Source organism: Actinomadura sediminis, assembly GCF_042675525.1.
Classification (GTDB): domain Bacteria; phylum Actinomycetota; class Actinomycetes; order Streptosporangiales; family Streptosporangiaceae; genus Spirillospora; species Spirillospora sediminis.
Genome location: NZ_JBHTJA010000055.1, coordinates 1 through 45,916 on the forward strand (window position 1 = coordinate 1; position 45,916 = coordinate 45,916).

Annotated in this window: 42 protein-coding genes; 29 read left to right on the forward strand and 13 right to left on the reverse strand. The window is 73.0% G+C overall.

Features of this window, described 5'->3' with window-relative positions; all coding sequences use genetic code 11:
* The coding region (locus ACFQ11_RS23700; RefSeq protein WP_378302203.1) for a sirohydrochlorin chelatase at positions 1–228 on the forward strand (228 nt) is incomplete at its 5' end.
* Between the two features lie 51 nt (positions 229–279).
* Here the strand turns inward: ACFQ11_RS23700 and ACFQ11_RS23705 are convergent.
* Complete coding sequence (locus ACFQ11_RS23705) at positions 280–1,224, reverse strand: DUF1177 domain-containing protein (protein ID WP_378302205.1); 945 nt, start codon at positions 1,222–1,224, stop codon at positions 280–282.
* Positions 1,225–1,333: 109 nt separating this feature from the next.
* On the opposite strand from ACFQ11_RS23705, the gene ACFQ11_RS23710 reads away from it, so the two are divergent.
* The 3 genes from ACFQ11_RS23710 (at position 1,334) to ACFQ11_RS23720 (ending at position 3,243) form a co-directional block, all read left to right on the forward strand.
* Complete coding sequence (locus ACFQ11_RS23710; protein WP_378302207.1) at positions 1,334–2,128, forward strand: IclR family transcriptional regulator; 795 nt, start codon at positions 1,334–1,336, stop codon at positions 2,126–2,128.
* A 10-nt stretch (positions 2,129–2,138) separates the two neighbouring features.
* Positions 2,139–2,843: a dipeptidase PepE gene (gene pepE / locus ACFQ11_RS23715; protein WP_378302209.1), complete on the forward strand. Its 705-nt coding sequence runs from the start codon at positions 2,139–2,141 to the stop codon at positions 2,841–2,843.
* Positions 2,844–2,931: 88 nt separating this feature from the next.
* Complete coding sequence (locus tag ACFQ11_RS23720; protein WP_378302211.1) at positions 2,932–3,243, forward strand: hypothetical protein; 312 nt, start codon at positions 2,932–2,934, stop codon at positions 3,241–3,243.
* 271 nt (positions 3,244–3,514) lie between these two features.
* Here the strand turns inward: ACFQ11_RS23720 and ACFQ11_RS23725 are convergent, their stop codons facing one another.
* A complete protein-coding gene (locus ACFQ11_RS23725; protein ID WP_378302213.1) occupies positions 3,515–4,246 on the reverse strand; it encodes an SDR family oxidoreductase in 732 nt (243 codons plus the stop codon).
* Positions 4,247–4,348: 102 nt separating this feature from the next.
* Between ACFQ11_RS23725 and ACFQ11_RS23730 the strand changes: the two genes are divergently transcribed.
* Positions 4,349–5,179 (forward strand): helix-turn-helix transcriptional regulator, encoded by an 831-nt coding sequence (locus ACFQ11_RS23730; RefSeq protein WP_378302215.1) that lies wholly within the window; start codon positions 4,349–4,351, stop codon positions 5,177–5,179.
* A 4-nt stretch (positions 5,180–5,183) separates the two neighbouring features.
* Here ACFQ11_RS23730 and ACFQ11_RS23735 read toward each other — a convergent pair whose 3' ends face one another.
* Positions 5,184–5,870, reverse strand: a complete 687-nt coding sequence (locus ACFQ11_RS23735; RefSeq protein ID WP_378302217.1) for a DUF1707 SHOCT-like domain-containing protein — start codon at positions 5,868–5,870, stop codon at positions 5,184–5,186.
* Positions 5,871–6,041: 171 nt separating this feature from the next.
* Between ACFQ11_RS23735 and ACFQ11_RS23740 the strand changes: the two genes are divergently transcribed.
* The 6 genes from ACFQ11_RS23740 (at position 6,042) to ACFQ11_RS23765 (ending at position 16,650) form a co-directional block, all read left to right on the forward strand.
* Complete coding sequence (locus ACFQ11_RS23740; RefSeq protein WP_378302219.1) at positions 6,042–7,667, forward strand: acyl-CoA dehydrogenase family protein; 1,626 nt, start codon at positions 6,042–6,044, stop codon at positions 7,665–7,667.
* A 656-nt stretch (positions 7,668–8,323) separates the two neighbouring features.
* Positions 8,324–11,041: a class IV lanthionine synthetase LanL gene (gene lanL, locus ACFQ11_RS23745; RefSeq protein WP_378302221.1), complete on the forward strand. Its 2,718-nt coding sequence runs from the start codon at positions 8,324–8,326 to the stop codon at positions 11,039–11,041.
* Positions 11,038–12,894 (forward strand): S9 family peptidase, encoded by a 1,857-nt coding sequence (locus ACFQ11_RS23750; protein WP_378302223.1) that lies wholly within the window; start codon positions 11,038–11,040, stop codon positions 12,892–12,894. Before lanL ends, ACFQ11_RS23750 begins: the two co-directional genes overlap by 4 nt.
* A complete protein-coding gene (locus ACFQ11_RS23755; protein WP_378302225.1) occupies positions 12,875–13,030 on the forward strand; it encodes a VenA family class IV lanthipeptide in 156 nt (51 codons plus the stop codon). The genes ACFQ11_RS23750 and ACFQ11_RS23755 overlap by 20 nt, the downstream gene beginning before the upstream one ends.
* Before the next feature lie 150 nt (positions 13,031–13,180).
* Complete coding sequence (locus tag ACFQ11_RS23760) at positions 13,181–14,956, forward strand: ABC transporter ATP-binding protein (RefSeq protein WP_378302227.1); 1,776 nt, start codon at positions 13,181–13,183, stop codon at positions 14,954–14,956.
* Positions 14,953–16,650, forward strand: a complete 1,698-nt coding sequence (locus ACFQ11_RS23765) for an ATP-binding cassette domain-containing protein (protein WP_378302229.1) — start codon at positions 14,953–14,955, stop codon at positions 16,648–16,650. The genes ACFQ11_RS23760 and ACFQ11_RS23765 overlap by 4 nt, the downstream gene beginning before the upstream one ends.
* A gap of 365 nt (positions 16,651–17,015) precedes the next feature.
* Here the strand turns inward: ACFQ11_RS23765 and ACFQ11_RS23770 are convergent, their stop codons facing one another.
* Complete coding sequence (locus tag ACFQ11_RS23770) at positions 17,016–18,224, reverse strand: glycoside hydrolase domain-containing protein (protein WP_378302232.1); 1,209 nt, start codon at positions 18,222–18,224, stop codon at positions 17,016–17,018.
* 1,152 nt (positions 18,225–19,376) lie between these two features.
* Between ACFQ11_RS23770 and ACFQ11_RS23775 the strand changes: the two genes are divergently transcribed.
* On the forward strand, positions 19,377–19,745 hold the full coding sequence (locus ACFQ11_RS23775; RefSeq protein WP_378302289.1) for a DUF2690 domain-containing protein: 369 nt from the start codon (positions 19,377–19,379) through the stop codon (positions 19,743–19,745).
* Between the two features lie 235 nt (positions 19,746–19,980).
* On the opposite strand, the gene ACFQ11_RS23780 is transcribed toward ACFQ11_RS23775, so the two are convergent.
* Positions 19,981–20,322 (reverse strand): alpha/beta fold hydrolase, encoded by a 342-nt coding sequence (locus ACFQ11_RS23780; protein WP_378302234.1) that lies wholly within the window; start codon positions 20,320–20,322, stop codon positions 19,981–19,983.
* 143 nt (positions 20,323–20,465) lie between these two features.
* Entirely contained in the window at positions 20,466–21,362 is an 897-nt protein-coding gene (locus ACFQ11_RS23785) for a LysR family transcriptional regulator (protein WP_378302236.1), read from the reverse strand.
* A gap of 95 nt (positions 21,363–21,457) precedes the next feature.
* Between ACFQ11_RS23785 and ACFQ11_RS23790 the strand changes: the two genes are divergently transcribed.
* The 8 genes from ACFQ11_RS23790 (at position 21,458) to ACFQ11_RS23825 (ending at position 28,666) form a co-directional block, all read left to right on the forward strand.
* On the forward strand, positions 21,458–22,315 hold the full coding sequence (locus tag ACFQ11_RS23790) for an alpha/beta fold hydrolase (protein ID WP_378302239.1): 858 nt from the start codon (positions 21,458–21,460) through the stop codon (positions 22,313–22,315).
* Positions 22,312–23,127, forward strand: a complete 816-nt coding sequence (locus tag ACFQ11_RS23795; RefSeq protein ID WP_378302241.1) for an LLM class flavin-dependent oxidoreductase — start codon at positions 22,312–22,314, stop codon at positions 23,125–23,127. Before ACFQ11_RS23790 ends, ACFQ11_RS23795 begins: the two co-directional genes overlap by 4 nt.
* 149 nt (positions 23,128–23,276) lie before the next feature.
* Positions 23,277–24,164 carry an ethyl tert-butyl ether degradation protein EthD gene (locus ACFQ11_RS23800; protein ID WP_378302243.1) on the forward strand — a complete coding sequence of 296 codons (888 nt, stop codon included), beginning with the start codon at positions 23,277–23,279 and terminating at the stop codon, positions 24,162–24,164.
* A 49-nt stretch (positions 24,165–24,213) separates the two neighbouring features.
* Positions 24,214–25,059 (forward strand): class I SAM-dependent methyltransferase, encoded by an 846-nt coding sequence (locus ACFQ11_RS23805; protein WP_378302245.1) that lies wholly within the window; start codon positions 24,214–24,216, stop codon positions 25,057–25,059.
* Positions 25,060–25,277: 218 nt separating this feature from the next.
* Positions 25,278–26,309, forward strand: coding sequence for a D-lactate dehydrogenase VanH (vanH, locus tag ACFQ11_RS23810; protein WP_378302247.1), 1,032 nt, complete (start codon positions 25,278–25,280; stop codon positions 26,307–26,309).
* Positions 26,306–27,346 (forward strand): D-alanine--(R)-lactate ligase, encoded by a 1,041-nt coding sequence (gene vanA / locus ACFQ11_RS23815; RefSeq protein WP_378302249.1) that lies wholly within the window; start codon positions 26,306–26,308, stop codon positions 27,344–27,346. The genes vanH and vanA overlap by 4 nt, the downstream gene beginning before the upstream one ends.
* A complete protein-coding gene (vanX, locus tag ACFQ11_RS23820; protein WP_378302252.1) occupies positions 27,343–27,951 on the forward strand; it encodes a D-Ala-D-Ala dipeptidase VanX in 609 nt (202 codons plus the stop codon). The genes vanA and vanX overlap by 4 nt, the downstream gene beginning before the upstream one ends.
* Positions 27,952–28,009: 58 nt before the next feature.
* Complete coding sequence (locus ACFQ11_RS23825; protein ID WP_378302254.1) at positions 28,010–28,666, forward strand: peptidase; 657 nt, start codon at positions 28,010–28,012, stop codon at positions 28,664–28,666.
* 110 nt (positions 28,667–28,776) lie between these two features.
* Here ACFQ11_RS23825 and ACFQ11_RS23830 read toward each other — a convergent pair whose 3' ends face one another.
* The 5 genes from ACFQ11_RS23830 to ACFQ11_RS23850 all read right to left on the reverse strand — a co-directional run bounded on the left by ACFQ11_RS23830 (position 28,777) and on the right by ACFQ11_RS23850 (position 33,855).
* Positions 28,777–29,850 (reverse strand): sensor histidine kinase, encoded by a 1,074-nt coding sequence (locus tag ACFQ11_RS23830; RefSeq protein WP_378302256.1) that lies wholly within the window; start codon positions 29,848–29,850, stop codon positions 28,777–28,779.
* Positions 29,851–29,860: 10 nt separating this feature from the next.
* Complete coding sequence (locus tag ACFQ11_RS23835; RefSeq protein ID WP_378302258.1) at positions 29,861–30,556, reverse strand: response regulator transcription factor; 696 nt, start codon at positions 30,554–30,556, stop codon at positions 29,861–29,863.
* Between the two features lie 94 nt (positions 30,557–30,650).
* Positions 30,651–31,841 (reverse strand): hypothetical protein, encoded by a 1,191-nt coding sequence (locus ACFQ11_RS23840; protein ID WP_378302260.1) that lies wholly within the window; start codon positions 31,839–31,841, stop codon positions 30,651–30,653.
* Positions 31,838–32,686 (reverse strand): phosphate/phosphite/phosphonate ABC transporter substrate-binding protein, encoded by an 849-nt coding sequence (locus ACFQ11_RS23845; protein WP_378302262.1) that lies wholly within the window; start codon positions 32,684–32,686, stop codon positions 31,838–31,840. The genes ACFQ11_RS23840 and ACFQ11_RS23845 overlap by 4 nt, the downstream gene beginning before the upstream one ends.
* A complete protein-coding gene (locus tag ACFQ11_RS23850) occupies positions 32,677–33,855 on the reverse strand; it encodes an acyl-CoA dehydrogenase family protein (RefSeq protein ID WP_378302264.1) in 1,179 nt (392 codons plus the stop codon). Before ACFQ11_RS23850 ends, ACFQ11_RS23845 begins: the two co-directional genes overlap by 10 nt.
* Before the next feature lie 132 nt (positions 33,856–33,987).
* Between ACFQ11_RS23850 and ACFQ11_RS23855 the strand changes: the two genes are divergently transcribed.
* The 5 genes from ACFQ11_RS23855 to glgX all read left to right on the forward strand — a co-directional run bounded on the left by ACFQ11_RS23855 (position 33,988) and on the right by glgX (position 40,558).
* Complete coding sequence (locus ACFQ11_RS23855; RefSeq protein ID WP_378302266.1) at positions 33,988–34,548, forward strand: DUF4262 domain-containing protein; 561 nt, start codon at positions 33,988–33,990, stop codon at positions 34,546–34,548.
* A 14-nt stretch (positions 34,549–34,562) separates the two neighbouring features.
* The gene (locus tag ACFQ11_RS23860) at positions 34,563–35,141 is read left to right on the forward strand and encodes a GNAT family N-acetyltransferase (RefSeq protein WP_378302269.1); all 579 of its coding nucleotides are present in this window, start codon (positions 34,563–34,565) and stop codon (positions 35,139–35,141) included.
* A gap of 210 nt (positions 35,142–35,351) precedes the next feature.
* Positions 35,352–36,020: a hypothetical protein gene (locus tag ACFQ11_RS23865; RefSeq protein WP_378302271.1), complete on the forward strand. Its 669-nt coding sequence runs from the start codon at positions 35,352–35,354 to the stop codon at positions 36,018–36,020.
* Positions 36,021–36,031: 11 nt separating this feature from the next.
* Positions 36,032–38,341: an N-6 DNA methylase gene (locus tag ACFQ11_RS23870; RefSeq protein WP_378302273.1), complete on the forward strand. Its 2,310-nt coding sequence runs from the start codon at positions 36,032–36,034 to the stop codon at positions 38,339–38,341.
* 126 nt (positions 38,342–38,467) lie between these two features.
* Positions 38,468–40,558, forward strand: coding sequence for a glycogen debranching protein GlgX (gene glgX / locus ACFQ11_RS23875; RefSeq protein ID WP_378302275.1), 2,091 nt, complete (start codon positions 38,468–38,470; stop codon positions 40,556–40,558).
* Positions 40,559–40,587: 29 nt separating this feature from the next.
* Here the strand turns inward: glgX and ACFQ11_RS23880 are convergent, their stop codons facing one another.
* Positions 40,588–40,989: a hypothetical protein gene (locus ACFQ11_RS23880; protein WP_378302277.1), complete on the reverse strand. Its 402-nt coding sequence runs from the start codon at positions 40,987–40,989 to the stop codon at positions 40,588–40,590.
* Between the two features lie 116 nt (positions 40,990–41,105).
* On the opposite strand from ACFQ11_RS23880, the gene ACFQ11_RS23885 reads away from it, so the two are divergent.
* A complete protein-coding gene (locus tag ACFQ11_RS23885; protein ID WP_378302279.1) occupies positions 41,106–41,840 on the forward strand; it encodes a pyrimidine reductase family protein in 735 nt (244 codons plus the stop codon).
* On the opposite strand, the gene ACFQ11_RS23890 is transcribed toward ACFQ11_RS23885, so the two are convergent.
* Positions 41,819–42,514 (reverse strand): dihydrofolate reductase family protein, encoded by a 696-nt coding sequence (locus ACFQ11_RS23890; protein ID WP_378302281.1) that lies wholly within the window; start codon positions 42,512–42,514, stop codon positions 41,819–41,821. The two genes, ACFQ11_RS23885 and ACFQ11_RS23890, sit on opposite strands and share 22 nt — an antisense overlap.
* Positions 42,515–42,576: 62 nt before the next feature.
* On the opposite strand from ACFQ11_RS23890, the gene ACFQ11_RS23895 reads away from it, so the two are divergent.
* The 3 genes from ACFQ11_RS23895 to ACFQ11_RS23905 all read left to right on the forward strand — a co-directional run.
* Complete coding sequence (locus tag ACFQ11_RS23895; RefSeq protein ID WP_378302283.1) at positions 42,577–43,668, forward strand: ATP-dependent DNA ligase; 1,092 nt, start codon at positions 42,577–42,579, stop codon at positions 43,666–43,668.
* Positions 43,669–43,767: 99 nt separating this feature from the next.
* Positions 43,768–44,340 (forward strand): TetR/AcrR family transcriptional regulator, encoded by a 573-nt coding sequence (locus tag ACFQ11_RS23900; protein WP_378302285.1) that lies wholly within the window; start codon positions 43,768–43,770, stop codon positions 44,338–44,340.
* Positions 44,341–44,410: 70 nt separating this feature from the next.
* Positions 44,411–45,916, forward strand: a 1,506-nt coding sequence (locus tag ACFQ11_RS23905) for an alpha/beta fold hydrolase (protein WP_378302287.1), incomplete at its 3' end; no start/stop codon positions are given.

Here is a 45,916-nt window from a genome sequence, read left to right on the forward strand (position 1 = left end):
CCCGCCGAGGCGGTGACGACGCTGCGCGCGTCGGGCGTCCCGCGCGTCGTCGTCGCGTCCTACTTCCTGGCGCCGGGCTACTTCACCGACAAGGTCCGCGACGCGGCCCTGGCCGCCGGCGCCGACGCCGTCTCCCCGCCGCTGGGCGCGGCGCCCGAGGTCGCCGAGCTGGTCGTCCGGCGGTACGACGAGGCGCTGCTGGCCGCGCGCGAGGCCGCCGCCGTCTGACCGGCCCGCCCCACCGGCCCGTCCGACCGGCCCGCCCGACCGGCCCGCCCGTCAGCCGGTGCGGCCGAGGGTCTGCAGGTGCGCCAGCGAGCCGTACCGGGCGACGAGCGCCTCGTACTCGTCCTGGTCGTGGAAGGTCAGCGCGCCCGCGCCGAACGCCTTGGCCGCCTCGACCGCGAAACGCGCCGCCGCGGCGATGTCGGTCTCGTGGCTCGCGCCGGTCGCGCAGCCGGGCACGGCGGACGCGGCGGTGACGGCCAGGCCGACGACGGGCGCGTCCGTCGCGGTCGCGGGCTGCAGGATCGAGTTCAGGTGGTAGACCCCGTTGCCGTACGGGGTGATGTCCTGCGTGGTGATCGGGTACGTGACGGCCGGTTCGCCGGTGACGACCGACAGCAGGTTCGCGAGGCCGTCGCTGACCCGCAGGATGTAGCCCTGCTTGACGGTGGGCGACAGCGCCAGGCCCCGGTGGTTGATGATCGTGTTGCCCTTGGTGGTGTCGATCGACAGCACGGCGTCCATGTCGGGCGTCACCTCGTGCTCGTTCATGACGGCGATGTCGACCGGCGAGTCCATGAACGGGACCGGATCGTGCGGCTGCGTGGGGGCGTCCGGGCAGACGTGCGTGGCGATGACGACGTCGCCGTCCGGGACGTCGCCGCGCAGACGCATCTCGAGCAGCTTCGCCGCCGCCGCGAGCGCGGCCGCCGCGCCGTCCCCGTCGGAGGTGAACCCGAGGACCTCCGGGCGGGCGCCGACCCCGCCGAGCCGCCCGACGATCCCGAGCGTGGGGGCGTCCCCGCCGGCCGAGCGGCCCCGGCGGCCCGGGACGCGGACGCGCACGAAGTCGGTGGTGCCCTTGTCGCCGGCGACGGTGACGACCTCGGCGCCGGAGCCCGCCGGGCCCGCGGCGCGGTCGAGGAACTGGGCGAGGGAGCGGCCGGACGCGGCCGGGTCGTCGAGCAGGTCGATCACGGCGAGGACGTGCTTGAGCATGGGCCTTCCTTGCGGGCGAGGAGCGTGTTTCCCCAGGTTGCAGCGCTGTTATCGTAATAAGCAACTTTGTCCCGCTATTCGCAACACGGTCCCGCCGAGGGGAGCAGGCATGGGTTCGGGCTTCGCCGCCGACCGCGACACCCCGCGCGGCCTCCTGCAGACGGCCGACCGCGCGCTGCTCGTCCTCCTGGGCTTCGACCGGCACCGCACCGACTGGGGCGTCACCGAGGTGGCCGAGGAGTTCGGGTGGGACAAGTCCGTCGCCCAGCGGGTGCTCGCGACGCTCGCGCACCGCGGCTTCCTCGCGGCCGACCCCGACACGCGCCGCTACCGCATCGGCCCCGCCGCCCTGCACCTCGGCCGGACGTGGGAGCGTTCGGGCTCGCTCCGCATGCTGGTCACCCCGATCCTCGCGGACCTGTCCGCCCTGACCGGCGACACCGCGCTGCTGTCGGTCCCGGACGGCTTCCACATCCGGTGTGTCGCGGCGGTCGACGGGGAGGAGGGACCGCTCCGCTACTACCCGCTGGTCGGCGAGCTGTACCCGGCGCACGCGGGCGCGACCGCCCAGGCGTACTTCGCGTTCGTCCCCGAGGACCGGCGGCGCCGGCTGTTCCGCGACCGTCCGATGGCCCGCTTCACCGAGCGCACCCTCACCGACCCGGACGCGCTCGAACGCCGCTTCCACCGCGTCCGCGAACTCGGGTACGCGTTCACGATCGGCGAGTACGACGCCCACGTCGCGACCCTCGCCGTCCCCGTCCACCTGCACGGGGAGCCGTACGGGAGCCTCAGCCTCGGCGGTCACGAGGACCGCTTCGAGGCGCCGGCCGACCGCCTCCCCCGCCTCCGCCGCGCCGCCGAACAGGTGGAGCGGCTGCTGACCGGCGCCCGCCGCCACTGAAAGGAGCACTGTGGAACTTCTGCTGCTGTCGAACTCGACGAACCACGGCCGCGCCTACCTGGAGCACGCGCTCGACACGGTCACCGCGTTCGTCGGCGCGGGCGCCGCGCTCGCGTTCGTCCCGTACGCGCTCGCCGACCACGACGCCTACACCCGCGTCGTCCGCGAGGCCCTCGAACCCCGCGGGATCACCGTCCGCGGGGTGCACGCGTCCGGGCTGGACGGCGCCGACGCGGTGTTCGTCGGCGGCGGCAACTCGTTCCGCCTGCTCCGCGACCTGTACCGGACCGGCCTGCGCGACGAACTGCGCGACGCCGTCCGCGGCGGCCTCCGCTACATGGGGGCGAGCGCGGGGACGAACATGGCCTGCCCGACGCTGCGGACCACGAACGACATGCCGATCGTGCAGCCCCCGAGCTTCGACGCCCTCGGCTTCGTCCCCTTCCAGATCAACCCGCACTACATCGATCCGCGGCCCGGCGACACGCACATGGGCGAGACGCGCGAGCAGCGGCTGGCGGAGTTCCTCGAGTGCAACGACGTGCCCGTCCTCGGCCTGCGCGAGGGCACCTGGCTGCGCGTGTCGGACGACGCCGCGACGCTCGGCGGCCCCCTCGACGCGCGGTTGTTCCGCCGCGCCGAGCCCCCGCGCGAGCTCCCCGCGGGCGCGGACGTCTCGTTCCTGCTGACCGCCCCCGCCGCCTTCGACGCCTGAGGGGCGGCCGCGACACCCGGGCGCGGGAGGCGGCTCGGGCCCGGCGGGCGGCACGGCGGGCGGCACGGCGGGCGGCACGGCGCGTTCGATGGACGGAACGACGGGTATGCGCGTGTTCATGGACGAACGCGAATCTTCCGAAGAGTCGGGACACGAGCCTCGCGAGACGCACGACCGCGCGTTCGCGCCCGTGAACCAGGGGTCGGACGCACGGGGCCGGACGCGCCCGGGCACGCCCGTCCCGCACCGCGTCCCGGACGGCGAGGAGGCCGAGACGAACGGCGGCGGCACCGAGATCAGCGGCACCGGCACGCCCGACGTGCAGCGGGAGCACCCCGACACCCTCCCGGCGGACGAGCGCGGCGTCACCGAAGCCGAGCGCCACGACGACACCCGCTGACCGCCCGCCCCGCTCTTCGGGCGGCCGCCCCGGGGCGGCCACGCCTGCGGCCCGCCACATCCCGAGAGGCCCCGCGAACGCCGCGTCCCCGGGCGGCCGTCCCCGACGGCCGTGCGGGTTCCGGCGGCGCGGGGAGGCGCGGCAGCCGCCGCGGAGACGGCCGCCTCGCGGCCGTCTTCGCCCGGTACCGGCCGGTTCGAGGTAGTCGCGCCCTAGGCGCCGCACCGCCCCGGCCGTCCTACGGGCGGACGCCCGGGCGCGGCGCGGGTGGTCAGCGTTGGGCGGCCGGGCGGACGACGATCTCGTTGACGTCGACGTCCGCCGGTTGCGCGAGGGCGTAGGAGACGGCGCCCGCGATGGCGTCCGGGTCGATCGCGTTCGCGCGGTAGTCGCGCATCGCCGCGGCGGCGCCCGGGTCGGTGATGGAGTCGGCGAGTTCGGACGCGACGACCCCCGGGGACACGGTCGTGACCCGGATGGAGGGGGCGGACTCCTGGCGGAGGCCCTCGGTGATGGCCCGGGCGGCGTACTTGGTGCCGCAGTAGACGGCGGCGGTGGGGGTCACCTCGCGGGCGCCGATGCTCGCGATCGTGACGAAGTGGCCGGAATCCTGCGCGGTGAAGCGGGGCAGCGCCGCGGCGATCGAGTACAGCAGCCCGCGGACGTTCACGTCGATCATCCGGTCCCATTCGTCGACGAGCAGCGCGTCGAGGCGCGACAGCGGCATGATCCCGGCGTTCGCGACCATGGCGTCGACGCGGCCGAAGCGGTCGCAGGCCGTCCGGACGAACGCCTCGACGTCGCCGCGGTCGGTCACGTCGAGGCGGACCGGATGCAGGCTCCCGGGCTCCTTCGCGGTGCGCCCGGCGAGGGCGTCCAGCCGGTCGGTGCGCCGGGCGCCCGCGACGACCCGGTGTCCCTCGCGGACGAGACGGGCGGCGACAGCCGCGCCGATCCCGCTGCTGGCCCCGGTCACGAGAATGATCTTTTTGTCGTTCGGCATGGTCCCGACCCTGCCCGCGCCGGGCGCCCGGCGGCAGTGCGGGCTCTTCCTGGGTACGGCGCACCCAGGAAGACCGGCGGGCGGCGGCCTAGGCTGGAGGGCATGTCACGTACCGAGCTCGGCGCCTACCTCACCGCACGGCGGGCGCGGGTCGCACCGGACGACGTCGGCCTGCCGAGCACGGGGCACCGGCGGGTTCCGGGGCTGCGGCGGGAGGAGGTCGCGATGCTGGCGGGGGTCAGCGCCGACTACTACGTCCGGCTGGAGCAGGGCCGCGAGCGGACGCCGTCCCCGCAGGTCGCCGACGCCCTCGCGGACGCGCTGCGGCTGGACGGGGACGGCCGGCTGCACCTGTTCCGGCTGGCCGGGCTCGCCCCGCACGACCGGGGCGCCGCCGTCCCGGCCCGCGTCGACCCGGGCCTGCTGCAGCTGATGAGCGCGTGGCCGAGCAACCCCGCGATCGTCTACAACCGCGCCTACGACGTGCTCGCCTCGAACGCGATCGCGGACGCGCTCTTCCACGACTGGGCGCATTCGCGCAACCTCATGCACGTCGTGTTCACCGACCCGGCGGCGCGGGAGTTCTACCGGGACTGGCGCGACGTGGCGCGGAACTCGGTGGCCGGTTTCCGGCTCGCGCACGGCCGGGCCCCGGACGACCCGCGGGTGCGGCGCGTGCTGGCCGAGCTGCTCGACGCGAGCCCGGAGTTCGCGGACCTGTGGGCGCGGCACGACGCGCGGGGGAAGTCGCTGGAGCGCAAGCGTTTCGCGCACCGCGACGTCGGCCCGGTGACGCTGACGATGCAGACGTTCGACGTCCGGTCGAGCCCGGGGCAGGAGCTGGTCGTGTACCACGCGGAGCCGGGGTCGGCGAGCGCCGAGGCCCTCGCGCTCCTCGGGTCGCTCGCCGCGACGTCCCGCCGGGACGGCTGAGCCGTCAGGATCTGCGGTCGCGCCACCAGGCCGCGAGGGCGCGCCGGACGGGGGCGTGGTGCTCGTCGTCGACGATCTTGACGTCGCCCATGACGGCGCGGGCGGTGACGCGGACGACCGGGACGCGGGCGCCGCCGCCGGACTCGCGGACCGCCACCCGGCGATCGCCGAGGAACGCGTAGCCGTCCAGCTCGACGGCGATCCCGTCCGGCACGATGATCTTCACGTCGCCCATGACGGCGGTGGCCTGCACGCGGACCTCCCCGGTGGGCACCTGCGCGCCGCGCAGGTCGAGCTCGACGTCGCCCATGACCGACACGGCCTCCAGCGGCTCGTCGATGCGGCCGACGATGCGCTCCCGGCAGTCCCCCATGATCGCGCTGAACCGGCGCTTGACCTGGAGCGGGGCGGGCTCCGCGCCGGGGGCGCCCATGCCCGGCAGGTCGGCGGTGATGCTCTCGAGGTCGTCGCGGGACACGGCCGCGTACGCGGCCTCGGTGCGCTCGGTGAGCTCCTCGAACGTCAGCCGACCCTCGACGGAGGCGACCCGCAACCGCTCGACCACCGTCTCCCGCTCGGCGTCGGACGCGCGGACGCCGGGGGTCGCGGGACGGTCGGGGCGCGGGGCGGGCACCGGATCCTTCGGGCCGCCGGGGGACGGCGATCCCGGCTGCGGGGTGGACTGACTCATGGTTCCGAAGGTATGCCCCCCGGGCTTTCGTACAATCCGCCGCGCGGACGAGATGCCCCACCACTTCAGGAGGATGCCCCCGCACGGCCTCCGCTGACATGATCATCTACTCCGCCGAACACTGTTCGGTAGGGTGGCCTGGAACGTTGCCCGCAGGCAGGGAGCCGTGCCGTGACCCACGAGGTTTTCAACCAGGTGCCGCCGCTCGCGGGGCACGACGTCGCCGACGAGGCCGCGCTGCTGGACGGCCTGGCGCGCGAGGGCGCCGGCTGGGCGGTCGGCGAGGTGCGCGGGCTGGGCCGGCTGGCGGGGACCGCGGAGGCGCAGGAGCAGGGCCGGCTCGCGAACGAGCACCCGCCCGTGCTGCGCACCCACGACCGGTACGGGCACCGCATCGACGAGGTCGAGTACCACCCGGCCTGGCACGAGCTGATGAAGGTGGCCGTCACGCACGGCCTGCACGGGTCCGCCTGGACGGACGAGCGCGCGGGCGCGCACGTCGCGCGGGCCGCGAAGTTCTACGTGTGGCGGGTCGACGCGGGCCACGGGTGCCCGATCTCGATGACGTACGCGGCCGTCCCGGCGCTGCGGCGGGAACCGGAGCTGGCCGCACGGTACGAGCCGCTGCTCGCGAAGCCGGAGTACGACTACGGCCTGCGCGCCCCGCTGACCAAGCGCGCGCTGCTCGCCGGCATGTCGATGACCGAGAAGCAGGGCGGTTCGGACGTCCGCGCCAACACCACCCGCGCGACGCCGCAGGCCGACGGCTCGTACCGTCTCGTCGGGCACAAGTGGTTCACGAGCGCGCCGATGTGCGACGTGTTCCTCACGCTCGCGCAGGCCCCCGGCGGCCTGACGTGCTTCCTGGTGCCGCGCGTCCTGCCGGACGGGACGCGGAACCCGCTGCGGCTGATGCGGCTCAAGGACAAGCTCGGCAACCGGTCCAACGCGTCCGCGGAGATCGAGTACGACGACGCGGCCGCGTGGCGTGTCGGGGACGAGGGGCGCGGGGTCCGCACCATCATCGAGATGGTGAACATGACCCGGCTGGACTGCGTGATCGGCGCGGCGGCCGGGATGCGGCACGGGGTGACGGCGGCCGCGCACCACGCCGCGCACCGCGCCGCGTTCGGCCGCGACCTGATCGACCAGCCGCTGATGCGCAACGTCCTGGCCGACCTCGCGATCGAGTCCGAGGCCGCCACGACCCTGATGCTGCGGCTCGCCGGGGCCACCGACCGGTCGGTGCGCGGCGACGAGGGCGAGGCGGCCGTCAAGCGGCTCGGCCTGGCGGTCGGCAAGTACTGGGTGTGCAAGCGCTGGCCCGCGCACGCCGCCGAGTCCCTGGAGTGCCTCGGCGGCAACGGCTATGTGGAGGAGTCCGGTATGCCCCGGCTGTTCCGCGAGTCCCCGCTGAACGGCATCTGGGAGGGCTCCGGCAACGTCGCGGCGCTCGACCTCCTCCGTGCCGTGCTGCGCGAGCCGCATACCCTGGAGGCGTTCTTCGACGAAGTCGACCTCGCCGCCGGGGCCGACCCGCGCCTCGACGCCGCCGTCAAAGAGGCCAAGGACGGCTTCGCCGACACCGCGACCCTAGAGTTCCGCGCCCGCCACGTCGCCGAGCGCCTGGCGCTCGTCTTCCAGGCGTCCTTGCTGGTCAGACACGGTCACCCGGCCGTGGCCGACGCCTTCTGCGCGTCCCGCCTCGCCGGCGACCGGGGCACCGCCTTCGGCACCCTCCCCCCGGGGTTGGACCTCGCTCCGATCATCGACCGGGCCACGCCCAACGTCGACTAGCCCATACGCTCGAGATCACCGTTCGGCTTCGCCACGATGCCACATCGTCCGTGTGCCGGAGATCGCCTCAAGATCATCCGCTGACGAACCGGTTGGCAGGCGAAGTTCGTCGGTCCGTCCACGCTGGGACGACATCACGACCACCAGGTCGGACAAGAACGCGGCGAACAACGCCGGGCTCGCGCGCAGGTAAGGCCTCCCGTCAAGGAGACCGCGCCGCCTCTCGGCGTCCACGGGGCACGGCCCGGCGCTCGCGCGGGCCGGTGCTCGGCTCCGGGCGGACGGCCGCGCGACCTGCGCTCATCGCCCCCGCGCCCACAGTTCCTTGCATAAATGCGAAAAAGGTACGCATTTTTCTCTGACAGGTGACGACTTTGTTCGGGAGTGATCAAATTGACCACTGTCGGCCAGGCAAATATGGACAAACTGGGCAAGATGCACCATTGCAGCCAAGTGATCATTACTTCTAAGTCAAGATCGAAGTCGAGTCAAGGTGGATACCGGTCCTCATGTGGACAAGGTGGAGCCAAATGACCCCTGGATCCGCGACGAAGCCCGTGGTTGCATTGTGCTGTCTCACGGTAAGCCGGACGGATCGAAACGATCTCGATCCTTCCGGATGATTCACCGGACGATGTGGGCGGCGGAGATCATTCATGGTCGATTTCAAATTCAGTGTCTTCACGGCCGTTGCGGCCGCGGACGCTGGAGAGGCTTCTCTCGTCGACGTCCTCACGCGGGCCCTGCCGGCCGCACCCGGACGGTGGCGGGTCGGACGCTCCGGGATCTGGTGCTCGGTCGTCCCGGAAGGCGCCCCGCGGCGCCAGCAGGGCTGGAAGCTGCACGTCTCGGCCACGCCGGCGTCCGCGGAGGAGGTCCTCGAGCGGGCGTCGCGGGTGCTGCTGGAAGCCGGTTCGGCCTTCAAGTTCGCCGCGAGCGTCGACTTCGTCGCCGCGTTGAACGCGCGCAACACCTCGCGCGGCCATTCGGGGAAGTTCATCACGGTGTACCCCGAGAGCGACGCGGAAGCCGTTCGGCTCGCGCGCGAACTGCACGAAGCGACGAAGGGACTGCCGGGACCGCGCGTCCTTTCCGATCGACCGTACGCGCCGGGCAGTCTCGTTCACTATCGTTACGGGGCGTTCGTCGAGGAGCGGCGGCTCACCAATGACGGCTTCTATACGTGGACGATCATCGACCCCGACGGGAAGCCGGTCGAAGACCGGCGCGCCGGCAGGTACACGCCTCCCTCCTGGGTGACATCTCCCTTCCCGGACAACGGCCCGCAAAGCACCCGCCGGACACGTGACTCCGGTGAAATAGTGCTCGGGGAACGGTTCGCGGTGCGGGAGGCGATCCGTCATTCCAATAAGGGCGGCGTTTATCGTGCGGTGGACCGCCGCACCGGAGACCCGGTCGTGATCAAGGAGGCGCGCCCCCACGTCGCCGCGGACCTGGAGGGCCGCGACACCCGGGACCGGCTGCGGGCGGAGGCCCGGGCCCTGGAGCGCCTGGGCGGCCGCGGGCTCGCGCCGCGCCTCGTCGAACTGTTCCCGCAGGGCGGGCACCTGTTCCTCGCCCAGGAGCTGGTCCAGGGCGGCCCGCTCCGGGAGTGGGCGGCCGAGCGCATCGTCGAGGCCGGCTGGGGCGACCATCTCGGGACGGCCACGGAGATGGCGCGGCGCCTCGTCGAGCTGATGAGCGACGCGCACGCCGCCGGCCTCATCGTCCGCGACTTCAACCCGAACAACATCATGGTGCGCCCGGACGGCACCCCCGTGCTCATCGACCTCGAACTCGCGGTGGCCGACGGGGAGGACGGCCCGCTGCGCTCGGGGACTCCGGCTTTCGGGGCGCCCGAGCAGCTCGGGGGCGCGCCCCCGCACGCGTCGGCCGACCACTACAGCCTCGGCGCGACGCTCTGCTACCTGTTCACCGGCAGCCCGCCCTACCTCCTGGACGAGCACCCGCCGAGCAGGCCGCCCGCGGACCGGCTCGACGAGTGGCTGACGGCTCGGACCCAGGGCCTGGAGTTCCCCGAGCATCTGAGGGCGATGGTGCTCGGGCTGATGGCCGACGATCCCGGCCGCCGCTGGACGACGGACCGGGCGCGCGACGCGCTCGCGGCCCCGAACGCGCGCGGGGCGCGGGGCCCCGTCGACGCCGAGAGTCCGTGGCTGCGGGAGACGGTCGAGCGGGCCATCGAAGGGATCACCGACGAGCTGCTCGCGTCCATGGACCCGGACGCGGCGAACGCCCTGTGGCCGGTGTCCTGCGTCCACGGCGCACCGGATCCGTGCACCCTGCAGCAGGGCGCCGCCGGCTGCCTCGGCGCCCTGGTGCGCTGTTCGCGGCTCACCGGCGATCCGCGCCTCCCGGAGGCGATCGCCGCGGCGTCCCGCTGGGTCCGCGCGCGGATGGCGGACGGGACGAACCGGCCGCCCGGCCTGTACTTCGGCTCGGCCGGCGTGGCCTGGTCGCTGCTGGACGCGGGGCTGGAGACCGGCGACGAGCGCCTGGTCGAGGACGCCGTCGCCCTGGCCGGCACGCTGCCGGCCGCGGTCGCCAGCCCCGACGTGACCCACGGGACGGCCGGTCTCGGCCTGACCGCCCTGCACCTGTGGGCCCGCACCGGGCTCGCGGCGTTCGCCGAGCGCGCGGAGGCCGCGGCCGACGCGCTGCTCGGGACGGTCGAGGAGCGCGAAGGCGGGCTCGTCTGGAGCACCCCGGCCGACGTCGACTCCAAACTGGCGGGCCGCTCCTACCACGGGTTCGCGCACGGCGTCGCGGGCGTCGGTTACTTCCTGCTCGCCTGCGCGGAGGCGACCGGACGCGACGACTGCAGGGCGTTCGCGGTCCGAGTCGGGGACGCGCTGCTGGACGCGGCGGTCGTCGAGCGGGGCACGGCGATGTGGGGTGCCGGGGCCGGCGACGCGCCGACCGCCCCGTACTGGTGCCATGGCGCGTCGGGCATCGGGAGCTTCCTGGTCCGGCTCGGCGCGGCCACCGGCGACGCGCGGTTCCTCGAAGCCGCCGAACTCTCCGCCCGGGCCGTGACGGGCCACGCGTGGCGCGCGGTGCTGGGGCAGTGCCACGGGCTGGCGGGCAACGGCGACTTCCTGCTCGACATGGCCGAGCTGACCGGCGACGACCGGCACCGGGCGGCGGCATGGCGGCTCGGCCGGACGATCGTCGCCGCGCGGGCGCACCGCGACGGCCGTCTCGTCCTCCCCGACGAGCAGGGCGAGGTCTCGGCGACCTGGGGCGACGGCATGAGCGGGATGCTCGGGTTCCTGCTGCGCCTGCGGTACGGCTCGCCGCGCCTCTGGACGGTCGAGGCCGCCGCCGCGACCGCCGTGGGAGGGGCGTCATGACGGCCGTGCCCGCCCTCCCCGCCATCCCGTCCCGGTTCGGCTTCGCGTTCTCGGACGACGGCCGGTGGGCCGCCTGCCTGAGGACCGTCCAGGACCGCGTGACGCTGGAGCGGTGGTCGCTCGCGGGTCCCGCGCCGTCCGGCCGGACGGTCGACGCGGGCGGCGAGCCCGTCGACCGGTTCAGCCGTCCGGTGCCGCTGGACGACGGCCGCGTCCTGGTCGCGCGGCCCGCGGTCGGCGCCGGCGGGACGCCCGCGGGCCACGGCACGGTGGTCGCGCTGCGGCCCGGCGGCGGGGCGGCCGTCCGGTCGTGGCGGATCGCGCCGATGCTCGCCGGGTACCCGCTGGCCGGTCCGGGACGGCCGCAGCCCCTGGTCCTCGTGGCGGTGGAGGACGAGCGGCACTCCCGCATCTGGGTCCTGCCGGACTCCGCCGGTCCGCCGGAACCGGTGCTGCGGATCCCCGGCGTGCTGTCGGGCGGCGTCTGGCTCGACGACGGCCGCACGCTGGCGCTCGACCACTCCGGTGCCGGGCACCGGCCGGACGGGATCGTCGTGGACCTGCGGGAGCGCGCCTGGCGCCGTATCTGGAGGGTTTCCAGCTCGACGACCGACCGCATCGTCGCCCGCGACCGGCGCTCGGCGCGCCTCGCCGTGACGACCAGCGGCCCCGGGGACGGCGCCTCCGGGATCGGGCTGTGGACGCCCGGCGACCGCCGCGTGCGGTTCCCCGAAACCCTCAACCGGCCCGGCCGCGCCCGTACCCCGCTGGCGTTCGACGACGGCGGCCGCCTGCTGGTCTGCGAGGACGCCGGCGCCACGTCCCGCCTCCTGATCCACACCCCGGCGGACGGCCGCGTCGAACCGGTGAGCGGGCCGCCCGGCGTCCTGTCGCCGCCCGCCTCGTGGAGCGGCGGGCGCATCCACCTGCGCTGCTCGGCGCCGCACCGGCCGCCGACGCTCGCGACGGCGCACCGCACCGGCTGGACGTTCGCCCGCCGGCCGTCCGAGAACGCGGCGGGCTGGGCCGGCGCCGACCTCGTCGAGCTGCCGGGCCCGGCCGGGCCCGTCGAGGCGATCGTGTACGGCGGTCCCCGCTGGCACGAGAGCGACCGGGTGGTCCTCGCGCTGCACGGCGGCCCGCTGTCGGCGTGGCGGCTGGAGTTCGACCCGCTCTTCCAGCATCTCGCCGCCGCGGGCATCGCCGTCGTCGCCCCCAACCACCGGGGCAGCACCGGCTACGGCGAGCGCCATCTGCGCGCGGTCGTCGGCGACTGGGGCGGGCCCGACCTCGACGACGTCGTCCATCTGGGCCGCGGCATCGCCGACCGCCGCCGGCGGTCCGGCGTCGGAGCGGGGGAACCGATCCTGCTCGGCGTCAGCTACGGCGCCTGGCTGGCGCTGCTGGCGGCCTGCCGCGCGCCGGAGCTGTGGGCGGCGTGCGCCGCGCTGGCCCCGTTCACGTCCGCCGCGAGCCTGTACCGCGACGCCGCCGCCCCGGTCCGGGACCGGGTGGCGCGGCTGCACCGGCTCGACGGCACCGGAGCGGACGCGCCGCGCGACGTCCTCGCCCTGTGCGGCGCGCTCACCGCGCCGCTCCTCGTGGCGCACGGCACCCGGGACGAGGTCGTCCCGGTCGGGCAGTCACGGGCGCTGCGCAGGCGCCTCCTCGAACTCGGCAGGACCGAAGGGCCCGACTTCGCCTACCTCGAAGTCGACGGCGACCACACCACGGTCGTCCAGGCATGGCCCTCGGACCTCCGGACGGCTGTGGTCCGCTTCTGCCTCGAGGCGGGGCGGACCTTGGCATCGACGAGGAGAGGAGGTGAAACAGATGGACATCTTCGACGGTGACCTGGTGGCGGAGCTGCAGGACCTGCCCGAGACCGACCCGATCGAGATCGACGGCATCCAGCTCGGCGGCACGTGCGCGTGCACCGGCCTGCTGACGCTGCTCAACACCGTGTGCGTCGGCGTCTCCTGCGCGTGACGCCGAGCACCCGGACACGGTCCGGACATGACTTTTGACCCCGGCCCGTAGACACCGGTCACGGATCGGCCGGAGAACCCGGCCGATCCGTGACCGGACCCACTTCTCACTGTAGCCAACGCCCGCCGGGAGGGAAGGGAGCCGACCCGCGTGGTCCCGACCGATCCCGCCACCGGCGACGAGGCCGCGCCCGCCACCGAACCGCACCCCGCCCCCGCCGCGCAGCGCGCCGCGGGCAGGCGGCTGCTGCGCGCGGCGGCCCGCCGCACCCGCGCGTCGATGGGCCTGCTGGCGCTGTGCACGCTGCTGCGCGTCCTGGCGACGCTGGCGACGCCGGTCATGCTGGGCCGCGCCGTCGACGCCGTCCACACCGGTGACCCGCCGGCCGCGCCCCTGACCTGGCTGGCGGTCGTCCTCACCGTCGCCGCGCTCGCCGACGCCGGGGAGGACCTGGCGGGCGCCTACTGCGGCAGCCACATCACCGCGTGGCTCCGGCACCGCCTGGTCGGCCGGGTCCTCGAACTCGGGGTGCCCGGCCGCCGGCGCTTCCCCACCGGGGACGTGCTCGCCCGGCTCACCGAGAGCGCGAGCGGCCCCGCCGCGTTCCCCGTCCAGCTGGTGGCGGCGGCGGCGACGCTGGCGACGACCGCGGGCGCCGTGGTCGCGCTGGCCCTCATCGACTGGACGCTCGCGCTGGCGTTCGCGCTGGGCGTGCCGCCCGCCGTCGTGGCGCTGCGCGTCTTCGTCGCCCGCGCGAGCGCGCCGTTCGCGGACTACCAGCGCCACCAGGCCGCCGTCGCGACCCGGCTGCTGGACGCCCACCAGGGGATACGGACGATCCGCGCCGCCGGCACCGCGGCGCGCGAGGCCGACCGGATCCTGCGGCCGCTCCCGGCGCTGCGCGAAGCCGGGCGCCGCACCTGGGCCGTGCAGGGCCGGGTGAGCTGGCGGCTGTCGCTGCTGGCGCCGCTGCTGCAGGTCGTGGTCGTCGCCGTCGCCGGGCTGCGGCTCGGCACCGGCGACATCACCCCCGGCCAGCTCGTCGCCGCCGCGTCCTACACCGCCATGGCGGTCGGCGCCGCCGCGCTGTTCGACACCTTCGTCGCCCTGCTGAACTGCGAGATCGGCGCCGGACGGGTCCAGGAGGTGCTCGACACCGCCCCGGCCGTCGCGCCGCCGGCGCGTCCGGTCGCGCTGCCCGACGGCCCCGGACGGCTCGACATGCGGGACGTGACCGTCCGGATCGGGGACCGCACCATCCTCGACCGGCTCGACCTGACGGTCCCGGCCGGGACCGGCGTCGCCGTCGTGGGCGCGTCCGGGACGGGCAAGTCCGTGCTGGTGTCGCTGGTCGGGCGGCTCCTCGACCCGCAGGAGGGCCGCGTCGAGCTCGACGGCGTCCCGGTCACCGCCGTCGCGCCGCCCGAGCTGCGCCGCGCCGTCGCCTACGCCTTCGAGCGCCCCGCGCTGCTCGGCGCGACCGTCCACGACCTGATCGCCTACGCCCGGCCCGAGGCCACCCGCGCCGAGGTGCGCCGCGCCGCCCGGACGGCCGCCGCCGACGAGTTCGTCCGGGCGCTGCCGGACGGATACGACACACCGCTCCACCGGGCGCCGCTGTCGGGCGGCGAGCTGCAGCGGCTCGGGCTCGCCCGGGCGGCGCTGACCGACGCCCGGGTCCTCGTCCTCGACGACGCCACCAGCAGCCTCGACACCGCGACGGAGCTGAGGGTGACCCAGGCGCTCCGGCGGATGCTGGCCCGGCGCACCAGCCTGGTGGTCGCGCGCCGCCCCGCCACCGCGGCCCGCGCCGACCTGGTCGCCTGGCTCGACGGCGGCCGGATCCGCGCGCTCGCCCCCCACGCCGAACTGTGGCCCGACCCCGAGTACCGGGCCGTGTTCGCCGCCCCCGGGAGCGGCGCATGAGGGTCCCGCCCGCGGCGCGGTTGCTGCGCCGCCACCTGCGCGGGCGGGGGCCGGCGCTGCGCCGGCTCGCCGCCTGGTCCGTCCTCGAGGGCGTGCCGGTGCTCGCCGGCGGCCTCCTGCTCGCCCGGTCCCTCGACCACGGGTTCCTCGCCGGTCGTCCCGGCGTCGGCCTGGCCTGGCTCGCGGCCCTCGCGCTGCTGTACCTGTGCGGCGCCGAGGCGACCCGGCGCGTCTACCCCCAGCTCGCCGCGACCGTCGAACCGCTCCGCGACTCCCTCGTCGCCGACGTCGTCACCGCGTCCCTGCGCCGGACGGACGCGGGCGCGGGCGTGTCGCAGGTCACCGAGCAGGCCGAGGCCGTCCGGGCGCTGCTCGGCACCGCGTTGCGCAACGTCCGGCAACTGCTCACCGCCGGGATCGCCGCCCTGATCGGCCTCGCGCTGCTCTCCCCGCCGCTCGCCCTCGCCATCGCCCTGTCGGTCGCCCTCGCCCTGAGCGTGTTCGCCGCGTTCCTGGGCGTCCAGGTCCGCCGGTACCGGGCGGTCGTCCGGCACGCCGAACGCATCGGCGAGACCGGCGCCGCCGTCGTCGAGGGCGTGCGCGACGTCGTCGCGTGCGCCGCCGAGGACCGGGCGGCCCGCACGGTGGCCGCGTCCATCGACGCGCAGGCCGCGGCGCTGCGCGCGTTCGCCCGCTCCCGCCTCGTCCGGCTCCCGGTGCTGGCGCTCGGGGTGCACCTGCCCCTCCTGGCGCTGCTGGCGCTGTCGCCCGCCCTCATCGAGAGCGGACGGCTCACGACCGGAGAGGTGGCGGGCGCCGCCGGATACCTCATCACCGGGCTGCAACCCGGGATCGTCCTGCTGGTCGACGCGGGCGGCACCCTCCTGCTCAGCCTCGCCGTGATCCTCGGCCGGCTCGCCGAGATCGCGACGGGCCCCGCCGAGACGCCCCGTTCGCGTTCCTCGCCCGTCCCGGCCTCGGCCGACCTCGAACTCGACCGCGTCACGTTCGCGTACTCGCCGCGGGCCGCCCCCGTCCTCACCGACCTGAGCCTGCACATCCCCGAGGGGACCCACCTCGCCGTCGTCGGCCCGAGCGGCACCGGCAAGTCGACGCTCGCGAACGTCCTCGCGGGCCTCGTCCGTCCCCAGCGGGGCACGGTCACGCTCGGCGAGGTGCCGCTGCCCGACCTGGACCCGGCACGGCTCCGGGACACCGTGGCGCTCCTCCCGCAGGAGAGCTACGTCTTCGCCGGAACCGTGCGGGAGAACCTCGCCTACCTGCGCCCGCGCGCCACCACCGCGCAGCTCGACGAGGCCGTCGCCGCGGTCGGCCTGGAGGAGACGCTGCGCCGGCTCGGCGGCTACGACGCCGACGTCCCGCCCGGCGGCGGAACGCTCTCGCAGGGGGAGCGCCAGCTCATCACCCTCGCCCGCGCCCACCTGTCCGCCGCGCCGGTCGTCGTCCTCGACGAGGCGACCTCCCACCTCCATCCCGCGGCCGAGGCCCGCGCCGAGGAGGCCCTGGCGGCCCGCGGCGGGACGCTCATCGTCATCGCCCACCGGATCAGCTCCGCGCAGCGGGCCCACCGGGTCCTGCTGCTGGACGCCGCGGGCCCGGTCGTCGGAACGCACAGCACGCTGCTGGGGCTCAGCCCCCTCTACGCCGAGCTGGTCGGCCACTGGCGGACGTGACCGGCCCCTGCGGCCCGACCGGCACGGCCACCGGCGGGAGGCACGGTCGGAACGCGCGCCGACCCCCTCACCGACTTCAATATGACGGCCGCGGACATGGACGGCACCAGACGGACGCTCCTCGCCCCCGGCGGCAGCCGCGTGGAGGTGTGGAACGTTGACACTCGGAAGCGGACCGGCGTCTACACCGCCCCCGCCGCCGTCCGGCTCATCGTCGTTTCCGCCGACGGCGGGACCGCCGCGATCCCGACACCACACGCGCGCCCGGCTCCACGACGCACACTCCTACCCCAGCGACCACGTCCCGTGCGTGGTTTTCAGCCCACGAGTGCCGCAGGGGCTTCTGACTGGGCGCCGCGTCGACCTCAGTTGGGTTCCGCTTGGGCCAGGGCTTGCAGCTTCTCGGCGTAGCCGTGCAAGAAGGCAGCGAGCTTGTCGGCGGGCAGCGCGCTGGGCAACAGCACGGTGCCGCCTGCGGAGCTGAAGATGACCCCCGTCCGCAGGGTGGTGACGAAGGTGTCGGACCCGTTGGTCAGCATCTTGCGAGCGGCGTTGACGATCCCATCGGGTGAGGTGCCGTAGCGCTCCTTCACAAACCGGGTGAAACGGGTGACATGCGGGCCACCTTCGGCGAGGTGCTCGCGGATCGCCGTGTTGACCGGCGTGCCGGCGCGCGTCCGCAGCGCGATGAGGTGGCCGTCGACGTCCTCGATCAGGTCGTTGAAGGAGAAGGTGCTGTCCACGTCGGGGCGGGCGAGCCGCGCCTGGCAGAAGGCGTAGCCGGAAGGATAGGAGACGCTCGCGGCCCTCCACTCGCCGTAGAAGGACGCCAGGTCACCGAGCCAGCCGCTGAAATCGCCCCGCGCGGGGCGGGGGGTGCCGCGCGCGTTCCACAGGACTCCGCTAGCGGTGGCGCCGAAGTGGTCGACGTCTATGATGGCGCCGAGGGAGGGGTCCCGGTACTGCGTGACTCTCGGTCCCACCTGCTTGTCGGCGTGGGCGATCCAGTCTACGAAGTGCGGGCCGGCCAGTTCCACCCAGGCGATCGTGGCGTAGTGCGGGTAACGAAGGTACGCCAGGACGAGGACGCTCGGGTCGCCTCCCCCGGGGTAGTTCTGAGCGGCCCGGTAAACGCGGTCGATGTAGTCCAGGTAGTCCTTGAGCGGCTCGACATTGGAGCCCACCGCGTCCGCGCCGGCGTCGGCGCCCGGCTGATGGACGTCGTTGTCGAGCGCGAAGGAGTCGTCGCCGGCCTGGAACCTGAATTCCTTGATCTGGTTGAGGGCCCAGTTCTCTGGTAGCGGATACCCGAGGTTGCCGGAGAAGCGATAGGACATGCCCGAGACGAACGACCAGGCAGTGAAGGCCTCCCGGCTGACGCGCGCGCAGACGTTACGCGACTCGTACACCCCCGCGACGTAGCGGCGTCCGAGCGCCGCCAGGCGGGACTGAACGCCGTGGAAGTAGGGGACGATATTACTGATGATCTCTTCCGCGGTGGCGTCGAAGTCGACTGCGAAGTAGATGACGGTGCCCCGCCGAAAGCCGTGCCGATCGGCGCTCTTGTGCGCCAATTCGGCGTGCTTGGCTCCCTCGGCGTGGGTGAAGTCGGCCAGGTCGCGTGCGCCGTACTGCTACGGTACGCCCATTTCCCGTTCTTCGTGCGGTACCGGGCCCGGCCGTTGAACACGCACGCGGCGCTGAACAATTGCACGAAGCGGCTTTGCGCGCCCTTGGTGAGGACGTTCTCGCGCAGGCCGGCCTTGGTCGCCTCGCCGAACAGGCCGTTGGCCGCCTCGTCCGACAGCCCGAAACCGTACTGCAGCGCCTTCATCAGCGGCTGCTGGACATCGCGTGAGTAGAGCCCGTCACAGGGGATGATGAAAAAGTTCCCCCGTTCCTGATAGGTGTGATTCAGCCATCGCTGAATGTTCTGGACGACGACGGTTCCGCCGGACAGCAGTTTGTAGGCGTCCATATTGAGCAGCGCCTTGGCGGTCTTGGGCGGCACCCCGCGGTTGTAGGGGCTGAGCCCGGCTTGGGTTCGCATCTTGGCGAGCCCCTGCTTCATCCCGTCGTCGAACCCGCCCTCGGACGCGCCGCCGTTGTAGCCCTTGCAGAACAGGGCGTACTTGAGGATACGCACGAGGCTTTTGTCCGGCTCTCCAGAGCCGACCTCGCCGTGCCGGACGAGGGCGGCCAGCGTGGCGGGGCCGAACGAGCCGTTGACCGGCGTGATGCCGAGTTCGGCCTGCAGGGCGCTGGTCAGCGCCCGCATGGTGCCCCATCCCGTCTTGCCATGCTCAGGGCACCGCACATATCCGGGGTGGGCGCTGTAGTTCTGGTTCACCCATTGTTGCGCTTCCAAGACCTTCCGATCCACGGTCAGCGGCTCCTGCACTTCGACTTAACATGATCGAGCAATGGTAGCCAACTCCTTTCGGTAAAACAATATCGAAATGGCAAGGAAGAGCAGACGTGGACGCCGCCCATTTATGCGGGCGCGACAACCACACTTCCACGTATTTTCTCCGCTTATTTCACCCCAATAGGGGAAATGTTCGACGCCTTCAATGTTCCCCTTTCTCGGGGCTTTGCCGAAGGATTGCCACCGGATGACCGTGGCACGGCGATCCTGTCACCGAGAGCACGGCCACGGCTCCGGCGCGAGAGACGCCCGGGTGGCCGGGGTGCTACCCGGGAGTGGAACGATGGCGAATCGACAGATGGCGAGAACGGCGGTCGCCGCAATCACCGCCGCGCTGCTGGGTGCCGCGGGCCCCGCGTCAGCCGAGATCGTGGCCGGAGGGCCCGCACCGGCGGGGCCTCCGGCCGCGACCAGGCAGGGATGCGGAGGCGGGCTCTGTCACGATAAGAGCCCGGTCGTGGAGGGATGCGTGGGCGACGCCGTCACGCTGAACGAGGTCACGCTGAACGCCGTGCCGCCGGCGACGCGCCTCCAGCATCGGTACTCGGCCCGGTGCGACGCTTCGTGGGCGCGCGTGCAGTCCACTATCAAGGCGCGTGCAGGCACGCTGAGCATCGAGAACGACGAGTACGTACTCCAAGGCGCGTCCGGCGAGGGCGAATGGTAGTGGACGCAGATGCTCGACGGCAAACGCACCGGCCGGGCCTGCCTCCGCGTGCGGAAGCCTCCCGAGGTCGGCTGCACGCCGAGATTCGAAGGCTGAGCGGGCTCGAAGGGTGCGGCGGAGGTCGGAACAGGCGAGTGTGTCCTGCGGTTCACCCTGCCGCGCTGGGGCAGCCGGGCCTGAGGCGGCGAAACTCGACTACGCCAGGAGGTCTTCTCGCTGAGGGGCGCGCATGCGTTCAGGCGGGCGGCAGGGACGCGAGCCAGTCGGTGAGCAGCCGGTTCACCTCGTCCGGGCGTTCCCGCTGGATCCAGTGCCCGCACCCGTCGAACTCCGCGGCGTGGACGTCCAGCTCCCGCCGGCTGAGCCAGGACGGCGGCGGACCGGTCGGGAACCGGTCGCGCAACCGCCCCCCAGGCGCCACGAAATGGGGGCCGGGCCGGCCGGGCGCGGGCATGGTGCCGGCCGACAGCGCGGCGTAGAAGCCCGCCAGCCTGCCGCGGACGTCCGGTTCGATCTCGGCCTCGGCGCGGCCCGGCTCCTGGAAGTAGCCGACGTAGAACTCCTCCCCGCCGCCCATCGCCGCGAAGGTCTCGCTGGGCCGCGGGCCGCCGGGAGGGGTGTAGGGGACGCTCAGAAGTCCGACGGCGGTGAAGACCTCCGGCCGGACCAGGGCTTTTCGCCTACGGGTCCAGCAAGTGGCTCCGCCGGGCGCGTGGCCGGTCACGTGCGCTCGGCGATCTCGCCTGCCACGTCGAGGGCGATCTCGATCGCCCGTGCCGCGAGCGGGGAGTGGGTGCGGTCCGCCTGCCACAGCAGGAAGATCTCGCGCGGCCGGAGACCCGGCCGGAGCTCGTGGAGGGACAGCGACCCGTCCGAGCCGGCGTCGGCGCCGTCGACGGCGAGGCGCGGCAGTATCGCCGAACCCATACCGGCGCGCACCATCGACAGGACGGTCTCGTTGCCCGCGGTGCGGAACACGATCCGGGGTTGCACACCGCGGCGTGCGAGCGCCTGCTCCACCCGGGCCTGGTCGCAGATCGGCGGGTACGCCACCATCGGTGCGCCGTCGAGCCGGGCCGGCGGCACCGGGCCGTCGGGGAAGGTGCCGCGGCGGGTCACCAGCAGGTAGGGATCGTCGAGCAGTTTGAGGTGTTCGACGTCGCCGTCGATGCGGCCGTCGAAGAACATCAGATCGAGCTCGCCGACCTGCGGCGACTCGGTCTCCTCCTCGAACAGCCTGATGTCGCAGCCGGGGTGCTCGTCCCGAAGCGAGCGCACGATCGGCGGCAAGATCACGTTGGACACGCTCTGGAACGTGCCGATGTCGACCCGGCCGTCGCCGGCCTTGAACCGGTCGACGGCCGCCGCCATCGTCTGGGCCCTCGCCAGCAGATCGCGTCCGTGTGCCAGCACCACCGCGCCGAGCGGAGTGATCCGCACCGGTTTCGGGCCGCCCGGCCGGTCGAACACGGCACCGCCGACGGCCTTCTCCAGGGCCGCGATCTGCTGGCTCACCGTCGACTGGGTGTACCCGAGCCGCGCGGCCGCCCGCCCGAACGAGCCCTCGTCGGCGACCGCGGCCAGCGTGGTGAGATGCCGGAGCTCGACGTCGCGCATGGGGCCCAGCATAGAGAGGAACATCGCCGGCCACGATCGAGTTGATCGGAAATCATCGCTTTTGCCGATGGACCCCTTGACCTAGCGTGGCCTTCATGACCGATCACCGTTCCAACGGCGAGAAGCTCGTCGGGATCAGCGATGCCGAGCTGTGCGTCGAGACCTTCGGAGACCCCGCGGACCCGGCGGTCCTGCTCATCGACGGTGCGGCGGCATCGATGCTCTGGTGGGAGGCCGGACTGTGCGCACGAATCGCGGGCGCCGGCCGGTTCGTCATCCGCTACGACAACCGGGACACCGGCAGATCCACCGGCTACCCGCCCGGCCGGCCGGGCTACACGTTCACCGACCTGGCCGGAGACGCGCTCGGCGTTCTGGACGCCCTGGGCGTCGAACGCGCGCACATCGTGTGCCGCTCCATGGCCGGCGGAATCGGGCTCATCCTCGGAGTGGACCACCCCGATCGGGTCCTGTCACTGACGTTGGCCTCGACTTCCCCGGGCGGGGACGGCCTCCCTCCGCCGTCGGACGAGCTCACCGGCGGCTCCCCCGCCGACCCGGACCCCGCGGATCCCGTCGCGGTGGCCGACTTCGTCGTCGCGTCGGCGAAGGCGCTCTCGGGCGGCTCTCCCTTCTTCGACGAAACCGCGACGCGTGCGCTGGTCGAGCGAGACGTGGCCCGCACGCGCGACATCGCCTCCACCCTCGTCAACCATTACGCGATGACCTTCGACGGGCCGTCCCGCGGCTTCGGCGACATCAAGGCGCCGACCCTGGTGGTGCACGGGGACCACGACCCGCTCTTCCCGCTCCCGCACGGACGGGCGCTGCGCGACGCGATTCCCGGCGCGGAGCTGCTGGTCCTGGAGGGCGCGGGGCACGACCTGCCGAGGCCGCTGTGGGACGTGTTCGTCCCGGCTCTGGTCCGGCACACCGGAGGGGGCCGACCATGACGCGGTTGCGTTCGGCGCTCTGGCTGCCGATCTTCGACGAGCTCGCCGAGCCGGCGGTGGTCGCACGGCTGGCCGCCGAGGCGGAGGAGGCCGGCTGGCACGGCGTGTTCGTGTGGGACCACCTGCGCTGGGGGCCGGACCGGCGGGTGGCCGACCCGTGGATCACGCTGGCCGCGATCGCCGCCGCCACGGAGGACCTGCGGCTGGGCCCGATGGTGACGCCTCTCGCCCGCCGCAGACCTTCCAAGGTCGCCAAGGAGACGGCGACGCTGGACCGGCTCAGCGGCGGCCGCCTCACCCTCGGCGTCGGGCTCGGCGGCGACCGCTTCGCCGGGGAGCTGAGCGCGACCGGCGAGGAACTCGACGACCGGCGCCGGGGGCGGATGCTCGACGAGTCCCTGGAGATCCTCACCGCCGCCTGGTCCGGGAGATCGGTGCACCACCACGGGCGGCACTACACCGTCGACGGTGTCTCCTTCCTCCCCCGCCCGGTTCAGCGGCCCGGCGTACCGGTGTGGGCGGCGGGGGCTCCCGGCAATCTCGGACCGCTGCGCCGCGCCGCCCGGCACGACGGCTTCTTTCCGATCCATCTCGAACACCCGGACGAGCTCGCCGGCATCGCCGCCGCCATCACCGAGCTCCGGCGGCGGAAGACGGCCCCGTACGACATCGCCGTCGCCCTTCCCGCCGGTACCGATCCGACGCCCTACGCCGAGGCGGGCGCCACCTGGTGGCTGGCGGAGTTCGCGCCGGAAACGGTGTCGCTCGCGCAGGTGCGGGGCGTGCTCCGCGACGGCCCGGTGGAGCCTTGAGGCCGGGCTCGGCCCAAGATCTGGCCCTGCCGTGGTGTTAACGGGGCGTTGACCTGCGCGATGGTGCTGACGGCACATGACGAGGAGGGATCGCGATCACTCGATCGACGGCGGACACGGCCGGCCTCGAGAACGCCGCCGAACTGACCTTGACGGCCTTTTGCTGGTGGCGCGCCGATATCCCGCAAGATGTATGCGAGACCTACTGGCGCGACGTGCACGGGATCATGTTCGCTCACGCGCCCGGCCTGTGGCGGTACCGGCAGCTCCGCCTCGCGGCCAACCGTTCCGATCTCTACCGGGCGGTCCCGCGCGTTTCCTTCGATGCGCCGGAGGCGGCCCAGCCTCAGGGCATGGGGCACGGGCTCTTCCTGTCCGAGGCCGACCTGGCCGCGTTCGGCGGCAATCCGGTCGCGCGGGAGACCATTCCCAACGACGCGCACAACTTCATCGGCCGCATCGGCGCGCAGCTCTCCGCTCCCGGCAGCGGCGGCACGCTCGTCGATCGCGTCGACGAGCCCGAGGTACAGGGCCCTCCCCCGGCGCCGACCTTCGTGCTCTGTTTCGCGCCCAGAACGGAAGCCGCGCCGGTCGAGGCGTTCCACCGCCATCTGACCGAGCGCGTCGCACGCCCGTGGAGCGAGCATCCGGGCGTCCTGCGTTTGCGCGTCGAGCCGCTTCCCCCCTACGGCCGGTCGGCGATGAGTTCGCCCGGGGTGCCGCACCGGTGGCCGACCGACGCGACCTACCTCGGCTGGATCGAGCTCGCCGTGCGGAACGAGGGTGTGGTCGGCGATCTCCTGGCGGGCGTCGCCGACGAGCTCGCCGAACAGGTCGGGGCCGTGCACGCCTATCCGGTCCGCGAGATCTACACGATCATCTCCGCGGGACGTCCGACCACGGTCGGCCTCCGCGGCTACCCGGCCGTCCAGGCGATCGACGCCGCGGGCGCCGACGAACAGCGCAGCGAGGCCGTTCTGGAACTCCTCTTCGGCGATGCGGTCCGGGGGCTGGACCGGCTCAGGCGGAGAACCTGACCGCACGACCGATGTGTCGAGCCGGTACCGAAGGGATGTGGTGACGATGATGTCCGAGCAGCAGGGGACCCAGCCGGGGCCGGGCTCCGAGCCGGGCGCGGGCGAGCACGGGAGAGGGCGCACCGACGTGTTCGACTACGACGCGGAGTTGCGCCTGCACAACGAGCACTTCCGCGCCGCCGCCCGTGTCGGCCCCCGCGACCGGGTGCTCGACATCGGCTGCGGTACGGGCCGGTCCACGCGCGAGGCCGCCCGCGCCGCCGTCCACGGAAGCGCGGTGGGCGTCGACGTTTCCGCGCGGATGCTCGAACGGGCCCGTCGGCTGACCGACGACCAGGGACAGGCCAACGTCGCCTACGAACAGGCGGACGCACAGGTTCACCGCTTCCCGCCGGCGCATTTCGACCTCTGTATCAGCAGGTTCGGAGTGATGTTCTTCGCCGACCCGGTCGCCGCGTTCACCAATATCGGGCGTGCTCTGCGCCCCCGGGCGCGTCTGGTGCTGCTGGTGTGGCAAGGCCGCGACCGCAATGAATGGGCCTCCGCGATCCGCCGGCCCCTCCCCGCCGCCACGCCCGAACCTGCTCCTCCTCCCCGCGGTCCAGACCCGTTCTCACTCGCCGACCCGGCCATCGCCGAAGGCGTCCTGACGGCGGCGGGTTTCACGGAAGTCGCCTTCACCGATGTGCACGAGCCCGTCTACTACGGCCCGGACGGCGCCACGGCCCTCGAGAACGTGCTCCGCCTGTGGGACGAAGACGTGCTCGCCGGCCTCGACGCCGCGACGGCCGAGCGAGCACGCGCGCGGCTGCACGCGGTCCTCGCCGCCCACGACACCGGCAGCGGCGTGTACTTCGACTCGCGCGCCTGGATCATCACGGCCCGCCGTCACTGACCACCGCGCCCGATCTCCGTCCAAGATCGAGGCGACCGGCGTTAGGCGGCCGGCGACCGGCTGTTCGGCGGTCTCGTCGCCTGCGATGCCCGCCGCTGACGACCCGCCACTGGTCGTCGCGCAGGCCGGGCTCCGAACGCCACCGCTCGGGCGGCATATCGCCCGCATATCGAAAACCACATACGCCCTGGCAACACCGCGATGCCTTGACTTGAGGCATGGTCCACAGCGAAGTCATCGCGGACGGCCGCGCCCGATCGCCCGCCGCTTCGTCCCCCACGGCCGACCCGGCGACGGGGATCACGGTCTTCGGGTGCAGCCGGGACGAAGCCGCCTTGTTCCGGGAGGCGGGCACCCGACTCGGAGTGTCGACGACCATCACCGAGGCGGCCGTCTGCGAGGCCAATGCCGAATTGGCGCGCGGCAACCGATGCATCAGCGTCAGCCATAAGAATCGGATCACCAACTCCACGCTTCTGGCACTCAGCGGAGCCGGTGTGGAGTACATCTCCACCAGAAGCATCGGGTACGACCATATAGACCTGGCATACGCGGAACGCGTCGGCATTTCGGTGGGCAACGTCGCCTACTCACCGGACAGCGTGGCCGACTACACGCTGATGTTGATGCTGATGGCCGTGCGCCACGCGAAATCCACCGTCCGCCGTACCGACTCGCATGATTACCGGCTGAGCGAGACCCGCGGCAAAGAGCTGCGGGACCTGACCGTCGGCGTGGTCGGAACGGGGCGCATCGGCACCGCGGTCATCGACCGGTTGCGGGGCTTCGGCTGCCGCGTGCTGGCCCACGACAGGCGGCCTGACTGCTGCGCCGGTCACGTGCCTCTCGACGAATTGATGGAGCGGAGCGACATCGTCACGCTCCACACTCCGCTCACCCCGGACACACACCATCTCCTCGATCGCCGACGCATCGAGCGGATGAAGCCCGGCGCGTACATCGTCAACACGGGCCGCGGACCGCTGCTCGACACCGAGGCGCTCCTCGCCGCGCTGGAAGGCGGGAGGTTGGGCGGTGCGGCGCTGGACGTCCTCGAAGGAGAGGAAGGAATCTTCTACACCGACTGCAGAAACAAGCCCATCGAGAACAGGGCCCTGGTGCGGCTACAGCGCCTGCCGAATGTGCTGATCAGTCCGCACTCCGCCTATTACACGGAGCACGCCCTCAACGACACCGTCGAAAACAGCCTCATCAACTGCCTGAACTTCGAAAGCAGGAAAACAGCGTGAACAGATTGAAAGTCGGAATCATCTTCGGAGGCGCCTCCGAAGAACACCTCGTCTCCATCAAGTCGGCGCGAGAGGTGGCGAAGAACCTCGACACCGCCAGGTACGAACCGTTCTGGATCGGCATCACGACCGGCGGTGACTGGAGGCTCTGCGACGGACCTGACTCGGGTTGGGAGCATCGCGACGCCCGTCCGGCCGTGCTGTCGCCCGACAGAAGCCTGCACGGCCTGCTGGTCAGGGAGCAGGAGGGCTACGAGACCGTGCGTCTCGACGTGGTCTTGCCCGTGCTTCACGGCAAGCTCGGCGAAGACGGCGCGATCCAAGGCCTGCTGGAGCTCTCCGGCATCCCCTACATCGGCTGCGACGTCCAGAGCTCGGCCGTGTGCATGGACAAGGCCCTGGCCTACACGGTCGCCAAGGCCGCAGGAATCTCCACGCCGGACTTCTGGGTCGTCGAGGAGGACGAGAAGGTCGATCCCGACCGTCTTCCTTACCCCGTCTTCGTGAAGCCCGCCCGTTCGGGTTCGTCTTTCGGCGTCAGCAAAGTCTCCCGAGGGGACGAGTTGGCCGGTGCGCTGAGCGAGGCGCGGCGGTACGACCAGAAGGTCCTGATCGAGGAGGCCGTGGCCGGCGGCGAGGTCGGTTGCGCGGTCCTCGGGGAGCGGTCCGGCCTGATCACGGGCGAGGTGGACCGGGTCGACCTCTCGCACGGATTCTTCAGGATCCACCAGGAGGACTCTCCCGAGACCGGATCGGAGAACTCGACCTTCATCGTTCCCGCCGACATCTCCGAAGAGTCGCGCCGGCTCGTCCGAGAGACCGCCGAGGCCATCTACCGGGCCCTGGGCTGCAAGGGGCTCGCCCGCGTCGACATGTTCCTCACCGATGACGGACGAGTGGTGCTCAACGAGGTCAACACCATGCCCGGCATGACCTCCTACAGCCGCTATCCGCGGATGATGGCCGCCTCGGGACTGCCGCTCTCCGACGTGATCGACCGGCTCGTCTCGATGACGATCCACCGGAAGACGCGATGAACGACGACTTCGTCTACATCGACGACCGGGTGCCGGGCGTCCGCTGGGACGCCAAGTACGCCACTTGGGACAACTTCACGGGCAGGCCCGTCGACGGGTACCTCGCCAATCGGATCGTCGGGACCCGGTCCCTGTGCGCGGCCCTGGAGCAAGCACGCGAGAAGGCGGCGTCCCTCGGCTTCGGGCTGCTCCTCTGGGACGGGTATCGCCCCCAACGCGCCGTCGACCGCTTCCTCCGCTGGTCGGAACAGCCCGAGGACGGCCGGACCAAACCGCGGCACTACCCGAACATCGACCGGTCCGAGATGGTCGAGCACGGATATGTGGCCGCGAGGTCGGCCCACAGCAGGGGCGGCGCCGTCGACCTGACGCTCTATCACCTCGCCACCGGTGAACTCGCCCCCATGGGCGGTCGCCACGACCTCATGGACCCGATCTCACGCCATCGCGCCCGAGGAATAACTCCGGCCGAGGCCCAGAACCGCGAGCTTCTCCGTTCCATCATGGAGGACTGCGGGTTCGATCGATACGACTGCGAATGGTGGCACTACACGCTGAGAAACGAGCCCCATCCCGATGTCTATTTCGACTTTCCCATCACCTGATCGAAGTCTCCATTGCATCTCGCAGTGGGGAGATCTGGAACGCAACGACGAGGTCGTCATGCGGCGCACCGAGCCGTCCGGGCTGGAGGTCTTCCTGGGCGGTACCGATCCATCGCGACCGCACGACTGGGCGTCCGACGGATACCGCTCACGCGAGGAGTACCTGTTCTGGTCCCGCAAGGTCTGCGGCCTCGCGTGCCTGCAGTCGCTGCTCCTGGGCTGGACCGACGTCCGGCTGCCGATGAGGGAACTCCTCGCGCAGGCCCTCGACCGGGGCTGCTACGTGGCGGAGCCCTCAGGCAAGGTCCAAGGACTCATCTACCGGCCTTTCATGGCCTGGGTCGGCTCACAGTTCGGATTCCACTGCGAACTGGTCGAGAATACGCCGATTCACGTATCCGGCCGAGAGGTGCGGCCCGGGCAGGTCATGATCGCCTCGGTGTCTCCCGAGATCCGCGACCCCGGCACCCGCGCCCCACTACGAGGAGGCCACCTTGTGCTGGTCTACGCGGTCGAGGACGGGGTGGTGCGGTTCCACAATCCGTCGGGGTATTCACACAACTCGGATTCCACCTCCCTGCCATTGCACGTATTCGAGCGGTTTCACGCGAACCGGGGAATCTTGATCGCAAAGACATCATGGTGCGAGGCGGATCGGCACCCCGTGCCGTCGTCGCAGGCGGCCACTCGGCAGGACGCATCGAGGCCCCGATGAACGTCGCCGACGCGTTGCGCAGGCCCCGCCGGCGGGGCCTGCCGATCGTCGTCCACGAGGCGGACGCCCTATCCAGAGCGGCCGACCGGGCCGGAACCTCGCCCCGCTTTCTACGAGGCCCGCCGAGCCGGCGCGGGCAGCCGTACCGTGACGCAGAGCCCGCCCCCGGCGCGCGGCGTGAGCGAGAGCGTCCCGTCGTGCGCTCGGGTGATGCTCTCGACGATCGCCAGGCCGAGGCCGGCACCTGCATGGTCGCCGCGGACGCGTCCGGTGCCGCGCTGGAACGGCTCGGTGAGGGTGGAGACCACGTGCGGGCTGAGCTCGCCGCCGGTGTTCTCGACCGTGAGCACGGCGCCCTCAGGGCCGGCGGCGGTGCCGACCTGAACGCCGCCGGACTCCGGCAGGTTGTGGACGATCGCGTTGTGCAGGAGGTTCGTGGTCAACTGCAGCAGGAGCGCATGGGACCCGACGGTCGGGGCGATCTCCCCGGAGGTCTCGATGGCGACGCCGTGCTTCTCGGCGAGCGGGAGGAGCGTTTCGGTGGCTTCTTCCGCGATGAGAGACAGGTCGACCTCGTCCCGGGCGAAGGAGCGCCGGTCGGTGCGGCCGAGCAGGAGCAGCGCCTCGGTGAGGTCGATCGCCCGGGCGTTGACGGCGCGGAGGCGTTCGTCGACCTCGCTGGTCTCCCGGTTCGAATCGTTCCGGGCGACGTCGAGCAGGGTCTGCGTGATCGCCAGTGGAGTGCGCAGCTTGTGGGAGGCGTTGGCCGCGAAGCGCTGCTGCTCGGCGACGTGCGCCTCGAGCCGCGCGAGCATGCCGTCGAAGGCGTCGGCGAGCTCGCGGAACTCGTCCTGGCGCCCTTCCAACTCGATCCGGTGAGACAGCGAACCCCTCGCGGCCGTGCGCGTGGCGTCGGTGATGCGGGTCATCGGGGCCAGCATCCGGCCGGCGAGAATCCACCCTCCGGCGAGACCGAACACCAGGAGGAACACGATCGCGCCGGCGGCCGTCGGCGCGAAGTCGCGCAGCAGCTCCGTGCCCGAAGGCGCGATCACGACCTCGCCGGCGTCCTGTGCCCTCTCCCGGTAGCCGCCCAGGAACGCCGCGAACGCCCCGAGCAGCACGGCGCCGGCGAGCATGAGGAAGCCGGCGTAGCTGAAGGTGAGCTTGAGGCGAACGCTCAACCCGGGCGCCCTATCCACGTTCGCCTCCGCCGCTCCCGGCGTCCGGTCCCGTGTCGATGCGGTAGCCGACGCCGGGCACCGTGGCGATCAGCCAGGGTTCGCCGAGCCGCTTGCGCAGTGCGGACACCGTGATGCGCACGGCGTTGGTGAACGGGTCGGCGTGCTCGTCCCAGGCCCGTTCCAGGAGCTCTTCGGCGCTGATGACACCGCCTTCGGCGGCCACGAGGACTTCGAGCACCGCGAACTGCTTCCGGGTGAGCGCGACGTACCGGCCGTCCCGGTAGACCTCGCGGCGGAACGGGTCCAGCCGCAGGCCCGCGAGCTCCCGCACCGGCGGCCTGCTGTGGGCGCGCCTTCGGTCGAGCGCCCGGAGCCTGAGCACGAGTTCTCTGAGTTCGAACGGCTTCGTGAGGTAGTCGTCGGCGCCGAGCTCGAACCCGGTGGCCTTGTCGTCGAGCCGGTCCGCGGCGGTGAGCATGAGGATCGGCGTGCCGGTGCCGGAGGCGACGATGTGCTCGGCGATCTCGTCACCGGAGGGCCCCGGGACATCGCGGTCGAGGACGGCGACGTCGTAGGCGTTGACGCCCAGCAGCTCCAGAGCGGTGTCGCCGTCACCGGCGATGTCGGCCGCGATCGCTTCCAGGCGCAGCCCATCGCGGATGGCCTCCGCCATATAGTGCTCGTCCTCGACCACCAACACGCGCATGCTCTCGATGCTACGAGCAGGCACGTATCGTCGGCATATCGAAAACCACGTACGGGTTGACAGCCGCGCGCCGGCCCGCCCACCGGCGCGTTCGCTACATGAAGTTGCGGGTGTGCAGGGCGGACAGCTCCGCCGCCTCGTCCGGCGGGAAGCCGAGCCGTTCCAGCCGGTGCCGCCGCCCGTCGTCCATCTCCGCGCGGAGCCGCCGCACCGCGCGGTGACCGGACGCGATTCCCGCGGGCGTCCACTCCCCCGCCGCGAGGACGACGAGCGAGTCGAACACGTCCGCGTTCAGCCCGGCCGTGTCGCGCAGCGCGTCGTGCCGCCGCTCGACCGCGCCGCGCAGCCCGCCCCGCAGTCCCGGGTCGAGCTTCGCCCGATGCTCCAGATGGGCGACGCCGAACGCCACGTGGCGCGCCTCGTCCTGCCGGGCCAGCCGGACGGCCGCGCGCGTCACGGGGTCGGGCGCGTACCGGTCGAGGAACGACAGCAGGTTCAGGAACGCGCCCTCGCCGAGGACCGACAGCAGGAACGACGCGAGGGAGAAGTCCGGTTCCGCCAGCAGCGTCGCGAGGGAGGCGCGGCCGCCCGCCGACGACGTCCCCATCTCCCCGCCGCGCAGCAGCGCCCGCCGGGTGAACACCTCCACGTGCCGCGCCTCGTCGGCCGCCTGGACGGCCAGCAACTGCAGGACCTCGCGGAAGTGCGGGTGGATCCGGGCGAGGAGCCGCGCCGGGACGACCAGCGCCGCCTGCTCGTTCTCGACCAGGTACGTCATCACCTGGACGACCGCCCGTTCGACCTCGGCCGGGATCTCGAATCCGGCGTCCCACGGGACGGCCGTCGCCGGGTCCCACTGGGCGGCCGCGGCGTGCGCGTAGAGGCGCGGCGCGACGTCGGCCCACACGGCGTCGCGGTCGGCCAGGTCGGCGCCGGGCGCCGGACCGCCCGGCTCGACCAGCGCCCCGCGCGCCGCGAGCCCCCAGCGGGGGTCCGGGCGCCGCACGACCCCGCCGGGCGCGCCCGCCCGCTCGGCCCCCGCCCACCGGTCGAGGTCGGCCCGCCCCCGGACGATCCGGCCCCGCACCCGCGTGGCGGCCGGGTCGCCGGGCGGGACGAAGCGGTGGCCCTCGCGGCGGCACCAGGCGGGCAGGTGGACGGCCAGCGCCGGGTCGGTGCCCGCGACCACCAGTTCCTCGCCGGGCTCCAGGTCCGCCAGCGCGCGGCCCACCAGAAGGTGGGCGCCGTGCTCGAACCCCAGGTCGTCCAGGTCGAGGTGCCTCACGGGGTGTAGCCGCGCGCGGTCACCCGTCCGTCCGCGTCGTAGAAGCCGGCCTCGTCGACGGCCCGCTCCAGCGCCGCGTAGCCGTCGTCGCGGCCGTCCTCCCAGGACTTGAGGCCCTCGAGGTCGAGCAGCGGGCGGGCGTCCGGGTCGGCGAAGCTCATCGACAGCAGCAGCCCCGCGAACCGTTCCGCGGCCTCGTCCGGCACCGAGTCGGACACCGTCAGGTTGCAGTGGTCGTAGGGCGGGGTCTGCGCGAGCACCCGGGTGGTTCCGGCGGGCAGGACGCCCTCGGCCCCGAACAGGAGGTGGTTCGCGTCGACCATGCAGGCGGCCGCGACCTCGCCGGACGCCAGCGCCGCCGCCGCGTCCCGCTCCCCGCCGACGTGGTCGCCGTGCAGGCCGGCGCCGGCGTCGAACCGGCGGACGGCCACGTCCGTCCCGGGGACCAGGCCGTGCGTCCGCAGGTACGACAGCGGCAGCAGCGTGGCCTGCGGCGAGTCGACGGCGCCGACCGCGACCGTCTCGCCCTTCAGGTCGGCGACGGACGTGAACGGCGACCCCTCGCGCACCACGATCACCGAGGTGAGGTCGCGGTCGGTGTCCCGCATGACCAGCGGGCGCACGCGGCGGCCGCGCGCCTCGGCGAGGCGGCGGGCCCGGACCCAGGCGAGCGGCGAGTTCCACGCCGCGTGGATCCGGCCGAGGGTCAGGTCCTCGACCTGCCGCTCGTAGTTGGAGTACAGGACGAAGTCGAACGCGAACCCGCGCGCGGCCAGCCACGCGCGGAACCCGGTCCAGATCGTCACGACTTTCGGGTCGTAGGCGACCGCCCCCATCAGCAGCATCGGGTCTCCTCTCCGAACAGCGGCAGGCCGAGGCCCGCCCGGGCGACGAAGTCGTGCAGCGCCTCGGTCGTCGGCGCCATGACGCGGGACGCCAGCGCATCCCGGAAGCGGCGCTCGACCGGCGTGCCGCGGACGAACGCCGACCCGCCGCACAGCCGCAGCACCCCGTCGGCGACCTCGGCGGCCGCCTCCCCCGCGACGGCCTTGACCTGCAGGACCCGCAGCGTCGCGTCCGCGCGTCCCGCGTCGAGCGCGTCGAGGCTGTCGCGCAGGAACGCCCGGGACTCGTCCACGCGGATGCGGAGCCGGGCGTACGCGGCGCGGGTCGCCGGGTCGTCCGCCGGGGTCCGCCCGAGGTGCTCGAGGCGGGTCCGGGTCATCCGGTCGCGGGCGGCGTCCATGAGCGCCTCCATGACGCCGAGCGAGAACGCCCCGCTGAGCAGGAGGAACGCCGGGAGCGCCGTGCCGAGCGCGATGTCGAGCCCGGCGCCGTCCGCGCCCAGCATCGCGCCGGGCGGGACGCGGACGCCGTCCGCCGTGACGGGGCTCGACGCGTTGCCGCGCAGGCCCAGCCCGTCGAACGGCCCCTCGACGGTCAGCCCGGACGCCCCGGACGGCACGTGCCACAGCGTCATCGGGCCGGACGCGGCCAGCGGGCGGCTCGACCACACGTACCCGTCGGCCTCCCCGGCGGAGGTGACGAAGCTCTTGCGGGCGTCCAGCCGGACGTCCGGGCCCGCGGGCGCCGCGGTGCCGAGCGGCGCCCAGAAGTGGCTGCGCGACCCGGTCTCGGAGAAGGCGAGGGTGGCCAGGTGCTCCCCGGCGGCGATCGCGCGGCGGACGTCGTCCGGTCCGTGCGCCTCGAGCACCGCCGTCGCCGCGTAGTGCATGAGGACGATCATCGCCGTGGACCCGCAGGCCCCGGCGAGCCGTTCGACGACCCGGGCGGCATCGGCGAGGCCGCGCCCGGCGCCGCCGGCGTCCGGTGAGCTCAGCAGGCCGAGGGCCCCCGCTCCGGCGAGCGCCGCGATCCCCTCCCGGGGGAACGCGCCGGTCTCGTCGATCCGGGCGGCGTCCGGGGCGATCACGGTTTCGATCACGGCGTCGATCCGGGGGCCGGGCGCCGCGTCGTCGGCGGCTCGGGCGTCGGGCATGACGGCAGAGGTCACAGGGTTCTCCCACGTTCGGCGGGCCGCCGACGCAAGATCATCGGCGGGGGCCGTAGAGTGCTGTTCCTCCGTCCGCGCGGTTCAAACGGCTCGCCGCCCGCGGCGTGCGCGGGTCGCCGTAAGCTTGCGGGTATGCCCGACGGTCCGCCCCCCTGCGCGTGCGTGCTCTGCCACGACTACGGCGACCGGGACCGGCTGGACAACTTCCTCCTCCGCACCATGGTCCACATCACCCAGTACGGGTGGAGCGTCGTGCTGAACCATCCGGACGAGCGAGGCCCCGGGTGGGCGTACACGATCGGGCTGTGGCACAGCCTGCGGGCGCCCGAGCTGGCCATGTTCGGCGGCGACGTCTACGAGATGGAGGAGTCGCTCGATCTCCTCGGCCGGCAGGCCGCCGACGGCCGCCCGCCGACCGAGGGCGAGCGCCGCGACGGCGTCGTCCGGGACCGGCCCGCCGGGTTCCGCACCGTCGACCGCCGCTGGTACGAGGCGCTGCTGCCCGGCGCCGTCGCGTTCTACCGGCGGACGCCGCCGCCGTTCCTGCAGGTCCTGTGGCCGAACGCCGACGGCCTGTTCCCCTGGCAGCCCGGCACCGACCTGCCGTTCCGGCGCTCGCAGCCCTGGCTGTGGCTGTCTCCCGGGCAGCACTCCCCCGGCGTGTGGACGCGGCGCCTGCCACCGGGGCCGTGACGTAGGATCGGCGGGTGTACGGGCCGATCGCGGAGACCATCCGGACGCAGCGGCTCGTCCTGGAGCCGCCCGCGCCGCACGACGCCGACGAGATGGCCCCCGTCCTGGACGACCGCCGCCTGCACCGCTACATCGGCGGCGAGCCCCTCACCCGCGACGAGCTCCGCGAACGGTACGCGCGCCTGGCCGCGGGCCCGTCCCCGTTCCACCAGGAGTACTGGCTGTACTGGATCGTCCGCCGCGCCCGCGACGGCCGGGGCGTCGGGTACGTCCAGGCGACGGTGCGTCCCGCGCCCGGCCGCTACACCGTCGCGCCGCCCGCGTCCGGGTCGGAGGTCGTCCCGGCGCCGCCCGCCACGGTCGCGTCGGTCGCGTGGGTGATCGGTGTGCCGTACCAGGGGTTCGGCTTCGCGACCGAGGCCGCCCGCGCCCTGCTCGGCTGGCTCCGCGCCCGGGGCGTCGACGAGATCGTCGCGCTGATCCACCCCGCCAACGGCCCGTCCGCCGCCGTCGCGACCCGGCTCGGGCTGCGCCCCACCGCCGAGACCGCCGACGACGAAACCGTCTGGCGCCTCCCCCAGCAGAGCTGTTAACAGATATGAGCATGCCCAATGCAGTTGCGGTCGTGAGATCAAGGCTCTACCGTGGGCGCAGGCAGTCATTGAGGCGTCGGAACCATGTTCACAACGACGCCGAACAGAGCTATGCCCCGGGCGGCATGCTTCGCAGAGGCGGACCCGGGGCTTACGTCGCAAGTGTAAGCACCCGGTCGGCTCCCCTGCAAGTTTCGAGAAGAGGTCGCCATGCGCAGCCAGCCCCCCGTTTGGCTCGACCACGCGCTGTCACGGCCACGCTTGGCTCCGTACATCGAGGCCGCGGGCGGCGACGCGGCGGGAGCCTGGAAACTGTACTGCTGGAACATCCAGGTGTCCGCGGCGTTCTACGGGCCCCTCCACTGCCTGGAGGTGAGCCTACGCAATTCGCTCAACGACCGGTTGAAGGAGGCCTACGGGCGCACAGACTGGTGGACGACGGCGCCGCTCAGTCCCAACGGCAATCTCAAAGTGGCGCAAGCACGGGAAAACGCCCAGCGGAACATCGGACGCGGCCGCCCACTCGTCCCAGACGACGTGGTCGCCGAACTCACCTTCGGCTTCTGGGTCGGGCTGCTCAGCCGTCACCACGATCGCAACTTCTGGGTACCGACCCTGCATCGCTCGTTCCCGCACTTCAGAGGGCGCCGCAATGCGCTGCACCATGACTTCTTCTCCATGCTGTTGTTCCGCAACCGCGTCATGCACTACGAGCCGATCCACCACCGCGACCTGGACATGGATCACAGGACGCTGTACCGCCTGTTGGAATACATCGGGCCGGAGTTCGCCGCCGAAGCACGGCGGATGGACCGTGTGCCCTCGATCTTGCAGAACCGCCTCCACGCCTGCAGCGGAGACAGGACGCCGAGTTTCTAGGTGAAGAAGCCGTGATCAATCCGTCGACGCTCGTATCGTCGAGCGACATCGCACGGCGGGCCGGGGTGCAACGAGCCGCCGTGTCGAACTGGCGGCGCCGACATGCGGATTTTCCTGCCCCCGTCGTGCGCTCACCCGGGGAACTGTTCAAGGCCGAGCAGGTCGCCATCTGGCTGGGGCAGCGAGCGATCCCCGCCGGGAGCCGTCGACCGGACGAAGCGGAGGGCACCACCTTCGGCGACCGTTTCCGCGGCACATTCGATCCATCGGGTCGTGACGGCCGCGCGGAAGACGTCGACCCCCGCGCCACCGAACGTCGCGAACGTCGTTCCGAACGGTCACTCCGCTCTGACCGTGCGTTCGACCGGCCGCGGCGCGACGGACGAGCGAACGAGATCGCGACACGCCTGATGAACTGGCTGTGGCGGCTGCGCACCATTGGCGACCCGGCCGCGCACGCCGACGTGCTGCTGACCGCCCTTTATCTGCGAGCGGCCGCTCCGCAGGGATGGGACGAACTCGTCCGACGGTGGCGGGAGCGGAGCACCGGCTCTATGGACGACCTGGAGCACGCCCTTCGCGGCCACGTGGCCCGCGACCGGCAGCTCATGGACATGCTGTGGGAGCCTCGATGGTGGGCGGAGTCGCCCTTCCTCGGTCCCCGGAACCTGTCCGACCTGATCGACCTGCTCGCCACGACCGAGGGACTGAGCGACAAGGAGGTGGCAAGCGAGGTCGCCGCCGAACTGACGGAACGGATCGCGGCCTGGGAGGGGCATCGGGGCGGAGAATTCCACACCCCGCGATCCGTCGCCGACCTCTTGGCACGCCTGGTCGACCCGCAACCCGGCGAGCATGTGCACGATCCGTGCTGCGGCACCGGCGACCTCCTGGTCGCGGCAGCCGCCCGTCTGCCGTCCGGTTCCGTCCCGATGCTGAGCGGAAGCGCGCTGTCACCACGGCCACTGCTACGTGCAGGGCTCAACCTCGCCCTCCATGGCCTCCGCGCCGACCTCGCCCCGAACGCTCTCGCCAGGATACGCGGCGGCCCGTTCTCGGCGGGCCCGTTCCACTGTGTGATCTCCAATCCGCCCTTCGCGATGCGCGAGTGGACCACACCGGGCCCGTCCTCGCCGGGGCACTGGCGTTACGGGGATCCTCCCAAGAGCAACGCGGACTTCGCCTGGCTGCAGCACATCATCGGCTCGCTCACCCCGGAAGGACGCGCCGCGGTGGTGATGGCGCCCGGCAGCACATTCCGTGGAGGGAGGGAGCGTTGGATTCGCATGGCGATGCTCGAGGACGGCGTCGTCTCCTGCGTCATCCGGCTCCCCCAGGGCCTCTTCCACACCACGAACATCCCCGTCACCGTGTGGGTCCTGGAAAAGGGGCGATCGCCGGGCTCAGACGTCCTTCTCATTGACGCCACCGATGTCGCACCGGACGACTTCGGCGAGATCGTCGACGCCTACCGTGATCGGCGGACGTGCGAACGGTCTCGTTCACGCATCCCGGCTCGCGCATGTTCGCTCGGCGAATTGCGCGACGCCGATTACCGGCTCGACCCGCGCGCTCTCGTCTCGACCCGGAAGACCGACTCCGCGGGACGCGAGCGCATTGATCACCTTTCGGAACGGGCCGCCATCGACCGCCTCGTCCGGCGCAGCGTGCTTCTGGACGCGAAGATCACCCAGATCGAGCCGGTGGCGGCCGACGCCATGGATGGTCCCCACGCGTCGCGGTGGCCACGTCGGTCGCTCGGCGACTTGTGCTTGATCCGCACCGGTCCGGCTCGGATCCCTTCCGGGACCGCAGCCGACGCTCCCGTGGTGACCGCCCGGCAGATCAAGGATCGTCGGGTGCACGACGAGGATCTGCAATACGCGTCTGCGCGGTTCGCCGAGACGTCTTCCCAGTATCGGTTGCGGCGTGGCGACGTTGTCTGCATCCGCACGGGCTCGATCAGCCGCGCCGCCCTCATCGACGCCGATCATGAGGGCTGGATTCTCGGACGCGGCTGCCTGCTCCTTCGCCCCGGACCGGGTGTCCGCCCCGGTTACCTGCTCCATTGCCTGAGTCATCCGCAGGTGGACGACTGGGTGGCGCGCCGGGCGTCCGGAAGCGTCATGCCGACCATCAGCGTGCAACGGCTGCGCGAGCTGCCGATTCCGGTGCCGCCCCGGGCGCGCCAGGACGAGATCTGTGCGCTGCTCGACGCCATCGACGAGAAGGCGGCGCTGCACGCCGAGATCGTCCGCCGAACGCAGCGACTGCACGGGGCGGCGCTGACCGCGCTGCTCGGGGACGCCCCAACGGGATGACACTCTGATATCGGGCGGTGGCGGGCGGGCCGGACACGGGTAGGTCAGAATCGGCTGCGCAGTGGCGCGCGGGACGAGACGGCCGGGACGAGACGGCCGTGCCGAGACGGCGGGGAGTGGGAGAGCATGCTGGAGGTCTGGCCCGGGGATCCGTACCCGCTGGGCGCCACCTGGGACGGCACGGGCACCAACTTCGCACTGTTCTCGGAGGTGGCGCGGCGGGTCGAGTTGTGCCTGTTCGACGAGCGCGGCCGCGAGACGCGGTACGAACTGCCCGAGGTGGACGGGTTCGTCTGGCACGGGTACCTGCCGGGCGTCGGGCCCGGACGCCGGTACGGGTACCGGGTGCACGGCCCGTTCGACCCGCGCGAGGGGCACCGCTGCAACCCGGCGAAGCTGCTGCTGGACCCGTACGGGAAGGCCGTCGAGGGCAACGTGCGGTGGCACGAGTCGCTGTTCTCGTACCGGTTCACCGACCCGGACGTCCTCAACGAGGACGACAGCGCCCCGTACATGCCGAAGAACGTGGTCGTGAACCCGTTCTTCGACTGGGGCGACGACCGGCCGCCGCGCGTCCCGTACCACGAGAGCGTCATCTACGAGGCGCACGTCAAGGGCCTGACGCGGCTGCACCCGGGGATCCCGGAGGAGCAGCGCGGGACGTACGCGGGGCTGGCGCACCCGGTGATGATCGACCATCTGCTCGACCTCGGCGTGACGGCCGTCGAGCTGATGCCGGTGCACCAGTCGGTGCCCGAGCACGCGCTGGTCGCGCGGGGCCTCGACAACTACTGGGGCTACAACACGATCGGGTTCTTCGCGCCGCACAACTCCTACAGTTCGTCCGGCCGGCTCGGCGAGCAGGTGCTGGAGTTCAAGGCGATGGTGCGGGCCCTGCACGAGGCGGGAATCGAGGTGATCCTGGACGTCGTCTACAACCACACCGCCGAGGGGGACCACCTCGGGCCGACGCTGTCGTTCCGGGGCATCGACAACGCGTCCTACTACCGGCTGCGCGACGACGACAAGCGCTACCACCTCGACTACACCGGCTGCGGGAACTCGCTGAACGTGCGGAGCCCGCACGCCTTGCAGCTCATCATGGACTCGCTGCGGTACTGGATCCTCGACATGCACGTGGACGGCTTCCGCTTCGACCTCGCGTCCGCGCTGGCCCGCGAACTGCACGACGTTGACCGGCTCGCCGCGTTCTTCGACCTCGTCCAGCAGGACCCGGTCGTCTCGCAGGTGAAGCTGATCGCCGAGCCGTGGGACGTCGGCGAGGGCGGCTACCAGGTCGGCAACTTCCCGCCGCTGTGGACCGAGTGGAACGGCAAGTACCGCGACACCGTCCGCGACTTCTGGCGCGGCTCGTACGCGACGATGCCGGAGTTCGCGTCCCGGCTGACCGGTTCGTCCGACCTGTACGAGCACAGCGCGCGGCGCCCGTTCGCGTCGATCAACTTCGTGACGTGCCACGACGGGTTCACGCTGCACGACCTCGTCTCCTACGACCACAAGCACAACGAGGCGAACGGCGAGGACAACCGGGACGGCACGGACGACAACCGCTCGTGGAACTGCGGGCACGAGGGCCCGACGCGGGACCCGGCCGTCCGGCGGCTGCGCGCCCGGCAGAAGCGCAACTTCCTGGCCACGCTGTTCCTGTCGCAGGGCGTGCCGATGCTGTCGCACGGGGACGAGCTGGGCCGCACGCAGCGGGGCAACAACAACGCCTACTGCCAGGACAACGAGCTCGCGTGGGTGAACTGGGACGACGCCGAGGACGTCGAGTTCGTCCGGTCCCTGTCGCGGCTGCGGCGCGACCACCCGGTGTTCCGGCGCCGCCGGTTCTTCACCGGGACCGGGACGGGCGCCGCCGCCGACATCGCCTGGCTCACCCCCGCCGGGGAGATCATGACCGACCAGGACTGGAACGTCGGGTTCGCGAAGTGCCTCGGCGTGTTCCTCAACGGCGACGCCATCACCGAACCCGACCGGCGCGGGCGCCGGGTCCGGGACGACTCGTTCCTCCTGCTGATCAACGCCGGCCCCGACCCCCTGGAGTTCACCCTCCCGGGGGCCGAGTACGGCGAGCGCTGGACGCACACGCTGGACACCGCCGAGCCCGGCGGGGTCGGGGAGCGTCCCCTCGCCAAGGCCCGCGCGACCCTGAAGATCGCCGACCGTTCCCTGTCGGTGCTGCGGCGCGTGTAGCGCGGGCCGTCCGGCGGCCGCCCGGCGGGTCAGGTCGCGGCGGTCACCTCCATCGCGGTCAGGAACACCAGGACGACCGTCGCGACGGCCACCGCGCCGTGCACGGCCACGGCCGCAGCCGGGAACGCCTGCTCCGCGCCGCGCGCGTGCCTGCCCCGGCCGACGAGCCAGCGGGTGAACAGCAGGAAACCCTGCAGGACGACCACGATGAGCGCGGCGAACGCCCACCATGCGTAGGCCGGTTCCCCGGTGGCGAGGTACCCGATCCAGAGCGCCAGGCCGCCCGCGGCGGCCAGCGGATGCCCCACGACGACGAGCCGCGGGAAGCGCGTCACCTTGGTCGCGAGTCCCCCGTGCGCGATCCAGGTGATCAGTAGATAGCCGCCGGCGAGTGCGGCGAGGACCCATGCTGCGAGCGCAGCGAACTCCACCCCTGCTCCCTTCTGAGATTCTCATGTCCCCGACGGCAGTGTCGCCCGCCCATGACGCGGATATGAGCAATTCGCACAGATCGCCGCTTCCGGCCGTGCACTACCGTGAGATCCCTATGCGGCCACTGACGTCTTCGCCCGAGCCCGTCGATCTCGCCGAGCAGTACGCGTACCCGTCCGATCCCCCGCCCGGGGGGATGTGGCTGCGCGCCAACATGGTCGCGGGCCTGGACGGCGCCGCCCAGCGCGACGAGCGCAGCGGGGGCCTCGGCAACGAGGCCGACCGGCGGCTGTTCCTGCTGCTGCGCGGCCTCGCCGACGCCGTGATCGTCGGCGCCGGGACCGTCCGCGCCGAGGGGTACGGGCCGGTCCGGCCCGTACCCGAGTGGGGCGATGTGCGGGACGGACGGCCGCCGGTGCCGCCGCTGGTGATCGTCTCCCGGTCCCTCGGCCTGGACTTCGACGGGCCGGTGTTCACCGGGGCGCCGGTCCCCACGATCGTGCTGACCTGCGCGGACGCCGACCCGGAACGGTTGCGCGCGGCCCGCGGGCGCGCCGACGTGATCATCGCCGGGGAGCGGGCCCTCGACTTCGGCGTCGCGTTGCGGGCCCTCGCGGCGCGGGGCCACCGGCGGCTGCTGTGCGAGGGCGGCCCGGCGGTCCTCGGCCAGATCGCCGCCGCCGGCCTCCTCGACGAGCTGTGCCTGACGCTCAGCCCGATGCTGCTCGGCGGCGACGCGCTGCGGATCCTCGACGGCCCGAGTGTGCCCGACCCGGCGTGCTGGCGGCTCGCGCACGCCCTCACCGAGGAGGACTTCCTGTTCCTCCGCTACACCCGCGCCACCCGGTAGCGGACGAACAGCACACCCTCGTCGAGGTACAGCGCGGCCGGGTCCACCGGGATCTCGGCGGGCAGCCCGGTGAGCAACGGCGTGCGCGGGCCGTGCAGCGCGGGCGCGATGTTGAGGCACAGCTCGTCCACGAGGGACGCGCGGAGCAGCGCGGTGGCCAGGCCGGGCCCGCCCTCGCAGAGCAGCCGCGGCCCGAACTCGGCGTGCAGGAGCCGGACCGCCTCCGGCAGGTCGACGTCGTCGTCCCCGGCGGCGATCACGGGAACGCCGGACGGGACGTGCGCGCGCGCACGCTCGGTGGTGACGACCACGGTCGGGGTCTCGGCCTCGGTGAACAGCGGGAGCGTCCAGTCGAAGCCGGGCGAGCGGCTCACGACCACGATGGGCGCGGGCGGGCCGCCCCGGCGCGCGCGCAGATCGGCGCGGAGCCGCGCCGGGCCGAGCCGTCCCGTCCGTACGGTTCCGGCGCCGACGACGATCGCGTCGGCGAGCGCCCGCAGGGTGCGGAACACCCGGAAGTCGGCCGCGCCGCCGAGCCCGTCCGTCCAGCCCTCGGCGTCGGTGACCGAGCCGTCCGCGCTCATCACCATGCCGACGCGCAGGCCGGGCGCGTCGCCGTACTCGACGTAGGGGTCGGCGCCGTCCATCGCGGGTTCGGGCAGCAAACGGCGCATGAGCTGCACGTTATCGGACCCCGGGGGCGCATCCTGTCGGTGGCCGGGCGCAAGATGGGGGCATGGACCTGCCGATCAGTCCGCCGTTCTCGCCGATGCTGGCCAAGGCGGTCAAGACCATGCCCCGGGGCGACCTGCTGTACGAGCCGAAGTGGGACGGGTTCCGCTGCGTCGTCTTCCGGGACGGCGACGAGGTGGAGCTGTCGAGCCGCGGCGAGAAGCCGCTCACCCGGTACTTCCCCGAGCTGGTGGAGGCCGTGCGGCGGGAGCTGCCGGAGCGCTGCGTGGTGGACGGCGAGATCGTCATGCCGCGCGGCACCCGGCTCGACTTCGACACGCTGCAGCAGCGCATCCATCCGGCCGCGTCCCGGATCAAGCTGCTGTCGGAGCAGACCCCGGCGTCCTTCGTGGCGTTCGACCTGCTCGCGCTCGGCGACGAGTCGTACCTGGACGAGCCGCTCGGCGAGCGCCGGCGGCGGCTCGTCGACGCGCTCGCCGGGGCGAACGCGCCGATCTTCGTCACCCCCGCCTCCGACTCGTACGAGCTGGCGCTGCGCTGGTTCGACGAGTTCGAGGGCGCGGGCCTCGACGGCGTCATCGCCAAGCCGCGCGACCTGCCGTACGAGCCCGACAAGCGCGTCCAGTTCAAGGTCAAGCACGAGCGCACCTGCGACTGCGTCGTCGCGGGTTTCCGGTGGCACAAGTCCGGGCCGATCGTCGGGTCCCTGCTGCTCGGCCTCTACAACGACAAGGGGCACCTGCAGCACGTGGGCGTCGCGGCGTCGTTCACGATGAAGCGCCGCGCGGAGCTCGTCGAGGAGCTGCAGCCGTACCGGATGGAGGACTACGAAGGCCACCCGTGGGCCGAGTGGGCGCGGCAGACCGAGGCGACGGTCGACCGGATGCCGGGCGCGATCTCCCGCTGGACCGGCAAGAAGGACCTGTCCTGGGTCGCACTGCGTCCCGAGCTGGTCGTGGAGGTGGCCTACGAGGCGATGGAGGGCGACCGGTTCCGGCACACCGCCCGCTTCCGCAACTGGCGCCCCGACCGGACGCCGGAGTCCTGCACGTACGAGCAGCTCGAGGTGCCGGTGGCCTACGACCTCGACCAGATTCTCGGGGGCTCCGCGACCAGCCCCCGCACCGACCGCTGAGACGCCCGCCCGCGCCGCGGGCGGGCGAGGGGCCGGGCCGGTGCGGACACGGCCGGGCGGGAGTGGACGGGGTATGTAGACCGGTCTAGTCTTCGTCGTATGGCCGGCAGAGGGGATGCGACGCGGGCGCGGCTGATCGACGCGGCGCGCACGCTCGTCGAGGAGCGCGGGTACTTCGGCGCGGGACTGAACGACGTCATCGCGGCCGGGAGGGCGCCGCGCGGCTCGCTGTACCACCACTTCCCCGGCGGCAAGGACCAGCTCGTCGCCGAGGCCCTCGCCGTGTCCGGGCGGGAGGTCACCGAGCTGATCGCGGGGCTCGCCGCGGAGGCGTCCGACACCGCGGAGCTGATCGAGGCGGTGCTGGACGCGCTCGCGGACCGGATGGAGGCGGCCGGGTACGCCAAGGGGTGCCCGATCGCCGCGGTCGCCCTCGAGGCGGCGTCGGGCAACGACGTCCTGCAGCGGGTGTGCGCGGACGTCTACGGCGGCTGGGAGCGCGCGCTCGCGGACCGGCTGATCGCCGACGGCCACGCGCCCGGCCGCGCCGACGACCTGGCGGGCTCGCTGCTGGCGCTCGTCGAGGGGTCGCTCGTCCTGGCGCGGGCCCAGCGCAGCCGGACGCCCGTGGAGAGGGCCCGGCGCTCCGCGCGGACGATGCTCGGCTCCTGATCCACCGGCCCGTGCGGCCGTCGCTCTCGCACGTCCCCGAATTATGCAGATCGGTCTACTAGGAGGAGTCATGGCCCCTCGACCCGACGCCCTCGTCGTCGGCGGCACCGGCCTCATCGGCCGCTGGCTGACGGCGGAGCTGCTCGCCCGCGGCCGGGCGGTCGCCGCGACGGTCCGCGGCGGCCCGGCCCGCGCCGACGGGCTGCGCGGGTGGCTGCGCGACCACGGCGCCGACGACCGGGCGCTCACGATCGTCGCGGCCGACGTCACCCGCCCCGGGCTCGCGCTGTCGCCCGCGGACGACGACCGGCTCCGGGCCGTGCGGGACGTCTTCGGCACCGCGGCCGTCTACCGGTTCGGCATGGGCCGGGACGAGGCCCGGCGCGCCAACGTCGACGGCGCGCTGAACGTCGCGCGCTGGGCGGGCGGGCGCCCGCGCCTGCGCCGCCTCGTCCACGTGTCGGGCTACCGCGTCGGCGCGGCGGACGCGGCGGGCCCCGCGCACGGGTGGGACGGCCTCTACCGGCGGCACGGCGCGTACGAGGCGTCGAAGCGCGAGGGGGACGCGGCGGTGCGCGACCTGGCCGAGCGGGAGGGCGTCCCGCTGACCGTGGTCAACCCGTCCGGGGTCATCGGCCACTCGGTCACCGGCGAGGCGGGCCAGTACATCGGCCTTGCGGACCTGGTGGAGAGGCTCTGGACGGGACGGCTCCCCGCGCTCGCGGGGACGCGGCGCACGTTCGTCCCGGTCGTGACCGTCGATCACCTCGCGCGGTTCATGGCGGCCGTGCCCGAGCACGACGACGGGCCGTTCCGCGCCCACTGGGTCCTGGACGGCGCCACGCCGGAGCTGCCCGAGCTGATCGGGGGGCTGGCGCGGCATCTGGGCGTGCGCGCGCCCCGTGCCGTCGTTCCGGCCGGGCTGGTGCGGCGGCTGCCGCGGGCGCTCACCGGGGTCGAGCCCGAGACGCTGCCGTTCCTGTCCGAGGACCGCTACGACACCGCGTCGGCCGACGCGCTGGCGCGCGCCGCCGGGTTGGCGCACCCGCCGGTGACGGACGCCCTGCACGCGTGGGCGGACCGGCTCGTCGCGGAACGGTTCGGCCGTGCCCGGCCGCCGCTGCCGGGCGGTTTCCGCGCCGCCGGGCGCGCCAGGACCTACGTCGCGGGCGACCGCCGCTCCCCCGCGCATGTGCTACTGCACGGCCTGCCGCTGGACGGCGAGTCCTGGCAGGGCGTGGCGGCGGAACTGGACGGCCCCGCGCTGGTCGCCGACCTGCCGGGCCTCGGCCGCTCCGCCCCGTCCCCGGACGCCCCGGACGGCTGGCTCGCGGACCTGCTCGCGCCCGTGGCGACCCGGCCGGTGATCGTCGCGCACTCGGCCGCCGCCGGGCCCGCCCTCCGGTACGCGCACGCCCGCCCGGAGCGGGTCGCGGCGCTCGTCCTGGTGTCGCCCTACTTCCTGCAGCGGCGGCCGGGCCCGCACCTGCGCGCCCGGGCGATCGTCGGCCCGGTCCTGCGGACGGCCACGCCCGCCCGGCTCGGCGGGGCGGTGCTCGGCCGCGCGGCGCCGGAC

Coding starts and splice junctions, on each gene's coding strand:
- ACFQ11_RS23865 (WP_378302271.1), top strand. CDS start 35,352: ATGCGCAGCCAGCCCCCCGTTTGGCTCGACCACGCGCTGTCACGGCCA.
- ACFQ11_RS23705 (WP_378302205.1), bottom strand. CDS start 1,224: ATGCTCAAGCACGTCCTCGCCGTGATCGACCTGCTCGACGACCCGGCC.
- ACFQ11_RS23710 (WP_378302207.1), top strand. CDS start 1,334: ATGGGTTCGGGCTTCGCCGCCGACCGCGACACCCCGCGCGGCCTCCTG.
- ACFQ11_RS23900 (WP_378302285.1), top strand. CDS start 43,768: ATGGCCGGCAGAGGGGATGCGACGCGGGCGCGGCTGATCGACGCGGCG.
- ACFQ11_RS23825 (WP_378302254.1), top strand. CDS start 28,010: ATGCGGCGCACCGAGCCGTCCGGGCTGGAGGTCTTCCTGGGCGGTACC.
- ACFQ11_RS23805 (WP_378302245.1), top strand. CDS start 24,214: ATGTCCGAGCAGCAGGGGACCCAGCCGGGGCCGGGCTCCGAGCCGGGC.
- ACFQ11_RS23885 (WP_378302279.1), top strand. CDS start 41,106: ATGCGGCCACTGACGTCTTCGCCCGAGCCCGTCGATCTCGCCGAGCAG.
- vanH (WP_378302247.1), top strand. CDS start 25,278: ATGGTCCACAGCGAAGTCATCGCGGACGGCCGCGCCCGATCGCCCGCC.
- glgX (WP_378302275.1), top strand. CDS start 38,468: ATGCTGGAGGTCTGGCCCGGGGATCCGTACCCGCTGGGCGCCACCTGG.
- ACFQ11_RS23890 (WP_378302281.1), bottom strand. CDS start 42,514: ATGCGCCGTTTGCTGCCCGAACCCGCGATGGACGGCGCCGACCCCTAC.
- ACFQ11_RS23755 (WP_378302225.1), top strand. CDS start 12,875: ATGGACATCTTCGACGGTGACCTGGTGGCGGAGCTGCAGGACCTGCCC.
- ACFQ11_RS23765 (WP_378302229.1), top strand. CDS start 14,953: ATGAGGGTCCCGCCCGCGGCGCGGTTGCTGCGCCGCCACCTGCGCGGG.
- ACFQ11_RS23845 (WP_378302262.1), bottom strand. CDS start 32,686: ATGCTGCTGATGGGGGCGGTCGCCTACGACCCGAAAGTCGTGACGATC.
- ACFQ11_RS23895 (WP_378302283.1), top strand. CDS start 42,577: ATGGACCTGCCGATCAGTCCGCCGTTCTCGCCGATGCTGGCCAAGGCG.
- ACFQ11_RS23835 (WP_378302258.1), bottom strand. CDS start 30,556: ATGCGCGTGTTGGTGGTCGAGGACGAGCACTATATGGCGGAGGCCATC.
- ACFQ11_RS23750 (WP_378302223.1), top strand. CDS start 11,038: ATGACGGCCGTGCCCGCCCTCCCCGCCATCCCGTCCCGGTTCGGCTTC.
- ACFQ11_RS23780 (WP_378302234.1), bottom strand. CDS start 20,322: ATGGGCGGCGGGGAGGAGTTCTACGTCGGCTACTTCCAGGAGCCGGGC.
- ACFQ11_RS23775 (WP_378302289.1), top strand. CDS start 19,377: ATGGCGAGAACGGCGGTCGCCGCAATCACCGCCGCGCTGCTGGGTGCC.
- ACFQ11_RS23795 (WP_378302241.1), top strand. CDS start 22,312: ATGACGCGGTTGCGTTCGGCGCTCTGGCTGCCGATCTTCGACGAGCTC.
- ACFQ11_RS23785 (WP_378302236.1), bottom strand. CDS start 21,362: ATGCGCGACGTCGAGCTCCGGCATCTCACCACGCTGGCCGCGGTCGCC.
- ACFQ11_RS23855 (WP_378302266.1), top strand. CDS start 33,988: ATGCCCGACGGTCCGCCCCCCTGCGCGTGCGTGCTCTGCCACGACTAC.
- ACFQ11_RS23735 (WP_378302217.1), bottom strand. CDS start 5,870: ATGAGTCAGTCCACCCCGCAGCCGGGATCGCCGTCCCCCGGCGGCCCG.
- lanL (WP_378302221.1), top strand. CDS start 8,324: ATGGTCGATTTCAAATTCAGTGTCTTCACGGCCGTTGCGGCCGCGGAC.
- ACFQ11_RS23720 (WP_378302211.1), top strand. CDS start 2,932: ATGGACGGAACGACGGGTATGCGCGTGTTCATGGACGAACGCGAATCT.
- ACFQ11_RS23730 (WP_378302215.1), top strand. CDS start 4,349: ATGTCACGTACCGAGCTCGGCGCCTACCTCACCGCACGGCGGGCGCGG.
- vanX (WP_378302252.1), top strand. CDS start 27,343: ATGAACGACGACTTCGTCTACATCGACGACCGGGTGCCGGGCGTCCGC.
- ACFQ11_RS23725 (WP_378302213.1), bottom strand. CDS start 4,246: ATGCCGAACGACAAAAAGATCATTCTCGTGACCGGGGCCAGCAGCGGG.
- ACFQ11_RS23790 (WP_378302239.1), top strand. CDS start 21,458: ATGACCGATCACCGTTCCAACGGCGAGAAGCTCGTCGGGATCAGCGAT.